Source organism: Cloacibacillus sp. (assembly GCF_020860125.1).
GTDB lineage: Bacteria > Synergistota > Synergistia > Synergistales > Synergistaceae > Cloacibacillus.
In genome coordinates, this window is sequence record NZ_JAJBUX010000040.1 from 1 (window position 1) to 57,671 (window position 57,671).

Consider the following 57,671-nt stretch of genomic DNA (forward strand, 5'->3'; position numbering starts at 1 on the left):
CCCAGCATCACAATCACCTCACTTTATGGCTATAAAACAAACCAGTTCAAAGTCATCCAGCCCCTCAATCGTGTTCGCGGCAAGGGATATCTGCTTGCCGGAAATGAAGCTATCGATGGCGTCGCCCTCGTTCAGGTCTACAATCGATTCCACCGCAAAGCACAAAAGGTCGGAGTACCGGCGCATATTCCTGCCGTCCTTGGTTTCGGCGTTAAACGCGCGGCAGAGTTCGTCTTCTGGCTTGTCCTTTCCCTTGCAAATCTGGCGGAGCGAGTCGAGCAGCTTTTTGGGGCGCAGGTGGTCGATGAACACAACAGGTTCGCCGTTGTCGTCCGCCTCGTCGCTCATATAGACCATATAAAACGGGTGTAGTTGGTTCTGGTTGTGAACATCTATGTTCGCGTTGCGGTTTTTCAGGATGAAAATCGTGCCTTTGGGCGCGTCAGCGTTTCCGCGCACCACGGCGTGGAGCCCAAAGGGAGTGCCGTCCAGTTCGCCGTGCCGCTCGACATATTCAAGAAGGTCGAGCCGGAACTCATTCAGCCCCAAGTCCATAATGGACACGCCGGACTGCATTTCCTCTATATCGACGACCTCGTTTTGCAGCTTTTCAAGCTGCGCCTTGCGGTATTCGAGGTCGCCTTGCTCTTCGGGGTCTATCGGGTTGTCGTCGCCCGTGGCGGTCATGACGGAAACCTTTATGCGGGTCTCGACGCGGCCTTTGAGTTCAAGGTACTTGTCGAGGTCGATGTTCGGCCAGAAATTCACAAGCTGAATCCGGGCGTTTTGGCTGCCGATACGGTCAATGCGCCCGAAGCGTTGGATAATACGGACCGGGTTCCAATGGATGTCGTAGTTGACGCAGTAGTCGCAGTCCTGCAGGTTCTGCCCCTCTGAGATGCAGTCCGTAGCAATCAGAATGTCTATCTCTGCGTCGGCGTCCGGCATAAGCAGTTCTTTGTCCTTAGAATGCGGGGAGAACAGCGTCAGTATGGTGTTCATATCCGTGCGCTTTAGTTTGACGGTCGTCCTGCCGTCCGTCGTGCCGGTTATCATTGCCGTGTCCAGTCCAAACCGCTCTTTGACGAATGGCGCGACCTCTCTGTATAGGTAGTCGACCGTGTCTGAGAACGCGGAAAAGAGCAACACCTTTTTGTTGCCCGGATTGAACGTGTGTTGAATCTTATCGGCGATGAGCCCAAGCAGCGTTTGCAGTTTGGTGTCGTGTTCGGGCGTAACGTCCTCTATCAGCATGGAGAGAAGCTGGAGGATTTCGGCATCGTCGGCAAGGTTCTCCCGCCAAGATATGTAGTCCATATCGGCGAGTTCAATGTCAAGTTTCTTTCTCTCCGTATCAAAGAAATCCGTATTCACGTCGTCGCCGTCAAACTCGGATTCGGAGATTTCATGCGTGTTGATGATTCGCTGCGTTCCGCTGACATAAGCGTCGATATCGGCAATTGTGCCGTCAATCAAAGCCCGCACACGGTCTAAGGTGATGCGGAACGAGTAAACGGAACTCTCCAGCCGCTTCAAGAGATTGATGCACATCAGGCGGCGGATGCCGCTTTCACGCCCGGCGCGGTCAATATTCTTGCTTGGGTCTACATATTTCGCCCTGCGGCTCTCAAGCAGGAAGTCGGTCGGAGTGTAGATGGTGAGGTTCAGCTTCATCAACTGCTCGTAAATATCGTCGTAGTCAATCGCAGACTCAAGGTCGGTCATCCTCGGACGGAGTGTTATGGGCTTCATCCGTTCGGGAAACTTCCCGATTGCGGTGGTATCGTAGTATTTTTCAATATGCTTGCGGGAGCGGGCAATCGTCACGCTGTCAAGCATCGTAAAGAAGTCAAAGTCAAGAGAGCGCAGCAGGTTTTCGGTTGTGCGCTCTTCGGGTTCGAGTTTGCTCCACCGATTGAAAGCAGTCTGGGCATTGCGGAAGATAACGTCAATCGGCTTCGTGGTATCGAGTTTGTCGTTTATCAGCGTCGGGTTGCCCTCGTAGGCGAGTTCAAGCTGATGGCGGAGGTCGGAAAAACCGTTGTTTACGGGCGTCGCCGAAAGCATCAGGACTTTTGTCTTCACGCCTTTGCGGATGACCCGATTCAGCAATTGCAGATAGCGGTTCTCACGCTTGTCGTCCCCGCGCCCGGAATAATCGCCGCCGTTGCGGAAATTATGGCTCTCGTCGATAACCACAAGGTCGTAGTTGCCCCAGTTCAGCTTGGCGAGGTCGATGCTTCCCGACAAGCCGTGTTCTCTCGAAAGGTCAGTGTGGTAAAGAACGTCATAGCGCAAACGGTCTGCCGCAATGGGGTTGTTCAGATAGTTCTCTTTGAATGTGTGCCAGTTGTCGCCCAGTTTCTTCGGGCAAAGCACCAGCACCATGCGGTTGCGGAGTTCGTAATACTTTATCACCGACAATGCCGTGAACGTTTTTCCAAGCCCCACGCTGTCGGCGAGGATGCAGCCGTTGTATTTTTCGAGTTTGTTGATGATGGCAAGGGTGGCGTCCCTTTGGAAGTCATACAGCTTGTTCCAAATCTTTGATTCTTTGAATCCTGTTGCTTCATTCGGAAGCACGTCTTCGGAGATGTCCTCCAGAAACTCATTGAAAATATTGTAGAGCGCGACGAAGTAAATAAACTCCGGCGAGTTCTCATTGTAGGCGGCGGTGATGCTGTCAATGACTTGGTCGGTCACGTCTTGCAGCAGTTTTTTGTCGTTCCACACCTGCTCGAACAAAGCGACATACTGCTCTGCCGTAGGCGAGAAAGTCTTCATGACGGGGTTCAGGATATTGTTGCCACGCTGAACGCCAAGGTCGGAGGTGGTGAAATTGTTCAGCGGAGCGTAGGTGACCGCCTCGCCTGCGGCTTGTACGCACATAAAGTTTGCAATACCGCCGCCTGTCAGGTTCGAGCGGAACTGCACACGTTTGCGAATCCATTTGGCGCATTCGCGGGCGATGGCTTTCTGCGTCAGTTCATTGCGAAGTTTGACCTCAAACTCCGTGCCGTAAAGGGAGCGCTCTCGGTCGAGGCGGGGAATATAAAATTCGCGCTTTGCTTTCGGCGCTTTCTCTTGAAGGAAGGTCGGTGAAGTAAATATAAAGCTCAACTCGGCGATGCCGTCAAGCTGCTTCTTGAGGGCTTGGTATGCGTATATGGAGAAACACGCCGCCGCCACTGACAGCTTGTCGCCCTTCTTTATTGTGACCGTCAAATCGTCTTTGACGGTTTTGCTCACGTTATCGAGCATCTCCGGCATCTGCATAATAGTTGGCTCCTTAGGTTTTCAATAATTAAGACTCCTTAATCTTGCCTGTGCGTATCCAGTCATCCACTTCGGAAATCTTGAACTTGTATCGTTTGCCTACACGATAGAACGGCAATTTGCCTTCCTTAACCCACGTTCGCACGGTGTCCTCGCTCATACTGAGGTGTATGGCGATATCTTCAAGGTTGACCCATTTCTCTGGCATGACGTTTTCCGGCTCGTTACTCATTTTGGAATCCTCCGTTTCAATTATACATCTACTATTTTAACACATTTTGCTCAGAAATACAAGAGTTAATTCTGGTTTGTTATGGATTATGTTGGAGCGAGGACGCTGATACCCGCCGCCTTCAGTTCTTCAATTAGGTTAAGCCTTTTGATTGCCCAATGTGTGCGGTTCAGTTCGTTGAAAGAGGATGCGCCTTGGATTGCCAACTGACTGGCTATCTCGTTAATTCGCTGCTGGGGTATCGGCCATAGCGGTTGGAAATGTATCTTGATGCCATTGTCTTGAATCCTAACCTCGGAAACAAGCCCTAAGATGGCGTTGTGGTCATCGTCGGTTTTTCCACAGTGGTGATTCTCGCTTGCAAACAGGGATGGGAATGTTTTTATTAGGCTAATTGCCTCATCGCTCAAAGCAGAGAACTGTTCTTTGTTTTCAGGGGTAATGCTTTCGGTTAACGCACGGTCTTTTGGGACAATGAAATGTCCGTCAGAAAAAGACTCGTCTCCAATCACAAAAAGATTGTAGTAATTGGTGTTCAAAGTAAAACTCGTTGCTACAACACCTCCCTTTATGGAAGCCTGTGAAGGCATAACAAAATAAGGGCTGCCTATGTTGCCTGACATACTCTGGATGTTAATTATTGTTTGATTGGCAACGTTAGCGTGGTTCTCAATATTCCCTATAGTATTATCTCTTACAGATTGATATCCCCATTCATCGTTTCAATAGAGATGAATTTTTGATTTTGAACGGTGCCGTAATTGTTGACGGTTATTCGTTTCGGGTCGGCGTCAAATGGCGGAGTCGCTGTATTTTCCTTTAGCTGAGATTCAACTGTTGCTGCGGCTTCGTCATTCGCTGCCGCCTCACCGGTCGGAGTGGGCAGCACGTCAACCCTGATTTTCCGTTTAATCCCTTCTCCTATGTTGCCTTCATATTTTCGCTCCGCACGGTCTCTTGATGGACAACATGCATCAAATGTGTCTTTACCCGATTTGTTATCAGTCCGAGTAGTGATGACGAAGTGCCATAAACCTAAAAGCAGCGTCTGCAATGCGAATTCGCTCTCCTGTCGCATTGCGGATTTCGGTATCGCTTGCCCGTCGCTACGAACAAAAAATAATTGGTCTTCAGGAATACTTGCATCGCCCTCAATCAGTTCTAACAGGGCTTTAACAAGCCATTCCTCTTTTTTTATGCTTATGCTGACTTCAAGGAACTGGTCTACGAATTCGCACATTGCCCGCAAAGCCTCTTGATAATCATTTTTCACTCGGTTGTCAAACGCGGACTTTTTATCAGGAAATAGGAACGATAAGTTGCTCCCGTCATCAGCACAGGATTTATATGCATTTGCGTTAGTCCTGAAGGTTTGCTCGTTACGGGGTGGGTTGTACTCGGGATACACTACCTTCCCAAGCCCTTCAAGCGTCTTCGTTTGAGACAAACCATCCTTCTCGCCCTCATACCGGCTGCGTTGGCTCGTCCGCTGCTTCCTTGCTTCGAGAACCAGCGTGAAATATGTACCGCCACACAGGACGGGATAAGCGATATCTGCCACGTTTTTTGCCTCCATTGAAACTCATTTACTCTATTGATCCTATTTACAATTGCTCCCGACCCAATGGACTTCAAGTTAGTCCCTGTGAGAAATCGCAGGGGCTTTTTTTATTGCTCGGCGAGGGACAACCCGGTACTTGGTCGTCGCCACAATCCCAAATAAATCACATTAAAACATTATATACCCATTTATCCCCAAAGTTAAGTGCCTAACTGTAAATCAACGGAGGTAACCAGATGAAAAACGCGCAGCCGTGTGCCCGACCGCCGCCTGCGGCGGTGGTGACGCAGACAACTGAACCCGGCTCGGACAAGCCATCAATTTCAAATCACAAGGAGGAAAATCCCCATGCGGAATTACCAGAAGCTGTTTTATCAGCACTATTACACAATGACTCCCGACGGAGTCGAGACCGAAACAACCCGGCGCGAGTGCTTCGCACCGCCGGAAGACCCGACGCCCGGCTGCCCATTCGTCCAGCGGTGGTGGTACGACGTTGAAGCCAACTATGCCGTCAGGCTGCCGCGCAGCCCTTTGGGCGAAACGCTCGGAAAGCGCAACGCCGCAGACCGCAAAAAGGCTGAGCGGACTGCCATAAGCGACGCGGAGCATACCGCCATTGAGTTGGACAAGCCCGTCGGCTACGGGGACGACGGCTCCGAGGTTTACACGGAATTAGCGGACGAAACCGCCAACATTTACGCCATCTACGAGGACAAGGCACAGCTTGAAGCCCTTATGGATGTACTGAACACGCTATCAGACGACGACCGCGAGTTGTGGGAACTGATGAAAGTCAAGGCGAAGAAACAGGACATCGCAGACCGCTTCCACATCACTCTTGACGGTGTGCGCTACAGAGAGAAACGGCTCAAAGGCATCATCGGCTCCGACCCCGTCCTGAAGAGCTTCTACACAAACAACTGATTTTCAACTACGGATTTTCGCCCCTCGCTGTCCAGTAGGAAGTGAGTGGCGATTTGCTCCCACATCACAGAAACGGAGGTAAAGCAGATGAAAACAAGAGAATGCATCCGGTTCGTGGATTACCGCGACCGCGAACGGAGCGAAGAACTTGTCGGTGTCCTGACGGCCATCAGCGTAGTGAGCAAAAGGCTCGCGGGCAGGATAGCCGCTCTGGAGCAGCGACGCGCGGAAAAATCGAGAGGAGGAAAAGTCAATGACGCCAGACAGAACTATTTCGCTCGCCAATGACATCGCTTGCGCGATTGCGACGCTGCAAGCCGTAGCGGATGAACTGTTGACGGCGTATCCCGACAGCGATTACGACCGTGAAGACGATGCGGCAATCGTTGGCCAAATAAGTCAACAGCCGATGCCAAGCAAGAAGGCGACTACGCTGGAAGAGGTGCGCGGCATCTTGGCTGACAAGGCTTCAAGCGGCCACAGGGAATCCGTGCAAGCGTTGATTCAAAAGCACGGCGCGAAACGCCTGTCCGAAGTCGACCCGTCGGAGTTTGACGCCCTCATTGAGGAAGCGAGGGCAATCAAATGAGCGACGATGCAAAGCACTCCCTTCTGTCGCCCTCTTCAAGCCACCGCTGGATTGAGTGCCCTCCAAGCGCCCGCCTGACAGAGAATTATCAGGACACGAGTTCGGGCTATGCGCAGGAGGGAACGCTTGCCACCAGACGGCGGAGAAAAAACTTCTTCACAGGCTTGGGAGAATAAAAGCCCCAAAAAAGTGCGGCGACATCGAGATGGATGAACACACTGATGATTATATCTCATTCGTGGGCGAGCAGCTTGCGCGTCTGACCGACCCCAAGGTCTATGTGGAACAGAAAGTGGACTGCTCCAAGTGGGTACCCGAATGCTCCGGCACCTGCGACGCGCTCATCATCTCTGATGGTGTGCTTCATATAGTTGACCTGAAGTACGGCAGGGGCGTGAAGGTCGGTGCGGAGGGCAACGACCAACTTCGGTTGTACGCGCTCGGCGCATTGGAGATGTTCGGAAGCTTGTATGACATCAGCACCGTGCGGATGAGCGTTTTCCAACCGAGGCTTTCAAACTGCTCCACTTGGGAGGTGTCCCGGGACGGACACCGCCGTAGTAGGCGCAATCAAGGATAAAGGCACATATACCATCGTCGGCGAGTCGCCCGGCAAAGGCGCGACGCTCTGGGGCAAGCTGAAATCCGGCGCGGGCTGGATTAGCCTCGACTATGTGAAGAAGGTATAGGGCAACACACACTTAACCCCGCAGGGCGGCTTCGGCTGTTCTGCGGGGCTTTTTTCATTTTTACTACGGATTTCCATCGCTTGCTGTCCAGTAGGAAGTGAGGGGTTTTCTATGCCGCTCGGACTGGAGGACTTGTTGTATGGAAAAGAAAACTGTCACGGAAATTCAAATCGATGACACCCTGTATGTCGTAACCTCGGCGTGTTCCGAAACAGCTACAGAGCCGATTAAGAAAAAGTTGGAGCGCCTGATTTTACAACACGTTTCAGACACACAAAGTTACCAGAATAGCAGCGATAATAGACTTGCTATGTGCTTAAAACAGAGCGAATATAGTACGTACCAATAAATAGGAGGTATCTGCTCTATGCACATTACGCAAGCCGAACAAGGCAAAATCACAGCCTTGTACTGCCGATGGAGTCGGGAGGATTTCGAGTTAGGCGAATCGAACTCAATCGTACACCAAAAGGAAATCCTCACCAAGTACGCGAGGGAACGAGGCTTCGGCAATACCCGCTTCTTCGTGGACGATGGAATCTCAGGGGCTACATTTGACCAACCTGGATTTCAGTCCATGCTCGCGGAAGTCGAGAACGACAACGTAAGCACAGTCATCGTAAAGGACATGAGCCGCTTCGGGAGGAATTACCTCGAAGTCGGTATGTACACCGAGATTACATTCCCACGGCATGATGTTCGCTTCATCGCTATCAACGACAATGTCGATAGCGACAGGGAGAGCGGCGACAATGATTTGCCCCCCTTCAAAAATCTTTTCAATGAATGGTTTTCTCGAGACACGTCTAAAAAAATACGTGCCGTCATGAAGCCCAAAGGCGCGAGCGGCAAGCCGCTGGCTACGCACCCGCCTTACGGCTACATGAAAGACCCAGACAACAAGAACAGATGGGTTGTCGACGAAGAAGCGGCGGAGATAGTAAGGTTTATCTTCGCCGAAGTTATGAACGGCAAAGGCGTTTCTCAAATCGCCCGAAGCCTTCGAGAGCGGAGGGTGAAGACCCCTGCGTTTTACGCCATCGAGCATGAACACGTCGCTTATACAAACGTTTCCGACGCCCCTTGCTTCTGGACGGACACAACCGTAGCCAAGATTCTTTCTCGGCAAGAATATGTAGGAGACATCGTTAATTTCAAGACCTACCGAAAATCCTACAAGCAAAAGAAGCAATTGAAAAACGATCCTGAGAACTACGTTATCTTCAGCGATGTTCACGAGCCGATTATTGACAGGGAGGTCTTCGAAACCGTTCAACGGATAAGGGATTGCAAACGCCGACCCACTAAAATGGCCGAACCGTATATGTTTTCGGGACTTGTGTTTTGCGGAACGTGCAGAGCAAAGATGTACCAATACAGGACTACATCGATTCCCGAAGAAAAATGGTACTTCAACTGCTCAACCTACCGAAAGAAACGGGGTGGTTGCTCTGCTCACCAAATAATGAACGTTCGCCTTGAGAGCCTCGTCTTGACCGACCTCCGCAGGGTGCTTGCACTTGTCCAGAGCGACGAGGGCGAGTTTGTGCGTCAGATAAAGCGGGTAAGCGACGCCGAGGATGAAAAGGCACTACGGCAAAGCAGACGGGACTATGAGCAAAAGAAAAGCCGCCATAGCGCGATTGATAAAATCATCAGGCGGCTCTACGAGGATAATGTCGCAGGCAAAGTAAGCGATGAGCGGTTTGCCAAAATGTCCGCAGAGTATGAAACTGAACAATCCGCACTTGCCAAGGAGTTAGCAGACCTTGAGGCGTTTCTCCAAGAGCAACGCGAGCTGGCAGTCAGCACCGAGAGTTTTCTGAAACTCGTAAGGAAATACACCGAAATTGAAAAACTCGACGCAGAAATCCTGCGGACGTTCATCGAGAAAGTGATAATCCACCACAGGACAAAGGGCGAAGACGGAAAGCGAATCCAGCAGGTTGACATCTACTACAACTTCATCGGAAAGATATAATCGGCACAGTTCAGAGCGAACCGTGCCGATTATTTTTTCGGGATTAAAAATCCCTATCGCACCCCGCCGAAGAGCGGAGGTGTTTGCTGTTTGAAAATGTGGTCGCTTACTTCGCGGCTTTCTTTTCGGTGATGTATTTGTCGATCGCCACGGCGGCGTCTTTGCCGGCGCCCATCGCGAGGATGACGGTGGCCGCGCCGGTGACGATGTCACCGCCCGCGAATACGCCGGGGACGGAGGTCGCACCGGTCTTTTCGTCGGCTTCGATGTAGCCCCACTTGTTGAGCTTCATCTCGGGGAAGGTCGAGAGCAGGACTTTGTTGGAGCCCTGTCCGATCGCCTCGATGGCGCAGTCGGCCTCGATGAAGAACTCGCTGCCCTCGATGGGAACGGGGCGGCGTCTGCCGGAGGCGTCTGGCTCGCCGAGCTCCATTTTGATGCATTTGACGCCCTTGAGCTGTCCGTTGCCGTCGTCGACATATTCGGTCGGGTTTGTGAGCCAGTTGAAGACGATTCCCTCCTCAACGGCGTGGTGATACTCTTCGATACGCGCGGGGAGTTCGGCGAGCGAACGGCGGTAGGCCACCGTCACCTCTTCGGCGCCGAGGCGCTTCGCGGAGCGTGCGGCGTCCATCGCGACGTTGCCGCCGCCGATGACGACGACCTTCTTCGCCTTTTTGGCGGGGGTGTCGAATTTCGGGAACTCATAGCCGTGCATGAGGTTGATTCTTGTGAGGTACTCGGAGGCGGAGTATACGCCGTTGAGCGTAGTGCCGGGGACGCCCTGGAAGTGCGGCGCGCCCGCGCCGACCGCGATGTAGCAGGCGTCATACTCATCCATGATCTCCTGCATGGTGATCGTCTTGCCGACAACGACGTTGCATTCGATGTCTACGCCGAGCTTCTGCATGGCATCGATCTCCATCTTGACGATCTTCTTGGGGAGACGGAATTCGGGGATGCCGTAGATTAGCACGCCGCCGGCCGCGTGAAGGGCTTCAAAGATCTTTACTTCGTAGCCCATCTTCGCGAGGTCACCCGCGACGGTGAGGCTTGAGGGGCCGGAGCCGACTACCGCGACTTTGCCCTTCTTTTCTCCCTCGTAGGCCTTGGGAGCCATATTTTCCTGCGCGTATTTCCAGTCGGCGACAAGGCGCTCGAGCTTGCCGATAGCGACAGGCTCAAAGTCCTTCATCTTGCCGACGGTGCAGAGGCCTTCGCACTGTGATTCCTGCGGGCAGACGCGTCCGCAGACGGCGGGAAGGTTCGTGTATTTATCCATCACTTCGGCGGCGCCGGCCATATCGCCCTCTTTAACGCACTTGATGAAGGCGGGGATGTCTATCTTGACGGGGCAGCCCGCGATGCAGGGCTTCGTTTTGCACTGGAGGCAGCGTCCGGCCTCCAGCTGTCCCTCTTCGAGGCTATAGCCGAGGCAAACTTCACCGAAATTGCCTTTACGTACTTCAGGATCCTGTTCTTTGATGGGGGTCTTCCACTTTGAGAATGTTACAGCCATGTCGGTTCACCTACTTCTGCTTCATATTTTTCCATGGAGATTTTTTCTTCGTCTTTATACTGGCGGAGGCGGCTCATGAACTCGTCCCAGTTGACCTTGTGCCCGTCGAACTCGGGGCCGTCGACGCAGGCAAAGAATATCTTGCCATCGACCGTCACGCGGCAGCAGCCGCACATGCCGGTCCCGTCGACCATCAGCGGGTTGAGCGAAACCCAGATGGGAAGGCCGAGTTCCTTAGCGGCCTTGGTGCCGAACTTCATCATGATGGAGGGGCCGATGCACCAGCTGCGGTCGATCTTCTCTCCGCGCTCGACTACCATCTTCATCGCCTCGGTGACGACGCCCTTCATGCCCTCGGAGCCGTCGTCGGTGGTGATGATCAGTTCGTCGGAGTATTTGCGGCACTCGTCCTTCATGATCACGAGGTCCGAGGTGCGTCCGCCGAGGATGGTGATGACCTTGTTGCCTGCGAGTTTCAGGGATTTGATGATGGGAAAGAGGGCAGCTATGCCGATGCCGCCGCCGACCATGAGCACCGTGCCGTAGTTCTCGATCTCGCTGGGAGTGCCGAGAGGGCCGGAGATGTCCTGGATGCAGTCCCCGACGCCGAGTCCGGACATGAGAGCCGTCGTCTTGCCTACAACCTGGAAGATGAGGCGGATAAGCCCCTTCTCGCTGTCGTAATCGGCGATTGTGAGGGGGATTCTCTCTCCCGAGTCGTCGACGCGAAGAACGACGAACTGGCCCGCCTTCGCGTGATTCGCGATGCGCGGAGCTTCGACCCAGATGTCGAATTCTTTCGGCGCAAGCTTTTGCTTTGATACGATTTTGAACATGATGTACCTCCTCTAAGAATGTAAGAGCAATTTATGCCTCGTTTCCCAATTTACGCAAACTGGCTATAAATTTAACGCAATTTCGTAAATAATGCAATGTGCCTAAGCATAAAAGGGCAAACCAACCGTAAAAGAATTTTTGGAGGAATGGTACGGACGCTAAAAGGAAGGTTTTTCGCGAAAAAACATCTGTCTTTTATGCGGGGGACTATTTAGAGTTTATGGGGTATAATATAATAAGTGAAACGATTTTAAAATAACTTTAAGGAGCGGTGATATAGATATGGAAGTAAAGGTATACACGTCACAGACCTGACCGTGGTGCACTAAGGTCAAGGAGTTCCTTGACAATCTTAAGGTGGCATATACGACCGTGGACGTCTCTGCAGACCGGGCGGCGGCGATGGAGCTTGTAAAAAAGACGAAACAGATGGGCGTGCCGGTCACCCTCATCAGTGATAGGTTCGTTGTCGGCTATAACCCCGGAGAGCTGGAGGCGGCCCTCAAGGAAAATAACCTGATTTCCTGAAAACCTGACGCCGTTTACACTCTTTAGAGGCGGACGGAGAGTGAAAAAAAGAGAGATTGGGTATATTATAGTGACGGCGGGCCTGGAGCCAGCCGTCGCTATTTTTTTGTTGTTCACATTCATGCAGAAGGCCGGTGTTTTCGATGAAGAAAATTTCATTTTCATTTGGCGCATCATTGGGCGGGAGCACAACGACATTTACTGAACTGAAAGAGAGTTTTGGCGCGGCGGCGTTGGCCGCGCAGCGATGGCTCGCGGAGACGCCCTCCTGTACCGAGGGACACGGCTGGCTGGCGCTGCCGGATTCCCCGGTCGAAGAGATAGAGGAGACGGCGGCATGGCTTGCGGGCTACGACAGCGTGATACAGGTAGGCATCGGCGGCTCCGCTCTGGGAAACCTGATGCTGAATCAGGCGCTTTTGGACGGTTTTTACAATGAGAGCACGCCGGGGCCGAAGTTTTATCTCGCGGATAATCCTGATCCTGATAAGACGCTCTCAATATGGGAGCGCGTAAAGGAGGGGCGCGTCGCGCTCGTCGGCGTCAGTAAATCGGGCGCCACCGCAGAGACGATGACGCAGTTCCTCTGGTACCGCAGCGAGCTGCTTAAAAAGGGGCAGAGCGACGCCGACATCCTCGTGATCACAGACCCTGAAAAGGGGATATTCCGCGCCTTCGCGAACGGCTCCAACTGCCGCGTGATGGAGCTGCCCGCCTCCGTCGGCGGACGTTACTCCGTGCTTTGTCCCGCGGGGCTTGTCACCGCCGCCGCGCTCGGCATCGATGCTCCCGCGCTGCTAAGGGGAGCCGCCGCGATGAGGGATTTTCTCACCGCGGAGAAAGATTTTGATAAAAACCCCGCGCTGAAGCTTGCCGCGATCCATCTGCTGCACGAGAGGGAGGGACGCCCGATGTCCGTCCTTATGCCCTATTCAAGCAAGATGGCCTACTTCGCTGAGTGGTACGCTCAGCTCTGGGCCGAGAGCCTCGGCAAGAAAGGACTTGGGACGACGCCGGTGCGCGCTCTCGGCGCGATAGACCAGCATTCGCAGGTGCAGCTCTACACCGAGGGCCCCGACGATAAGTTTTTCACTTTGATATGCGCAGAGGGTCACGGAGTGGAACTTTCCGTGCCGGCTATAGAGCACGAGGCCCTCTCGCCGCTCAAGTATCTCGACGGGCAGGGAATCGGCGCGATGCTGAACCTCGAGGCGAAGAGCACCGCGGCGGCGATCGTGAAGTCCGGCCATCCGCTCGTCTGGCTGGAGCTTGAAAAGCTCGACGCGGAGACCGTCGGGGCGCTGGTCTTTTTCTACGAATATCTGACGGCGCTCACGGGACGCATGATGGGCATCAATCCCTTCGACCAGCCCGGTGTCGAGCAGGGTAAGAAATATACTTACGGCCTTATGGGCCGCGCGGGCTATGAAAAGGACGCCGAAGAGGTAGGCGAGTGGTTCCGAAAGATCGCCGCTGAGAGGATCGAGGCGCTTTAATTCCAGACTTGACTGATAGAAAACAGGCGGGCCGCTTCCTTATTGATTGAGGAAGCGGGCCTTTTTATGAAAGTAACTCCTACTCCGATATCCTCAGTTTGATGAAGTCTCCCGTGAGGTTCCAGCTCTTTTCGATGATGTTGTCGGTCTCTCCCGGCTGCATCCAGGGGAGCATATTTGCCATGCCAAAGGCGTCTATTACCGCGATGAACCGTTCGCCGCTGTCATTTATGTAGAGATATACGCCCTCGGGCTGTTGTTTTGCCATGTTGAGAAGCCTCCAAATTTCCACAAGAGATATTATAATAATTATATTACTACATACCGAAAGCAACGGCTAGTTTGCGAACGGCTTAATTTATGTCCTGCGGGAGGAATGACGGATGAGGCTCAGCACCTTTATATGGCTGGTATTTATTTTACTGACGGTGGCCCCAGGCGTCATCATCCATTTTCTCCGGCGCGGCTCACGCTGATGTCGCCGCTTATCTATTATCTCGCGGCCTTCGGGGCCTATACGGTATTTATCATCCTGCTGACGGGACAGTCCTTCGCCTGGAAGGAGACGAAAAAATCCTTCTATCTGGGCGACATGAAGGTGGCGCTGTTTCCGACGCTGGCCACCTTCTGCGCGACGTGGATGAGTCCGCTCTCGCTCGTAGGCTTCGGCATTTGGTTTTATCGTTCGGGCTATGTTGCCTTCTGGGCTTCGGTCAACGGCTGGATGATCGGCCTGCTGTTTTTCCCCTTTGTAGTAAAACGTCTGCGGGCGGCGCGCGTCACCTCTCTGCCCGAGTGGCTTGAAAAGCGCTACGGAGACGTGCGCGTGCGCAGGCTCGTTGCGCTGACGATGATTTTTCTCTATGTCGTCTATCTGGTCATTCAGTTCCGCGCCTTCGGCGTCGTCGTTTCGTATATGCTTGAGATACCGCAGGGGTTCGCGGCGACCTCGCTGATCTACCTCTTTGTGCTGTACACGACCTTTGGCGGCTATCTCTCCGTCGTGCGCAGCGATATGCTCAACCTGCTGCTGATCATCCTCGGCGTGACCGTAGCCGCCTGGTTCTGCCTGCCGGAGGGCTTTAGCTTTACCGCCGCCCGCGAGGTATTCCGCGCCGAAAGCGCGGAGCTTTCCCTGAATAGTTTTTCCCTCTCGGAGGTATTTTCCGCCTTCGCGATGATGCTTGTCTGGGGGCTTGGCGTCGCCACCAACCCGCAGTATATGATCAGGATAATCGCCTGCCGCAGCAGGCGCGAGGCTTACGGAATGCTGACGCTCTCTCCCTATGTGGTTGGCTGGATATATCTCTGCCTGACGTTTTTCATCATGGTCTGCCGCCTGAAATATCCGCTTATCGGCGGCCTTGAGGAGACGCTGGCCTTTGCCAAACTTGGGCAGTTTCTTCCGCCTTTTGCCGGAATGCTGCTGCTTGTATGTGTCATCGCGGCGGCGGTGAGCACGGCCAACTCGCAGCTGCTGCTCGCCGCCTGTTCCCTCTGTTATGACCTGCTGCCGCTGAAAAAGGACGAAAGCGAGCTGCGCCCCTTCCAGGAGGAGCGTTTTCTCTTTATCAACCGCATTGCGATAACGGTGATAGCCTCCGTCGCCCTGATGCTGAGCCACGCGGGGCTGCCAGGCTATATAAAGCTGGGGACGATAAGCTGGACGCTCGTCGCGATCGCCTATTTTTATCCGCTCTTCACTCCCGGGCTCATCGTTAAGGAGATACTTTTCGCCGTCCTCAGCCTCGCGATAATGCTCCAGTTCCTCCTTATATTTGGTTTCCATATCGAACCGGAGTATGCGATGCTCATCGTGCTTGTTGGGGAATGGCTGGTCTTTATGGCTGCTAAGTTTGTGAGGTCTAAGAAATGTTTCGCAGGGTAAGTCTTGAAGCCCTGATGAAATGGATATTCCTCCTGCTCGCGCTCTCTATGGTGGTGCTGATGCTTGGAGCGCGCCTGCACCAGAGTTACAGCGACAAGCTTGTCTCTGCCGGCAGGTCGGCGGAGAGGCTGAAACGCCTAATGAAAGATTATGATCTCAGCTACAGTCCGGAGGTCATGGCGCAGGAGCTAGGTCCCTACTGGCGCGGTACCTCCGCCGGTGAGGTCCCGTCGCTCACCATAGACAGCGGCGGCAAAGAGTATGGCTTTGTCTCCAACACGCAGAGGATCTATGTCGATATGGTGGAGGAGGAGCGTTACCTGATACTGGTCGGGATGCTCGGGCTCATCATCGCAGTAGAACTTGCCGTATTCCTCTCGTATATGCTTACAAGGCCGCTGCGCCGCCTTACATGGATGTGCCGGGAGGTCGCGGGTGGCGTATCGGTAAGGATACCGCAGACGCTCTTTTCTCCCTATGAATTTCATGAGCTTGTCGAGAGCTTCAACAATATGTCCTCTCAGCTTGAACGGTGGCGCGAGGTCCAGCGGCAGGTGAGCCGGATGGACCGGCTGGCGGCGCTTGGCAAGATGATATCCGGGCTTTCCCACGAGATACGCAACCCGCTCGCGAGTATGCGGATACAAACGGATCTGCTGCGCGACGAGATAGACAGGCTGGCCGCCGGTGGAGAGGGGCAGCAGGACGCGGAGGAGGCACGGGAGCAGATCGCTGTTCTCGGCAACGAGATGGACCGGCTCAACAATATAGTTATGCAGCTTCTTTCATTCGTGAGGCCGCGTCCTACCGTCATTACGCCGGTGAAGCTGGACGACCTTCTGCCGTGGAGCGGGGCGATGCTCGGCTCGCAGGCACAGAAATATAATGTGCGGCTGGTATTGCAGAGCGCAGCGCAGGATGTCGCCGTCATGGCGGACAGCGAGCTGCTGCGCCAGCTGGTGATGAACCTCACTCTCAACGCGATGCAGTCGATGTCGCCGCTGAATGAGGAGCGGGAGATGGTGCTGACCGTCGCCATCGGCTACGCCCCGGCGCCGCGCGGCGGGGAGAAGATGGGGATGATAATGGTCTCCGACACGGGACCAGGGATATCCCCCGATATCGAACACAGGATTTTCGACCCCTTTTTTACCACGAAAAAGGAGGGTACGGGGCTTGGCCTCAGTATCGTACAGCGAATAGTGGAGGGGCTCGGCGGCGAGCTTTCGCTTGAGAGCTCGCCGAACGGAACTACATTTAAGATCTATCTGAAATTACAGCACGGAGGAAGAGACGATGAGCATCTGGATAGTTGACGACGAGACCAATCTTGCGGGGGGGCTGAAAAAGGCCTTTGAGAAAAAGGGCTACAGCGTTAAATGTATCCCCACGATACATGAATTACAGGAGGCGCTCAACACCGAGATACCGTCGCTGGTGTTCCTCGACCAGTGCCTCCCCGACGGGAACGGCCTCGACATGCTGCCGATAATCCTCAAGATCGCGCCTCGCTGCCGTGTGGTGATGATGACGGCCTTCGGCGATTCCAGCCTCGTCATCAGGGCGATACGCCAGGGAGCCTATAATTATCTTGACAAGCCCTTCCCCCTCGACGCGGCGATGAATATGGTGACGCGTGCCTTTGAATCGATACGGCTGCAGAATCAGGCCGAGGTGATGATGGCCGACGAATCGAATCTGCTGCTCGGCTCCTCTCCCGCGATGGAAAAGGTCAGCGAGACGCTGTCAAAGCTCGCTCCCTACCAGGATGTGACGGTGCTTTTGACGGGAGAGAGCGGTACTGGGAAGGAGGTGGCGGCAAGGATGATCCACCGCGCCTCAAACTGCCAGGGGGAGTTTGTCGCCGTCAACTGCTCGGCGATACCGGAGGCGCTGCTGGAGGCGGAGCTCTTTGGCTACGCCAAGGGGGCCTATACCGGAGCCGACTCAAATAAGCCGGGACTGATCGAGGTCGCCGACAAGGGTACGCTCTTTCTCGACGAGATCGGCGATCTGCCGCTCTCTCTGCAGACGAAGCTGTTCCGCTTTATCGACCAGCGTACGATAAGGCCGCTGGGGAGCACGAAGGAGAAGAAGATAAGCCTGAAGCTCATCTGCGCCACCTGCCTTGACCTTGAAAAGAAGGTGCGGGAGGAGAGCTTCCGCAAGGACCTCTATTTCCGGATATCGGTGATACCGATAAAACTGCCGCCGCTGCGTGAACGGGGGAAGGATATCCTCGAGCTGGCCTCATATTTCCTCGGCGACTGCTCTAAGAGGATGAACAGGCCTCTGCCCGAGCTTACGGAGGAGGTGCAGGAGGTCTTTCTGAGTTACCCCTGGCCAGGAAATGTGCGCGAGCTGCGGAACATGATCGAGAGGATCATGATTCTGCGCAGCCAGGCGGATTCACTTGTGCGCCTCGCCGACCTGCCGATGGAGATGCTTGACGCCCACCCGGTCGGCCTGGTCCCCGAAAGCCGCGCCGTCGCCCCCGGCGCGTCGCTCAACGATACGATTGACCGCGTTGAGCGGGAACTCATCACCGCCGCGCTTGCCAAATGCGGCGGTAACCGCACGCAGGCCGCCGCCGAGCTTGGCATCTCGCGCTTTTCCCTGATACGGAGGATGCAGAGGCACGGGCTTGAATGAACTGAAGCTGCTGCCCGGCCTCCGGGGTAAACCCCGGCTTTCGCCAAAGGCCTTTTTGGGCGCTAACCTTCTGCTCGCGCCGGCCGCGGAGCTCACCGATATCTGCCGCGCGCTGGCGGGGGATAACGCGCTGGTGCGGTTTTCGCCGCCCCGTGGTTTTTCCGTAAGAATAGAGGACGCGGAGGATTTCTACGAAAATATCGCCGAAAGGCCGTCGCTGGACGCCGCCCTCTATCCACAGATATGCGGCTGTCCGGGTTTTGCCTTCCTTGAGGGGACAGCGGCTGATCCGGCCTTTTGGAGCTCGCTGCTTGACGAGCGGGGATACCTGAACACCACGCCCGAGGAGGCCGCCTCCATCGCGGGTATCGACGCCGCGGCGGCGGAACGGTTTATAAAGAATTTACAGGATTATGTCGAGCCCGCCGGCCTTTTTGCCGCTGATCTTAAAGAGTCGCTGCTGATACAGCTGCGGCGCGGCAGGTTAGAGGGAGGTGCCGCCTGGCGGCTGCTTACGGAGGGGGAGGCGGCTCTGCTTTCCGGCCGCGCCGCAGAGTGGGGCGGTTCACAGGGTTTTGAGGCCGGTGAAATCGAGGCGGAGCTGGCGCTGCTTCGCAGCCTAGATCCGGCTCCCGGCAGAAACTTCGCGCCGGCGGCCTTTAGCCTTCCGGACATTGAGTTTGTCATTGAGGGAGAAAGGATAACGCCACGCCTTATCGTTGAAAATATGCCGCGGGTGGAGAACGGTTTTGCGGAGTTTGAGGCCTTTTCGGATGCTTTGCTGCGTGAAAAATGGCTGTGCGGCGAATGGCGGGCGGCAAAAGATACGCTTAAAAAGCTGGGCATGCGCTACCGCACCCTGCTGCGTACCGCGTTTCACATCGCCTCCGTCCAGCGTGAAAAGGTCATGGCCCCTTCGCGCCCGCCGGAGCCGCTCACATACAAAGAGGCCGCCGCGGCGCTCTCTCTGCACACTTCGACGCTCTACCGCGCGATGCAGAATACCTCCTGCCTGATAAGGGGCAGGAGCTACCCGATGAGGATATTTTTCTCCCGGGCCGCGGCGGCGGAAAAAACGGTCAGCATCGCCGCGCTGCGGGCACAGATCTCAGTTATGCGCGCTCAGGGACAGACTAACCGCGAGATAGGCGAACGGCTCGGACTGCCGACGCGGACGGTAGCCTGGCACAGTGCAAAGATAGGGGCCGCGCGCGGAAGATGAAAACGGCGGCGCTTCTCTTATTGCCCGGTGTATAAGCGCCAAACTATCGTACTGCGGAATATGCGGCAGAACTCTATTTTTCAAAGGCGGTTTTGGTGCGGGATATTCTAGCAGACGTAAAATTTGGTCAAGGCCGTTTACTGGATGATGTCTGACCGCCAGCGCTTACCGGCGCTTGTTTTATAGCCGCCTCTGCCGGTGAGCCGTATACTTTTCTCTGCGGCCAGTATTTTCTCATACGGTCATCGTATCATACCGGACCGCAGCCGTTCCCGTCGGTGGGCGCTGATGAGGCTGCTGACCTCTGCCTCTTCCACTTATGATATGGTTCCGCCCAGCCGTTGAGGAAGCCCATATCCTCCGTGTCAAAGGCCGTAAAGTCCAATCCACCGCAGTACGATTCCGCCGCTGCGAATGCCTCCGGCAGTGAGAGCTGTTTGAGCAGCGCATCGGTCTGTTTTTCTTCGGGGGCGTTTGCTTCGTCGTTGTAACCCGCAGCGGCGCAGAGCAGCGGAAAGAGCGCATACCAGAGACCGAGCGTCCTGAACGCGTCGCCGGTTGAGTCTGCTTCGTCCGACGCGGCTGCCAGTGCCGCGAGAGGCACAATGATTTCGGCGAGCTCCATAGGGTAGAGGTCGTCGCTCAGCTGCGAGCGCGCCGATTTCGGCAGTATTTTTAAAACCAGCAGCTTTCCCCACAGCTCCGAACCGGCGGTGACATAACAGAGTCCGCTCTCGTGGTCGACATAAGTTTTGTCCGCCATGTGGCCGCCTCCATCTTTAATGATATTCTCTGCTTCGCCTCTCTCCTGCTGGGGCAGTTTTGTTGCTGGAACATAAAAGAGATAATTAAGTTTTTTAAGCTCTTTTGCCACACGCTGGATGGTATAGCCGCAGTCGAACTGCCTTTGCAGCGCGTAGAGGCTTAGACAGATGCTTTCTCTGCGTGGATGTTCCGGAGCGTGTTTGGCGAGCGTGATTACGGAAGATTCTACGAGGCTCTCTATTTCGTGCATAGACATGATTTTCACGAGGGCGCTGAAATAGTCGGCGGCAACCGCGTTATTTCGCGGCGCTGACCGCTTTCCCCTTTGCGATTATTTTACGCGGTTTTTCGCCGTTAAGTTTCATCCTATAGATGTCGTAAATGTTGGCTGACTTGGCGCGTGATTTTTCCGACGGGGCGTGTGCGGAAAAGATTATCTCGTCCGCGCCGAGCCAGGCGGCGTCGATTACGCAGAGACCGCCAACGGCGAGGCGTTCCGTTTTTTTCGTAGCCAGACGGTAGATAAACACCGCGCCTTTGGCCTCAGCCAGGCTTCCAGCCACCGCACAGAGCGCGCATTTTTCGCCGCCGACCTCCGCTGCGAAGAGCCACATGGTGCCGTCCGGCGATACGGAGATCCCGGTGGCGCTGCTGATGAGGATATTATCGGAGGGCAGCAGTCTGTTCATGGGGATATTCTCCATAAGCCTGCCATCCGTCTCCGAAAATTTATAGATGTTTTCGAAGTCAAAAGCATATACGAAGGCGGAGTCTGAGGACCAGAAGGGGCCGAAGAGGTCTGTTTTTACCGTATCCCTGCCAATCGTCATGTTCTTCCTTGTATCGAGGTCATAAAGAGCGGGGAGCCATCTGCTCTGATCGATGAAGATGTTATACAGCAGACGCCTTCCGTTCGAGGACCAGCGGGGGCCGTAACTGTTTTTCCCCGGTACTTCCTTTATCACCCGTGATTTTCTTGAGGTTATATCACAGAGCGCTATAAAGCGGCCGCCTGTTTTATCATACTGCGTATAGGCGACCGTGCCGCCGTCGGGCGATATCTCTGGGTCGTATCCTTTGCACAGCCGCGTTGTCCTTCCCGTCGCGCTATCGGCGGTGTAAATGTAAAAATCACCGCCGCTGACGCGCGAAAAGGCGATCTTTTCCGCCGCGCCGGGGTTGGAGGTAAAAAGTATTAATACTAGTGCCGGCAAGAGTATGGTAAATTTTTTCATATCTGCTCCTCCATTTTAACAGCCATAGTTAATAGTGCTAGTTTAGCACGCTTGGGCGGATGTGCGCATCCTGCATAGTGCGAAAAGCGCACACCCGCCCCTTGGACTGCCCTCTGCCGCGAAAAGACCGCATCCGGCAGGGGATAAAAAATTTTCTATTCAATAAAAATATAGCAACTTTTTTGCATGTATATAGATGAAGGGTTTTATCAAAATCTCATAGGAGGTAACAAAAATGGCGGAGAAAAAAGAATCTGTAGCAAGCGTACTTATCGGCGCGGCCTTCCTGATGGCCACTTCTGCGATAGGACCGGGGTTCCTCACACAAACGGCGGTCTTTACCGACAAACTGAAGGCGGCCTTCGCCTTCGCGATCATCGTTTCAATCGTCATAGACATCATCGTGCAGATGAACATCTGGCGTATCCTCGGAGTCTCAGGGAAGCGCGTGCAGGATGTGGCGAATGAAGTATTCCCCGGTCTGGGGTACTTCCTGGCGGTCCTCGTCGCCATCGGCGGCCTGGTATTTAACATCGGAAATGTCGGCGGCGCGGCGATGGGGCTCAACGTCATCTGCGGCCTGCCTCTGGCGCCCGGCGCGGTGATAAGCGCTCTGGTCGCCATCGCGCTCTTCCTAAATAAAGAGGCCGGTAAGGCGATGGACATGTTCACGAAGGTGCTCGGCATAATCATGCTCTGTATGGTAGCCTTCATGGTCGTCAAGACGATGCCTCCGGTAGGGCTGGCTCTCAGGGAGACCGTGATGCCCTCAAAGATAGACTGGCTGACGATCCTCACGCTGGTCGGCGGAACTGTGGGCGGCTACATCACATTCGCGGGAGCGCACCGTATCATTGACGCCGACATCGTAGGCGTAGGCAACCTTGATAAGATATCCCGCGGCTCCGTGACGGCGGTCTGCATCACCGGCGTGATGCGTTACCTGCTCTTCCTCGCCATCCTCGGCGTGGTCGTAACCGGCGTGGCGCTGGATCCGAAGAACCCGCCGGCATCGGCCTTCCTCATCGGCGCGGGTCAGATAGGCTACCGTATCTTCGGCGTCATCCTCTGGTGCGCGGCCGTCACCTCGGTGGTCGGCGCCTCCTACACCTCGATCTCCTTCCTGCGCACGCTCTTTAAGCAGATCGAAGCGAAGCACCGCTACTGGATAATCGGTTTCATCTGCGTATCGACGGCCATCTTTACGACGATGGGCAACCCGGTGACGCTGCTAGTATTCGCCGGCTCGCTCAACGGACTCATCCTCCCCGTTTCGCTGGGCGCGGTACTGCTGGCGGCCTACAATAAGAAGATCATCGGCGAGGGCTACCACCACCCGATGGTCCTCACGGTGCTGGGCTGGATAATGGTCATCTTCACGGCCTGGATGGGCTTCAAGTCCCTTACGGGAATAATGAAACTTTTCAGCTAAGAGAAAAGGGTTTACGGTGTAAAATTAGAGAGGGGCCATACCGCTCCTCTCTGATGCGAAGGGGTGATGTCGGTGGCAGTATATATTGATGAACCAAAATATTTGAACGCCGGGGAATCCTGCGTCGTGATTGAGTTTGCCGACGAGATAGACCGCGGGGCGAACGACGCGGTGATGAATCTTAAAAAATATCTTCTCACGCAGAAAAATGTGCCGGTGGTAGAGTGCCTTCCCACCTACAGATCGCTGGCGGTCTACTTTGACCCTAATACGACCAGCGCCGGCGCTGTTATAAAAGAGGCTCAGGCCGCGCCTAAGCTGGGCGGCGAAGCGTCCGGCGCGCCGCACACGGAGATCGCGATACCGGTCTGTTACGGCGGAGAATATGGGCCGGATATCGCCAATGTTGCGGAACACGCGGGGATATCCGAGGAGGAGGTCGTCAAGCGCCACAGCGCTAAAGCCTGCCATTGCTACATGATCGGCTTCATGCCGGGCTTCGCCTACCTTGGCGGCATGGACGAGACTATCGCGACGCCGCGCCTCACCAACCCGCGCACCGTCATCAAGGGCGGCAGCGTCGGCATAGCGGGAAAACAGACGGGCATATACCCGATAGACAGCCCCGGCGGCTGGCAGCTCATCGGGTGCACGCCGCTGCGCCTCTTTACGCCCGAGGCCTCGCGCCCGACGCTGATCGAGGCCGGTTATGAGGTGCGCTTTGTTCCCGTCACGGAAGAAGAATACAAAAAAATCGAGGCCGAAGTGGCTGCGGGCTCCTATGTGCCCGTCATAACGGAGGCGGTATAGGATGGAACTGACGATTAAAAAGGCGGGGATGCTCACCTCCGTGCAGGATCTTGGCCGCTGGGGATACCAGTCAAGCGGCGTTCCCGTCGCGGGGGCGATGGACCTGCCGGCGCTTAAACTCGGCAACGCGATGCTCGGCAACCCGGAGGGGGCGGCGGCGCTGGAGGTGACGCTGCTTGGACCGGAGATAGAGGTAAAAGGCGGCGGAGCGGCGGTATTCGCCGGAGCCGACCTTGGCTTCTCTGTCAACGGCAGGGCCGTCGGCTCATGGCTGGCCGTTGTGCTGCACGACGGCGACGTCATCTCCTTTACCGGACCTAAGGGCGCGGGCTGCCGCGGCTGCCTCTGCTTTGCGGGTGGCGTCGACGTTCCCGTCGTGATGAACAGCCGTACGACATACATGCGCGCGAAGATAGGCGGCCTGGACGGCCGGGCCCTTAAAAGCGGCGACGTGATAAAGGTAGGGGAGCCGGCTCCTCTCTGGAAACGCCTTGACGGGTTCCGTCTCCCGGCGGAGCTGAACCCCGCCGCCGCGGCGGAAGAGCCGCTGGCGATAATTACCGGACTGCAGTGCGACGCCTTCACGGAAGAGGGCTGTGCGCTGCTATTTGCCTCGGAATATCTCATCACCGCCGAATCCGACAGGATGGGCTGCCGTCTCGAGGGGCCGAAGATAGAGCATACGGAGAAGGGCGCGGACATAGTCTCCGACGGGATACCGCTCGGCGCGGTGCAGATCCCCGGACATGGAATGCCGATCATAATGCTCGCCGACCGCCAGACGACGGGAGGCTACACAAAAATAGGCGTCCTCACGCCGCTTTCCGTCGAGGCGCTTGTTCAGAAAATGCCTGGCATGAAGGTCAGGTTTCGCGAGGCGGAGCTCTCCGAGGGAGAGGCGGAACAGCGAAAGATAGCCGAGGCTGTGAAACGCGTAAACACGCTGCGTCTGTCATACGTTTCACGGAGTCAGCAGTCATCCTCACCGCTGCCCGGACGTTTTAAAATCACGCTCAACGGAAAAACATACGAGATCACCTGCGAAGAGATATAAAGAAAAGGAGTGACCGATCATGTACAAAGTAGACCTTAACAGCGATATCGGAGAGAGCTTCGGCGCCTACAAAATGGGGGACGACGCCGCGATCATGAACGCCGTGACCTCGGCGAACGTCGCCTGCGGCTTCCACGCGGGCGACCCGCTCGTGATGAAAAAGACGCTCAAGACCTGCGCCGAAAAGGGCGTCGCGGCGGGCGCGCATCCCGGTTACCCCGACCTTGTGGGCTTCGGGCGGCGAAACATGAAGTGCACCCCCGATGAGGAATACGCGGACTGCCTCTATCAGATAGGCGCGCTGAAAGCCTTCTGCGAAGCCAACGGCCTCAGGCTCCAGCATGTGAAGCCGCACGGCGCGATGTACAACCAGGCCGCCAAAGACCCAGTGCTCGCGAAGGCGATCGCCCAGGCCGTCAAAGACGCCGGCGAAGATATAATCCTTATGGGGCTCGCGAACTCGGAATTTGAGCGGGCCGCGAAAGAGCTTGGAATTCCCTTCGCCGCCGAGGCCTTCGCCGACCGCGGCTACATGCCGGACGGTTCGCTCGTGCCGCGTTCACAGCCGGGGGCGCTGATCCACGATGTGGAGGCCACCGCGAAGCGCGTTGTGCGCATGGTCACCGAAGGGACCGTCGAAGCGGTGGACGGCACGGTGATAAACTTCCGTCCGCAGTCGATATGTATGCACGGCGACACCCCCGAGGCCGTTGAAATGGCGAAGGCCGTCCGCGCCGCTCTTGAGGCCGCGGGCGTTAAAGTTACGAATCTGAAGGAGGTCGTGCTCGGATGACGCTGCCGTTTGACGTCGCACCATTTTACTCAACAGACCCGAAAGAGATGCGCCGGCTGATACGTGAGAATGAGTGGACGTACCCCACCTCCGGTCTCTGCCACTGCCATGTGCAGGCGAACATGATTGTCCTGCCGAAGGAATGGGCCTATGATTTTCTGGTATTTGCCCAGCGCAACCCTAAGCCCTGCCCGATTCTGGATATCACGGAGCCGGGGCAGTGGGAGGCTAAACTGATCGCCCCCGGCTCGGACGTGCGCACGGACATTCCGAAATACCGCGTCTGGAAGAACGGCGAGCTTGTCGACGAACCATCAGATGTCGTTAAATACTGGAAAGACGACCTTGTCGCCTTCCTGCTCGGCTGCTCCTTCAGCTTTGAGGGCGCGCTGCTGGAGGCGAACATCCCCATCCGCCATATCGACATGAACTGCAACGTGCCGATGTACGTCACGAACATTCAGAATCAACCGGCGGGCCGCCTCTCCGGGCCGATGGTCGTCAGCATGCGTCCGGTCAAGTACGCGCAGGTGCCGAAGGCGGTGCTCTCGACGGGTAGATTCCCCGCGGTGCACGGTGCGCCGGTGCATATCGGCGACCCCGCGGCGATCGGCATCAAAGACGTCAACAAGCCAGACTTCGGCGATGCGGTAGAGATCCGCGACGGTGAGACGCCGGTCTTCTGGGCCTGCGGAGTGACGCCGCAGGCGGTGCTCATGAAGAGCAAACCGCCCTTCGCGATCACGCACGCCCCCGGCTACATGTTCATCGGTGACCCGAAAGACGTGGATTACGCGGTGTTTTAAATTAACAAAAATTAAGGTACGTTGCCGCTGAACTAAAGAAAAATGCATACACAAGCGGCGCTTTCATCAAAGTAAAACGGCGGTTCTCATGAGGGCTCGCCGTTTTACTTTTTCATCTATGCTATATAAGCATTAGTTGTCTTTCAATTGGCTGTGCTTTCCTATTTGCCCGACAAGTTTGATTAATTACCCTATTGTTTTGAAAAGCTCCTTAATACAAGGTCAATTCTAAATTTTATAGGTGATTTCTAAGGCTGTTTTGTCTGACATCCGACTATACCTTTTAGGTATAGCTGTTATTTTATATATGTATTGGACAGTTGATAAACAAAAGGATAATCTATGTGCAAGAAATTAGATAATTAAATTTAAATATTAACAATAAGTTTATCCAAAAAATATGCATAGCAAAAAGATTATATCAATATTATCAAGCGGAGGGATGTACATGGCTCTATCTGTACATACAGTTGATGCAGTGGTTGTTGGCGGAGGGATAATGGGCTGTGCCGCCGCCTATTATCTGCGTCTGGCAGGGATTTCGAAGGTTGCGGTCGTTGAAAGGGATTCACTGTGCAGCGGTTCCACCGGCAGGTGCGCGGGCGGGTTCCGTCAACAGTTCCCGACCATAAACGAATGCCGTCTTGCTAAGGATAGCATTAAAATGATTGAGACGTTGGAAGATGAACTGGAATACGATATGGAAGTTAGGCAGGGCGGCTATCTTGTCCTCTCGTATACTAAAGAGCACGCGAAAGACGCAAAAGAGAAAATTACGATGCAAAACAGCATCGGCATACCGGTAAGGTGGATGGAAGTACCGGAGATAGAAAGTTTTGCTCCATGGCTTAACAGTGAAGAGGGGTTTGTCGGTGCGGCTTTCTGCCCGACAGACGGCACGCTGAACCCCTTTAAGATGGCCTATGCATATGCGAAGAAATTCCAGAATCTTGGAGGCAAGGTTTACCAGCATACCGAGGTTAGGGAGATCAGGCGGCTTCCAGGAGGCGGTTTCAGAACTGTTACGACGAACGGAGAGTTTTGCAGTCCTTTGCTTTTCAACTGCGCCGGCGCCTATTCTGCTAAGATAGGGGAGATGCTAGGACACGCCATTCCCATCGTTCCCCTTGCGCGCGAGAAGATAATCACCGAACCGGTCAAATACTTTCAGCCATTTCTCTGTAACTCGCCGCTTCACACACTTCATTTCAACCAGACTGCACACGGTTCCTTTCTTATGAGCTGCGCGAACATGAGCCTCAAACAGAGAGGGGATCTGCGCAACACGTGGCGTTTTACGCAGGAAACGGCAGACGCCGTGGCTCGGCTGCTTCCCGTCCTGAAAAAAATCCGCATCGTGCGCCAATGGGCCGGATATTACGAGACGACTCCTGACGGCAGGCCTTTCATTGGCGGCATAAAGGGGATAGATGGATTTTATCAGTCAGCCGGCTACAACGGACATGGCCTTATGCTGGCGCCCGCCGCGACAAAGGCGATTGTGGACGAGGCCCTCGGCGGGACAGTTCCGGAATGGTACGGGGCTTTTGCGATGTCACGTGTAGAAAAATGAGAAAAAACATATATTTAAAAGGAGTGCATTAAAATGACAAAAATCACAAAGATAGAAATATTCTCACTGGTTGCAAAATTCAAAAAACCCTTCAGCTTTTCGGGTATAACGCGGACAAGTTCCAAAAATATCATCATCAAAATCAATACTGACGAAGGTGTATACGGCATTGGCGAAGCCTGCCCCGTGCCTGGCATGTCAGGAGAAACGAGTGCCTCGATATGCTCTGTCATCCGTGAATTTATCGCACCGCTGCTTTCCGGTGCCGATCCGCTTCAAATATCCGTTCTTATGTCGAAGATAGACAAGGCCGTGGGCGGCAACGTTGTCGCCAAAGCTGGAATTAACATCGCGCTTTATGACCTGGCCGGAAAATTGCTCGGCGTTCCCGTCTATACACTGCTGGGTGGTAAATTCCGAGACTATGTGGATATTAATGGTTCGGTGGGGCTTGGCACAGCCGACGAGATGACGGCTACGGCTGAAGAACAGATGGAAGAGGCAGGAGTGCGCTACATAAAACTTTACTGTGGCCGCGATGATGTTGACAAAGATGTCAAAAAATTAAAAGAGATCATCAGGCGCATAGGCGGCAGGGCGAGGGTGTTCCTTGACGTCAACCAGCAATGGACGCCGAAGGCGGCCATTCAAGCGATACGAGCCCTGGAAGAGGAAAACCTCCTTTATGTCGAGCAGCCGACGCCAAAATGGGATTACGCGGGAATGCGCCAGGTTTGCGAAGCGGTTGAGACACCGATCGCAGCTGACGAAGCGGTATTCTATACCACGGATATTACGAACCTCGCGCTTCATCGGGCGGCAGACATCATCACTATATACGCGCTGAAACCCGGCGGCGTCAAAAAAGGTTACGAGTCGATCATGCTTTCGGCGGCGTTGGGAATGGAATGCTTTATCGGCAGTTACCTTGAGCTTGGCGTTGGCACCGCCGCGGGAATACACCTTTCCGCCGCTATACCATCACTGAAATATCCCTGCTATATGTTCGGACCGTTAAAGTATGAATTTGACGTCCTTAAAGAGGATTTGGAGATAAAAGATGGCAGGGTCAAGGTTCCGGACGGTCCGGGGCTGGGAATTGATATCGACGAGGACAGATTACGTTTGATGATGGTGGAATAGAAAAGCTGCGGAAGAAAAGAGGGGATGACGAATGAGGATAACTGAACATCCGATTCTTGAATTTAAACGTGATGAAAAACTGACCTTTTACTATAACGGCCAAGCGATAGATGCGTACAAAGGAGAGACCGTCGCCGCAGCGCTCCATGCTGCGGGAGTGCGCAAATTCGGTGAGAGTCCGGAGCTGCATCACCCGCGTGGGCTGTTTTGTGCCATAGGAAACTGTTCCTCTTGTTTTATGACCGTTGACGGTGAGGCAAATGTGCGCGTATGTGTCACACATGTTAAAGATGGCATGAAAGTAGAGGAACAGAGGGGAAAGGGGTGCGTTTGGAATGGTTGACGTCGAAATACTCGTTGTTGGCGGCGGCCCGGCCGGTTTGTCCGCGGCAAAAGCCGCCGCATCTCTGGGAGCGACTGTCGTAGTATGCGAGAGGGACGAGATGCCTGGCGGACAGCTCGTAAAACAGACGCATAAGTTTTTTGGTTCAGAAAAACAGTGCGCAGGCGAACGCGGCATACATATAGGACAAAAACTGCTCGCAGACGTAAGAGCTGACAAAAATATCACGCTGCTGACCGACGCCGCCGCCATTGGAATGTACGAGGACGGTGTGGTGGGATTACTTCATCACGGCATGTTTGTCAAGTACAGGCCTAAGCGATTGATCATCGCCACCGGAGCCTCAGAAAAATTCCTTGCCTTCAACGGCAACGATCTGCCGGGAATATACGGAGCTGGAGCCGTGCAAACTCTCATGAACGTAGCGGGTGTGAAGCCGGCGGAACGGGTGCTTATGGTAGGTTCGGGAAATATCGGTCTTATCGTGTCCTATCAGCTTAAGCAGGCTGGGGTAGAGGTGGCGGCAGTAATCGAGGCCGCGCCGAAAATCGGCGGATACCTTGTTCACGCATCAAAGATACGCAGGGCTGGTATTCCCATCCTGACGGGCTGGACAATATGCGAAGCCTATGGCGATGGGCAGGTGGAGGGGGCACGGATATGCAGGCTAGACGAGAAATGGCAGCCTATTCCTGGTACTGTGAGAGACGTTAAATGCGACGTAATCTGCCTGGCCGTAGGCTTGAGCCCGTTGACGGAGCTCTGCTGGCAGGCCGAGTGTGAAATGAAGTTTGTCAGGGAACTATCCGGCCATGTTCCGGTAACTGACAGGAATCTGGAGACGACCCATAAAGGGATATACGCCTCCGGAGACGTCAGCGGCATAGAGGAGGCCTCCTCAGCGATGGTAGAGGGAAAACTTGCCGGATATGCCGCCGCCGAAAGTCTGGGATACGGTTCAGATCGTGCCGCTGCACTAAAAGAAAAAGCCAGGAGCGAACTTGACGAACTCCGTGCCGGCCCGATGGGGGCTAAGATTAGACAGGGAATTGAAACTATGGAATCAAAGGGAGGAAAAGTCCATGTTAATCTCGACCGGTATTCCTGTTAAAGAGGATCTGGAAAAAGCGCGTCCCTCCGCAGAGCGTTTGGTAAAAGGGCCTGTGGCGATGGTTGAATGTTTTCAAGAGATACCGTGTAACCCCTGCGTTGCCGCCTGTGCACGCAAGGCTATCTCGATGTCCGGCGGCATTAACTCCGTGCCGGAGGTGGATTTTGAAAAATGTACCGGCTGCTCTATGTGTATCACACACTGTCCTGGGCTGGCGATTTTTGTCATTGACCAGAGCTACAGCGACGCTTTTGCCCTTGTAAAAATTCCATTCGAATACGTCCCTGTGCCTAAGGCGGGGCAGTTTGTAGTAGGACTTGACCGGTCTGGAGAAGAGCTGGGTTGGTTCCACGTCAACAGAATCACATCCGGAGGTAGAAAGAACATGACCAACGTGATAGCGTTGGAAGTGCCAAAGGGTCTCTCTATGGAAGTGCGCGATATCAAAGTCGGAGGTTACCGAGATGTCGAATAACAATGAGACGATCATCTGCCGCTGCGAAGATATCACAGTCGAGCGCATCCGTGAGTGTATAGCAGCAGGATGCACAACGATAAATGAGATCAAGCGCGAGACCCGTGCCGGCATGGGCCCCTGCCAGGGACGTACCTGCCGTATGCTGATTGCCCAGGAGCTTAGCTGTGCCTATAACATCCCGCTTGACGAGGTATTGTTGCCGACATTCCGCATACCGGCTGTCGCCGTGAGTATTGAGGTGATGGCGGAAGCAAAGGTTGCGGACGACGGTATAGTTAGTATTCCTTAGGCATTAGGCTATAAAAACCTTGACGAAAGATGCAGATTTTAAATATCGTTATTAAAAGAAAAAGTTCTCATCCTGTTTTTACTTAACCTGCCAACGCTATATTTAGGGGGGAGTTTGTAGTGTCTAACATCAGTTTTTTGGAAAATTTTCTTAAGGGTATGAAGCGTATTCAAGATCTCCTTGGAACAGTGCTGTTAGTAGCGGTAACTTTACTTGTTTTTTGTCAAGTTATCCTCCGCTATTGTCTTCACATGCCATTAATGGGGATAGAGGAACTTTTGATGTTGCCTACAATATGGCTGTACATGATCGGGTCGGCAAATGCCTCTCTTGGAAGAAGCCACATAGAGTGTGGTATTGCTACTTTATATATAAAAACCCCTCGTGGTATGTGTATATTTAAAATAATACGCAACTTTATTTCAGTAATAGTAGGAGGATGGCTGCTTCGTTGGGCGTTCTGGCTTCTTCAATATAGTTTCCGAATGGGCAAAGAAAGTCCGTTGTTGTTTATTCCAATGGAATATGTTGAAAGCGCCGTGTTCGTAGGGTTTTTATTAATGTGGTTGTATACGATTATTGAACTTATAGAAAATCTTACTCACTTGCTTAATAAAGATTTTGCTTCTTACATGAGAGAGGAGGAAATATAAATGCTGGGAGTTTTCTTTGCTGGTGTAGGCATAATGTTAGCTGTGCTAATGCTCAGTGTTCCGCTGCCATATTGCTTTGGTGGAGCCCTTGCTTTTATGGCTGTTTTTGGAGATGTCTCAATGAAGAGTATGATGCTTTGGGCTATTCCGCAGATTACCAGCCAAGTATTGCTGGCTAGCCCATTGTTTATCCTCTCCGGTTCGTTAATGGGATCTAGCGGCATAGCAACGCAGTTGCTGAATTTCATAGAAATTTTCACGGGGAGGGCAAAGAGTGCACTTGGAGCTGTCAGCGCGATAACTTGCGCAGTTATTGGAGCCATCTCAGGAAGCGGTTATACTGGCATAGCGGCTATTGGACCAATAATGATTCCTAGAATGGTTTCCATGGGATATTCCCGCGGGTACTCTACCGCACTTGTTACGGCAGCTTCTATTTTAGGGCTATTGATTCCTCCTAGCGTCAATATGATTCTCTATGGATGGGTTACGGAAACTTCAATACTTGCCTGCTTTCTTTCAACATTAGGCCCAGGAGTGTTTATATGCCTGCTAATGTGTATAATAAATGCCTACGTGGTTAGAAACGTCAATATTTCTCTACCGACCAAAGAAGAGGTAAAGCAAAAGAGGAAGGAATTTATACCACGAACGGCAGCAGCTTTTCCAGCTTTGATGATGCCGGTGATTATACTTGGAGGAATTTACGGTGGTGTATTTACAGCAACCGAGGCGGCTGCCGTATCAGCTGTTTATGCTGTGCCAGTGGGGCTCTTTATTTACAAAGGGCTAAAAGGCAGGACTCTTTATAAATCAATTTGCGATTCTACCACGTCCATCGGGGCGGTGATGGGAATGATTTTTTGTGGGCTAATGCTTGGCCAGGTTTATGCTTTTATGCAGATACCTGAAAAATTAGCCTCGCTAATACTTGGCGTGACCACGAATAAATTCTTCCTGCTCATGCTTATAAACATATTCCTACTTTTTGTAGGAATGGTGATGAGCGATACGATGGGGATTCTGCTTTGCGCTCCACTACTTTTGCCGATAGTGAAAAGCATCGGCATTGATCCTATACATTTTGCCGCAATAATGGGCACAAATCTGGCGATGGGAGGGATTACTCCGCCGTATGCGAGTATCCTATATTTTGGTATGAAAATAGGAGATTGCACCTTTGCAGAGGTTTTGAAACCTATTCTAATGATGATTTGTTTTGCTTATATACCAGGGATTCTTTTAGCTACATATTGGGAACCATTGTCGATGTACCTTCCGAGGCTACTCGGGTACTAATAATACACCATATTGAAGGAGGTATTTTATTATGAAAAAGTCTATCAAATCGGTACTAGTTATGCTTGCTGTAGCTGTAATGCTCGTTTCATCGACCACGGCTATATTTGCGAAAGATTGGAAGCTTTCACATACGAGGCCAACAGGTACACCATTGGACAATGATGCAAAATATTTTGTAGATAACGTGAAGAAAGTAACTAATGGGAGGATTAATATAGTTGTATTCCCAGCTAGCCAACTTGGAGATTATACTGTTGTACAAGAGAGACTTTCCATCGGTGATGTGGAAATGATGCTTTGTTGCCCATCTTCAACGGTAGATAAAAGACTTGCATTGACAACTATGCCATATCTGGCAACAAGCTGGGAGGAGTTGGAGTATCTTTATAATAAAGATGGTGGTGAAGCGCGTAAAATAATTGCGGAAATCCTCGATAAACAGGATATTCATCTTTTAGGGATATGGCCAGCTCTTTGTTCCGGCATAGGATTCACGAAGGAACCTAAAAGCCCTGGTGATCCTAATGTGCAAAAAAATCTTAAAATACGGGTCATGCCACTCAAAGTTTCTGAATTGACTGGTGAGGCGCTTGGTTATATGGCGACGCCGCTTGCTTTTGGGGATATCTTCACCGCTCTTCAAACAGGAATGATTGATGGAGTTATTGGAACTGGTCCAGAAGGAAATTGGTCTCAGTATCGCGATCTCATTAAATACTATTGCGATCAAAAGATATTCTATGAAGTTTTCCCGTTTATGATTAATAAGTCTATTTGGAATAGCTTGTCCAAAGAAGATCGTAATGCGCTTACGAAGATAGCCGATAGTATGGAAGAGAAACGCTGGGATGAAGTAGCTAAAGAACATAATATGTATATTAAAAAGCTTAGAGAAAATGGGACAAAGATAGTTACTTTCACCACAGGAGAGCTGGATATCATGCGGAAAAAAGTACAAGAAAAAGTATGGCCAAGTATTCCTAAGGAATTTCCGCCTGATCTTCAAAAAAGGATCATTGATTCTCTCTCAAAAATGAAAAAACAGTAAAAACATATAGATTAGGAGGAATGACGATGAGGCTTTTAGTAATCAATCCTTTTGGCGTAGGTACCTATGACGATAAAATTAAGGACATTTGTGAAAAGGTAAAACGATCAGGTACGGAAATAGTAGTGGAACATAATAAACGCGGCATACCGTTTATCCGCCACGCGTATTTTCAAATGCTTATGGTCCCTGATGTTGTCGAGCGTGTAATCCATGCTGAAAAGGAAGGTTTTGACGGTGTTTTTGTTTCTTGCTGTTTTGAGCCCGGAGTAAAAGAGGCGCGTGAAGTTGTGGATATTCCTGTTGTTGGTGGTTCAGTGCCGGCAGTATTTTTAGCTCGTCAGCTTGGTCAGAAATTTGGGTTTATCACAGACACGAAAAGGGCCGATGCCCAGACATATGACCTTTTTAAACAGTATAAGCTTGATATTGAAATGGTTGGTTTAGATTCTGTGCAGCTTGGAATTGAAGAAATCGCACAATCTCCGGAAAAGAATTTCGAACGAGCAGTGACATTGGCAAGAAAAATGGTAAGTGATGGGGCTGACGTAATAATTAACGGATGCACCGTTGTTTCAGCGTTTTTCAGCCAATATACTATTCCTGAGGATTTGAAAAATATCCCTATTATCGATGCCAACGTGGCATCGATTAAAACGCTTGAAATGATGGTCGACCTTCATGAGACGCTTGGTCTTACCGTCTCACGTAATATCTACTATCAAAAGCCACAGGTCATTGAACCAGAGGCATTCGAGATGGCAAGATATGTTTATAACGTGGGTAAATAACAGATAGGTCTTGTATAAGATGGCAAAAATACCTGCTACTATGTGCTAGGCATTTTTAAAACTGGCATATTGTTCGTACTTTTAACCGATTTTGGTTATTGTAGACATGCCTGTGGTGGATTGGCAGCTGGGTTGTTTAGCAAACGGCCGATATGTCTGAAAAAGTATGCGCAGTAAGCAACAATATTCGGCAGTCTGGCCCGAGCAGCTTTTAGCATAATCATCACGACTGTCGCAAATGGAATCTAAAGGCGAAGGTACAGGGTTTGTCTGCCTTGTTCCTTCGCCTATGCTGTACGCTATATACGGAAATTATGTTTTTTTATTATCTCCCAGCTTTTATTTACTACGGGCGATAAATTTGCATCTTTGCGCTTTATAGCTGAAAAAAAAGTTGTCTCATTTAAATCTGTTATCTCCATTATTTTGTAGTCGTTATCCCGGAACATTCTTTGGGTACAGTTGGGTATTATAGCGATTCCAACTCCCTGTTTAGCTAATATGACACCGTTTTCAAGTTCAAAGTAATAACACTGAATGTCAGGAGTTAGAGCTTTTTCCGTGAAGGCCTTAACTATTGGTAGGTAGAGCGACTCTCTCGACGGCATAATAAGAGGATAACTTGATAGGATTTCAAGAGATATACCATTAAGCCCTTCCTTCAATAACTGATGGGAGGCAGAAAGCGCCGCGACCCACCTTCCCTCATGTAATTTATGCATATCAAAAAACTCCATTCCAGAGAGAGGCCATCTAAGAAAACCAATATCGATCTCTCCGCTCAGTATGCGGTTGGTTATCTCGTTAGCTGTGCCGCTGTACGAGTTAATCTCTGCGTTGTGAAAATTTTCATGAAAGAGTTTTATAAACTGCGGCACAATGAGAGCGTTTGAAGCGTCATTTGAGCCTATCACAATTTTATTTTTTCCAGAAAACGTAATGGAGCGGAGTTCTGCCATGATATATTCGTGTAGGTTAATGAGTTCGATACCCTTCAGTTGAAGAAGTTTTCCCGCATCGGTAAGGACAAGGCCATTTTTTTCGCGAATAAATAACGGTGCGCCGATTTCTTCCTCTAGTACCATTATTGAGCGGCTTAGCGGCGGTTGTGACATGTGTAGTTTTTGTGCAGCGGCGGAGAAGTTTTTTTTCTCGGCAATGCAGAGAAAATATCTGAGCTGTCTTAGATCCAAACTTCACACTCTCCCTTGCTCCAGTCAGTCGATGATTTAACAACCAGGTTAGAGAAATTATAATCTAAAATTTGTGACTACGGGGAATGATTTTTAATGCATCTATTTATTTAGCTAAAATATCTTTATGCTACTATAATTACTATAAATAAGTATTTTTACGTAATATATACAATTTTAAAAATTTAATTTTTTAAAAAATAATGAAATAGTGCGATTATATCTTTTATTAGCGGTATTCATTGCATATTTGATATCTTTATAAAAAGTAAAAATTGGATATAGACTAAAATAAGTTGTTAAGGTATATTATCTTTGTCAGCAAAAACAGAGGTACACATAAATCTAATAAACGGGAGGAAGCATGATGATTTTAACGAATCCAGTTGTTATTTCAGTTGTTGTGATGATCGCGCTATGTCTGCTTAACCTTAACATTGTACTTGCCCTTCTTATCGCGGCTCTTGTTGCGGGACTAAGCGCCGGTATGGGTATTTCCGAGACGATGGGGACGCTTATTGGCGGTATGGGCGGCAACGCCGAGACCGCGCTTGCCTATTTCCTGCTCGGGACTTTCGCCGTCGCGATCGGCCAGACAGGTATTGCCTCTATCGCTTGTAAGAAGATAGCGAAAGTTGTCAAGGGGCGAAAATATATCCTTCTCTATATTCTGGTCGTCATCGCCTGTATGTCGCAGAATCTGGTTCCCGTCCACATCGCGTTTATCCCAATTTTGATACCGCCGCTTCTCCTGCTCTTCAATGAACTTAAAATAGACCGCCGCGCGGCGGCCTGCGCGCTCACCTTCGGTCTGAAAGCTCCATATATCGCGCTTCCCGTCGGTTTTGGGCTCATCTTCCACGGGATAGTTTCCAGCGAGATGGGACGCAACGGAATGGAAGTGGCGAAGACCGGCGTCTTCCACTATACATGGATAATAGGTTTAGGTATGGTCGTCGGGCTTCTCATCGCGCTTCACATTTCGTACGGTAAGCCGCGTGTCTATGAGAATAAACCGATCATCGGCGCAAATATGGATCTGCCGGAGGAGAAATTTACGCGGACTCACGTACTCGCCTTTGTCGCGATAGTCGTGGCTTTCGCCGCGCAGCTCATGACCGGGTCGCTGCCGCTCGGCGCTTTAGCCGCCATCATCGTCATGATCCTTACCCGCACGATTCCCTGGAAGGATATTGACAGCACCTTTATGGGCGGGCTGGAGATAATGGGGCTCATCGCTTTCGTCATGCTCATCGCGGCAGGCTACGGAAATGTTCTGCGTGAAACCAAAGCGGTGGACGCGCTTGTATCAAGCGTCGTCGGTATTGTCGGCGGCAGCCGCTTCTGGGGCGCCTTCCTCATGCTGGCGGTGGGACTTCTCGTCACGCTTGGTATCGGGACCTCTTTTGGTACGATCCCCGTCATTGCCGCGATATACTGCCCGCTCGCGGCGCAGCTCGGTTTTTCAGTTGGCGCTACCGCCTGTCTTATCGCGGCTGCCGCAGCGCTGAGGGATGCCGGTTCTCCCGCATCCGATTCGACCCTTGGCCCCACCTCGGGGCTGAACGCCGACGGTCAGCACAACCATATATGGGACACCTGTGTGCCGACCTTCCTGCACTATAATATTCCGATATTCATCGCCGCAATGATCGGCGCGCTCGTCATATACTAAAGAGCAGGTTATATAACAGAATCAAAAAAGGGCCGTAGCGGATATTCAGTCATCCGCTGCGGCCCTTTTGTATATTGGCTTCTTTAAGCGGCGAGCTTTTGGGCCCGTCCGGCGGCCCGCTTGAACCAGATTCCCCACAGCGCCTCCAACAGGCCGCAGACGATGATGATATACCGGATGTCCACCAGATCGCCTAGCGGTCCGAAACAGAGGATGGCCAGCGGCATGACGCCCTGAGATACGAACTGCAGGAGGGAAAAGACGCGCCCCATGTAGCTCTCGTCGGTGTTTGTCTGTATCAGCACCGTCTGTGCCGTGATCATAAAGGGGAGGAATATCCCCGCGACGCAGTCCAGAGCCAGGAATACCCAGAATATTTTTGTGAGCCCCATAAATGTGAAAATTATGCCAAAGCCCGCGAGCGAAACGGCGATCACCGTCACCTTGTCGTGGAAATCGCCCCTCCAGGCGATATAGGCGCCGCCGAGCAGAGAACCGGCGGTCCAGAACATTTCATTGGCGGTGAGCCGCCAGACCTCGCCGCCAAAGTTCCTCGCCACCATAAGCGGCGAGAGGAAGGCAGCGGGGGTGATGAGTATGAAGCTGACTGCATAGCAGATCGTGATCGTCTTCAAAAGCGGGTTGTCCAGCATGTAGCGGACGCCGCTTTTCAGTTCGGCGATGATGCTTTCATTAGAAGCTGTTTTCCGCTGCCGCGCTTTTACCCTGATCGCAGCCATAATGATGATAGCCAGGAGGGCGGTGCTCACGTCTATGAGGAAGGTCCATTTTATTCCCATCGTACCGAGAATGAAGCCTCCGGCGGCGGGGGAGATAAGCAGCAGGATGTTGTTCAGCGTCTGGTTGATGCCGTTTATTCTCACCAGCTGGTCCGCCGGGACTATTTGCGGGTAGAGGGCGTTGACCGCGGGCGACTGAAAGCCGCCGCCGATAGAGCGGAGAAACGAGACCGCGATAAGCAGCGTCAGGCTTTCGAAACCAGCGTGAAAGGCGGCGAAGGCCGCGAGGGTCGCGAGCGCTGTGAATCCGTCTGAAAGCATGATGATCATCTTTCGGCTGTATCTGTCGGCGACAACGCCTGCCCATAGTGAGATAAATATCTGCGGTGTCAGCGCCGCGATCGTCGATATCGTTATCCAGCTGCCGGAGGAGGTTTTGAGCGTTATATACCAGATGATGCTGAAGCCGACCACGGAGGAGCCGAACATAGATAGGTTCTGGCTGATAAGAAAGAGGAATATCTCCTTTTTCCATCTGCCGTCGTCCGCCGTTATCTCATTATTGTTTAAGGCCATCCCGTTTGCACCTCACAATCTATCCGCATCTGGAAACTGGCCGGTTGTCTGACCGTAAAACGCTCCGCGTTTTCTGTTATGCGGCGGCCTTTACGGCACAGGCCCGGTTTCGCTCTCTCTCATCTTTGGCGGTCGCAGCCGGTGATATTGAGCTTCGCCACCGAAGAGTACATTGCAGCCATTATATACTAAGCCAGGTTTTTCTCTCAAAAAATGAACGGAGATATCACCGTTTAGATGATATCTCCGTTTTGCTTTTCATTCTGTGAATGGCCACCCTGGTTTTGCCTGCTGCCAAAGTGATCAGCAGCTATCAGAAGGGCAGTTTCTTTACGGCTTTTTCTACTTGCTGGGCGTTACGATATCCTTATCGGTTACCACTCCGTAGTAGTGGAACTTTCCGTCCTTAACTATCTGTATCTGTACCGGCTTGACGACTTCGCCCTCGGGTGTGAAGCCGCTGATCAGTCCGGTGAGGCCGTCGTAGTTTTTCGTCGCCGCGAGGGCTTTAGCTACCGCGGGACCGTCGGTCGTCTTGGCCTGCTTGATGGCGTTCGCGAGCAGCATAAAGGCGTCATATGCCGAGGCTCCAACCATGTCGGGTTCTATCTTATGGAGCTTGCGGTACGTGGCGAGGAACTCCTGCACCTCTTTGCGTTTGTCGTCGCGGTTGAGGTTGGTCACGATGATGAGCCCCTCGGCGGCCTTGCCCGCTATCTCCGTGGTCTTCGGGGAGTCGGCGCCCTCTTCTCCGATGAACTGCACTTTAATGCCCATCTCCTGCGCCTGTTTCATTGCCGGTCCCACCTGGAAGTAGTAGCCGCTGAAGAATACTACGTCGGGATTGGCCGCCTTCATCTTGGAAAGATAAGGCTTGAAATCCTTCTCGCTCATCGGATACTTCTGCTGTGACACTATCTTTGCCTCCGGGTGCTTTGCGAGATATTCGTCGAAGCCTTGGGCGAGGGTCGTGCCGAAGTCGTTGTCGCTGACGATGAGGGCGATTTTTTTCGCCTTAAGGAGTTTGACCGCCGTGTACGCCGCACCTTTGCCCTCTACCGTGCCGAGGAATCCGTTACGGAAGGTGTAGTCGCCCTTTGTGATATCGGGGTGCAGGGCATAGGCCGAGACGAGCGGAATCTCTTCGTCGTTGAATATCGTGGAGACCGCTCTTGTCGGAAGACTGTACGAGCCCGCGACAAAGGCGACGACGCCGTCCTGACCGATGAGCTTGTTCGCCAGCGGCACGGACTGTTTCGGGTCGGCCGCGTCGTCGTAGCAGACAAGTTCGACCTTTTTGCCGAGCAGCCCGCCCTCTTTGTTTACTTTGTCAACGGCGATTTTCACGGACTCGTAGACGCTGAATCCGTCAGCCGCGGCGAAGCCGGTGAGAGGGGCGAGCATGCCGACCTTGATCGTATCCGCCGCCATCGCGCCGCCGGTAAAGACGACGAGTGCGAGAGCGAGCGCCGCAATTAAAATGCTGAAACTTTTTTTCATGATACCACTACCTCCTGTTTTTTTATGCGCCTAGATACGCCTCTCTCACCCGCCTGTCGGCGAGGAGTTCGGCGCTTGAACCCGATATGTTTATCTGTCCCGTCTCCAGCACATATCCCCTGCCGGAGATGCGCAGGGAGGCGAGGGCGTTTTGTTCCACGAGCAGTATCGTTATATTTTGGTCTTTCTTCAGCGAGCGCAGTACCTCGAATACCTGCTCCGTCAGCTTGGGCATCAGCCCCATGGAGACCTCGTCCACAAATAGCAGCTTTGGGTCGGATACGAGGGCGCGGGCGATCGCAAGCTGCTGCTGCTCGCCGCCCGAAAGGGTGTTCGCGAGCTGCGTGCCCCGTTCCTTTAGTATGGGAAACAGTTCGTAGATCATCGCAAGTTTTCCCGTGAGCTTTGACTGCATGCCGTAGACGCCCATCTTGAGGTTTTCGTAGACGGAGAGCTGCGGGAAACAGCGCGCCCTTTCGGGGACGATCTTTATCCCGAGCGCCGATCTTTTGTGCGCAGGCAGATTGGTGATGTCCCGGCCCTCAAAGATTATTTTGCCGGAACGCAGCGGCTGGAGCCCCATCAGCGCGCGCAGCGTCGTCGTTTTGCCGGCGCCGTTCGCGCCGATTATCGAAACAAGCTCGCCCTGCGCGACCTCGAAACTTATTCCGTGTACCGCCTCAATATCGCCGTAGGCGACGCGCAGGTCACTGACGCTCAGCAGCATCGGCGCAGTCCCCCTTTCCAAGATATGCCTCGATAACGGCCGGGTCGGCGCTTATCTCGGCAGGCAGTCCCTCCGCAAGTTTGCGCCCGTGGTCGAGCACCACTATCCGGTCGGAGAGGCCCATCGCCACGCGCATGTTGTGCTCGATGAACAGTACCGAGACGCCGTCTTCGCGGATTCTCAATATCAGCTCCTCCGTGGCCTTTATCTCCTCGTAGCGCAGGCCGGAGAAGCATTCGTCAAGAAGCAGCAGCTTCGGTTCAAGGGCGAGGGCTCTGGCGATCTCCAGTTTGCGCAGGTTGCCGAGGGGCAGCAGCGCGGCCTTGAGCTCAGCCTTGTCCGCCAGTCCGACCCTCCGTAATACCTCCATCGCCCGCAGGCGGCTCTCCACGGTGTTCCAGAATCTCCACGAGAGGCGGAAGCTGCCGTATTTCATCATTCCCAGAGCGACAATCACATTGTCCAGGACGGAGAGCCCGCTGAAGGGCTTTACCACCTGGAAGGTCCGTCCGACGCCGAGCATCGCCATCCGGTACGGCGGAAATCCGTTTGTCTTCATGCCGTTCAGGAGTATCTCGCCGCCCGTCGGTTTATAGACCCCGGATATCATATTGAAGCAGGTCGTTTTTCCGGCTCCGTTGGGTCCTAAAAGCCCTAGTATCTCACCGCGTTTTATTTCAAAGCTCACATTATCGACCGCTTTAAGGCCGCCGAAATTTATCGACAGATTTTTGACCTCAAGAATGACCTCACTCAACCTTGGCGCCCCCCTTCGGGCCTTTCCTGCCGGCCGTCAGATTTTTCAGGGACATCATCGTAGAACCGCCGAGGATGCCGCCCGGCATGAAGCGTATCATCAACAGGAGCAACATGGCGTAGAGGAACATCCTGTAGTTGACGAGGGGTCTGAAGACCTCCGGCAGGATTCCCAAAATGACGGCTCCCACCAACGGTCCCCAGAAGGTGCCGAGGCCGCCGGCGACGACGATCGAAAGCAGCGTTACGGAAAATGGGAAGGTGAAGGAGTCCGCGCTGATGAAGCGCATATAGTGCGCGTAGAGCACGCCGGAGAGCCCCGCGAGCGCCGTGCCGAGGACGAAGGCCGTCAGCTTGGCGCATACGGGAGAGACTCCCATGCTGGAGGCTGCCGTCTCCTCCTCGCGCACCGCGAAACAGGAGAGCCCGCTCCACGAACAGGTGAAGAACCGGCAGACGGCCATCGTCAGCACAAGGAAGGCGAGGCAGAGCGCGAAATATCCCGGAGCTTTGAGCACGGTGCCGAAGAACCTTGCGCGGGGAATGCCGCCGATGCCAAGAGCGCCGCCCAGCGCGGGGGTGTACTGGAATATCGCCACCACGATGAAGTTGATGCCGATCGTTGTGATGGCGAGGAAGTCCTCTCTGACGCGCAGGCTTGGCAGGCCGCAGAGCAGGCCGACGGCCGCGACGATGATCACCGATATCGGCAGCGACTGCCAGAAGGTGAGCCCGGCGGCGGTGGTCAGCATCGCCGCGGAATAGGCTCCGATGCCGACGAAGGCGGCGTGGCCGAGAGATATCTGACCGGCGTTGCCGACGATGACGTTAAGGCCGTAGGCCGCGATCGCCTGTATTATTATCTGTGTCGCCACGTTCAGTACATAGCTGTCCATGATGCCGCACCTACCGTTTTCCGAGGAGCCCGGTGGGTTTCCACATGAGGATGATTATCATTGCGATGAATGCCAGCGCGTCGCGCGGCAGAGGAATATTCGCGTAGCCGATGAGGAAGGTCTCGCCAAGACCGAGCAGCAGCGAGGCGAGCACCGCTCCGGGAACCGAGCCCATGCCTCCCACGACGATCAGCGCCAGCGTCTTGTAGGCGGGGACCTCGCCCATCATCGGATAGACCTGATTGTAATAGATGCCCATCAGGATACCGGCGATCGCCGCGATCGCCGAGCCGATAACGAAGGTCAGCGCCACCGTGCGCTGGGTGTTGACGCCGAGCGAGGCCGCCGTCTCCATATCCTGCGCGACCGCCCTCATGGCAAGTCCGAGCTCGGTCTTCGTCATCAGCAGCCATAACGCGATGAGGATTATCACCGTCAGACAGTAGACGGCCATGAGCGTGGAAGAGATGGTCACGCCGAAAATCACCGCGGAGGGGAAGGGCAGCGCGGCGGGAAAGGTGCGTACCTCGGGCCCCGCGACGAGGCGGCAGAACTCCTCGATCGCGATGAGCAGCGCGATGCTGCTTATCAGCGGCACATATGGCGGGTATTTCAGCAGTGGATAATAGATGTAACGCTCTATGAGCACTCCGAGGAGCGAGCAAAAAGCCATGCTCACAATCACCGCGATCAGCACGCTGCCCGTCGACAGGAAGATATAGAGCCCCATGTAGGCTCCGGCGGTGTAGACGGAGGCGTGCGCGACGTGGAGAATCTTCATGACCCCGTAGATGAGAGCGAGGCCAAGCGTTATGAGAGCATACATGGCACCGGCTCCCAAACCGTTCAGAAACTGTTCGATAAACAATTCTATATACAAAACATCCCCTCAATAAGGAGAATTAGGTGATGTACATATTTTAAGCCTCGTATTTATAAATGTCAACTGATAAAAGGTCTAATTAACTTAATTTTATAAAATATATAATAACGATTCTAAAATTTCCGAAATATATCCGATTGACGCCGTACGCCTTTTGCCGGCAGTCTATCAGCAGCTTCGCCCTAGGTATGACAGAAAGCCGCCGTCCACATACAATATTTGACCGTTTACAAAATCCGAGGCTTTGGAGGCCAGAAAGACGACCGGTCCGACCAAATCTTCCGCCGCGTCGCCCCAGCGTCCCGCGGGGGTCTGGGCGCGGATGAAACGGTCGAAGGGATTTATCGTACCGTCCGGCATCTTTTCTCGCAGCGACTCGTTCAGCGCGGTCGCCATGTAGCCGGGACCGATGCCGTTGCACTGGATGTTGCAGCCGCCATATTCCGCGGCGATATTTTTTGTGAGCATCTTCAGGCCGCCCTTCGCGGAGGCGTACGCCGCCGCGGTCTCCCTGCCGACTTCGCTCATGATGCCGCAGACATTGATTATCTTTCCGCCGCCCCTTTTGATCATTAGCGGGACAATGGACTTTGCGGCGATAAAGGGGCCTGTGAGGTCCGTATCGACTACCCTACGGAACTCTTCCGCGCTCATCTCCGTCATCGGCGTGCGGTTGATTATTCCGGCGTTATTGACAAGAATATCTATCGCGCCGTATTCGCCGCAAAGATTGGAAAAAAGCGCCGCGACAGCCTCTTCATCGGTGACGTCGCACGGATATCCCCGAGCCTCGACGCCCCTGCGCCGGTAGGCCGCCAGGCCTTCGGCGATGGACTTTTCGCTCCTCGCGTTAAAAAATACCGCCGCGCCCGCCTCGGCGAGCCCGCAGGCCATCGCGAAGCCGAGGCCGCGCGCTCCGCCCGTGACAAAGGCGTTTTTGCCCTCAAGTGAGAATAGCTTTCCGCCGTTCATCTTTCGCGCCTCCTTTAAAGGAAAAGTTACTGTCTCATGGCCTCTCGGCGAATATGGCGAAAGCCTCGTCGTATTTTGTTGGGATGATCTCGCAGACCTCGCATTCCGTTACGCCGTTTGTTCTGAAGGGGTCCTCCGCGAGTATGGCATCCAGCTCGGCTCTCTCATCTACGCTGAAAAGTATCGCGCCGCCGGTGCGCGGATTCCGGCGTCCGGAGAAGATGATCTTCTTATGCGCGTAATACCTGTCGAGAAAGGCGGAGTGCGCCGGCAGCCAGCGGTCTACCTCTTCGATATCTTTGACATATTTTGTGATGACCATGAACATGGCGAATACCCTCCTTCACGATGTATCACTTGGATATTATTTTTTGATCGCCAGAAACAGACTCGAATCGTCCACCTCAAATATTTGCCACTCGTATCCCGCCGCGCGTCCGATCATTTCAAGTCTTTCGCGCCGGTGGGTCGTCGCGCGGAAGCCGTCTTTGCAGACGATGACGCCCTCTTTCGTCTTTTCCATATCCAGTTCGCCGAGCAGACCCTTGGCGGCCTGCTCCCTGAACCACGCCAGCCTGCCTTCCCAGAATTTTGGATGGTAGGTGCTGAAAAGGGCGGTTCCGCCATTTTTCAGGGATTTCAGCGTCTTTATGACGAAAGCCTCCGGGTCGTCGGCCTTTACGGAGGACAGCCCGTTCTGCAGACATAATATGGCGTCGAAACGCTCCGGCATATCAAGGCGGTGCGCGTCCATAACCAGAAGTTCGGCGTTCTTTACATCTTTGAGATAGTTTTTTCCGTAGGCGACGTTTTTCTCCGAAATATCGATGCCGGTCACGCTTTTGACGCCGGGCGCGATCTCCCTCATGATCCGGCCATATCCGGCGGCGATTTCAAGGACGCAGTCACTCTTTTTCAGACGGTTGTGCACGAAGCCTATCTCTCTTTCCAGATATTCGGCGACCCGCGGCAGCTCCGTCTCGTATACCTGACGCAGCCGCTCCGAATGCAGGTTTTCCGCGTAATAATTTCTATTCGCCACGCTGTCACATCACCTCTCAAAAGCTATTTTCTCATCGTCTACGGCTGTCCGCCGCGGCTTCGCCGTAACGGGCGCGATATAAGGAGGGGCTGGGCTCCGCTATGTGAGCCCGGCCCCCGCCGATGTATCTCAGTGTTTTGTCACAAGCTCCGTAAGAAACGCTTCGTCCGCGAGATAGGGCAGAGTGATATGCTGTCCCGTGCGGCTGCCGTTGAAGGAGGCCGAGACCTCAAGCGCGCCGTCGTTCCTCGCCCAGGCGCGTCTGGCGACGCCGCTCATCACGTCCCAGTTCATCGCGCTCTTTATCGTTTCGTCGACACGGTAGGAGCCGTCGAGCACGAGGCCGAAGCCGCCGTTGATCGCCCTTCCTATTCCCACTCCGCCGCCGTTGTGGAGCGCGACGAGGCTCATGCCGCGCGCGGCGTTGCCGGCGTAGCAGAGCGTCGCCATGTCGGCCATAATGTTGCTGCCGTCTTTGATGTTCGCCGTCTCCCGGTAGGGGGAGTCGGTGCCCGATACGTCGTGGTGGTCGCGTCCGAGCATTACGGGGCCGATCTCGCCGTTTCTCACCATCTCGTTGAATTTAAGGGCGATACGGATGCGCCCTTCGGCGTCCTGATAGAGGATGCGGCACTGGGTGCCGACGACGAGTTTGTTTTTCTCCGCGTCGCGTATCCAGGTCCAGTTGTCGCGGTCCTGGAAACGCCTGTCGGGATCGATGCAGTCCATCGCCGCCATGTCGGTCTTGTGCAGATCCTGCGGATCTCTCGAGAGACAGCACCAGCGGAATGGGCCGTAGCCGTAGTCGAAGAGGAGCGGTCCCATGATGTCTTCGACGTAGCTCGGGAAGATGAAGCCGTCGTGCGTGTCCTTGCCGTTCTTCGCCACCTCCGTAACTCCCGCGTCGTAGATGGCGCGCAGGAAGGAGTTGCCGTAGTCGAAGAAATAGCTGCCGCGGTCGACGAGGATCTTTATCAGCTCAAAATGTTTGCGGAGCGAGCTGTCGACGAGCCCTCTGTATTTTTCCGGCTCCTCTTTCAGCAGCCTGGTATGCTCTTCAAAGGTTACGCCGCAGGGGCAGTATCCGCCGTCATAGGCGGCGTGGCAGCTGGTCTGGTCCGAGAGCAGGTCGATGGTGATATCGTGGTCGACGGCGTACTGGAGGAGATCGACGATATTGCCGTGGAAGGCGATCGAATCGACCTCGCCGCTGTCCATCTCATCTTTAGCCATTTTGAAGGCCTCTTCCGGGGTTTTGGCGATCTTTCTCACCCAGCCCTGTTCGTGGCGCGTCTCTATCCGCGACCAGTCCACCTCGGCGGTGATCGAGACACAGCCGGCAATGTCCGCCGCCTTCGGCTGCGCGCCGCTCATGCCGCCGAGCCCCGAGGTGACGTAGAGACGTCCCTTCAGGCCGTCGCCGCCCTCGCCGAACTTGATGCGTCCCGCGTTGAGGATGGTGTTATAGGTGCCGTGGACGATGCCCTGCGGCCCGATGTACATCCAGCCGCCCGCGGTCATCTGCCCGTAGTTGGAGACGCCGAGCTGCATCGCGCGGTGCCACTCCTCCTGGTTGTCGAAGATGCCGACCATCAGGCCGTTGGTGAGCATCACGCGCGGCGCGGTGGGGGAGGATTTAAAGAGGCCGAGCGGGTGTCCCGACTCAAGGACGAGGGTCTGGTCCGGCGTCAGGATCTCAAGGTACTTCTTTATCAGAAGATACTGCATCCAGTTCTGGCAGACCTGCCCGGTCTCGCCGTAGGTGACAAGCTCGTAGGGATAGAGGGCGACGTCGAAGTCGAGGTTGTTGTCGATCATCACCTGAAAGGCCTTGCCCTCGATGCAGCCGCTCTTGTATTCGCCGATGGGTTTGCCGCAGAGCTTTCCCTCCGGACGGAAACGGTAGCCGTAGATACGTCCGCGCGTGCGCAACTCCTCGAGAAATTCGGGGGCGATCTCCGCGTGATACTCTTCGGGGATATAGCACAGGGCGTTTTTCAGCGCAAGCACCGTCTCTTTTTCGTTCAGCGTGTAGACGCGGTTCGGCGCGCGGCGGTACTGCGGGTCAAACTCCTTTTTGGTCGGCAGTCCGTTGGGAAATTCCAGCCTGACCTTCATTGCGTTTTCGAGCGATCTGTTGTCCATCATCTCTGTCTCCTCCTGTTATTCCTCCGCGGCGGATGCGCGGAAGATTTTTGTTTTATTTTTTGTTGTTTATAATCTAGCCCCCGCGTATAAAATTTGTGTAAAATAAAGGGGTGGATTTTATCCCTTTATTTTTTACGCGAAACGGGTTTTCGGCGTTTTTGACAAAATTTTTATATTCATTTGACGGCGGAAAATAAAAATTTAAGCATAAGCTAATTTAGGACGGAGGAAGGAACGGTTGAGTTTAAAGCTGCATCTTCTCGGCGAGGCCTATATAGAACAGGATGGCGGACGGATGGCCATGCCCTTTAAAAAGGCGGAGGCCATTCTCTTCTATCTGGCCCTTGAGGGGCGATGTCCCAAAGAGCGAGTGAAGTGCCTCTTCTGGGGAGACCGCGACGAGCGGCAGGCCTCGGGGAGTCTGCGCAACGCCCTCTATCTGCTGCGGAAGGCTCTGCCTCATAGCTTTGTATCCGAGCGCGGCTATCTCAGCCTGACGGACTTCGTCACCGATCTGGAGGAGCTGGATATCTCAAGCGCCGCCGCCGCGATACCGCCCGCGCTCTTTGAGGAGCCTCTCTGCGGCTTTGAATCGGTTGATTCGCCTGATTTCAGCGACTGGCTTGACGGCGCGCGCCGGAGGATACGCGACGAGTCCGTTCTCCTTCTGCGGAAAAGATTGTCCTCTCTTGAGGGCGAAGAGACGGAGGATAGCCGTATGGAGCTCCTTTCGGCGCTGCTCCGTCTTGACCCCTACGACGAGGAGAGCATGGCCGGAATGATGGAGCTCTATATAAGGCGGGGAGCGGCGGTCAAGGCCCTCTCCCTCTGCAGGGCCTTCTGCGAGAGATTGGACGGTGAGCTGGGCGTGAAACCTGGGCCGCGGCTGCGGCGTTTGGCGCGGGAGCTTGCCGAGGAGACGCCGCGCGCAGATGGACGCGGCGGGCAGTATTTCTGCTGTCGTGAGAGAGAGGTACGGAAGATAATCGACCTTCTCAGCGCCGCGGGAGGGCGTACGACGCTCTTTTTCATCCACGGCGAGGCGGGAGTGGGGAAGACCGCGCTCGTCAATTACGTCACGGAGCTTCTTGCCGGGGAGAGGGGCGAGCTCTTTACAGCCTGCCCGATGTCCGTCGGCGAGAAATTCCCCTATTCCTCGTGGAACAACATCGCCGTGCGCCTCGTCGAACGCCTGCGGGAGGAAAACCTGACGGTCGAGACGGCCGCCTTGTCCCTTCTATCGCGCCACTTTTACGGCATCTCCGACGAAGAGAGCCGCGGCACGCCGCTCATTCAGGAGTGGGACGTCTTCGCGGTGGGAAAGGTGCTTGCCGGTCTCGCGGCGCGTCTTTACAGGGGAAAGCCGCTCTTCTTTATCTTTGAGGATATGCACTGGTTTGACGAGCAGTCGCTCAGCCTGCTGCGCGTATTTCTCCCGGAGCTCCGCGTACCGGCGGCGGTCTTTATGACGAGCCGTCCCGAGAGCTCCGAACGGATGATCAAGATGATCTATAACATTAAGTCGGTTCCCGTGGGGGATTTTCTGCATATGCGCCTGCAGCCGTTCAACGGCGATGAGGTGCTGCGCTTCTGCCGAACCTTCCTCTCCGAGGAAGTTGTAAATACCAGAGGCGCGGATTACTTCATGCGCGAGAGCGAGGGGATGCCGCTGCTCCTCGCGGAAATGGTGCGGATGCTGCGCGACAACAGCGGCGCCGAGTGCCGCGACGGCCTGCGCGGGCTGATCATGAGCCGGATGGACGAACTCGAGCCGCTCCAGCGCGAAATGCTTTCGGCGCTCTCGGTCTTCGGCGCTCCCGCCGCGATAGAGGATATCGCCATGCTTCTTGAGGCGGAGATGGAGCAGATAAGCTCCGCGGCGGAGGAGCTGCTGCGCCGCGGCTTGATCTGCGAGGTGAAGGAGAACGACGACTACGGCGTTGACTTTCTCCATGTCAACGTGCGCGAGTGCGTCTACAATGCCATTCCCGGTTTTAAGAGAAAGCAGCTGCACCGACGTATCGCCGGTATCCTGAAGCGCCACTATTCGCCGCATATATGGAGCCCGGCGCTCTCCGTGATGCTGTGCCACCACCACAGCATGGCCGGTGAAAAGAAGGCGGTGCTCGAGCAGCATTTGCAGGAGATGAGCTTTCATATAAATCTTAATCATATTCTCTTTCCGATGATACGGGACGCCGTCCTGCTCAAATGTTCGCTTCCCTTCAGCGACAGGGAGGAGACGGAGGCGAAGTTCCGCCGCATAGGCGAGATACTGCAGAGTTGCGGCGTGGAGGAGATATCGGATGAATCGGAGCTGCGCCGCCTGGAGGCCTCCTATCTCGAAATGTACGGCGGCTATAAGATCAACTGGGGCGAATACGAACAGGGGCGGCGCCTGACGGACTCCGCGCTGGAGATCGCCGGCGCGGACGGCTTTGACGAGATCGCCATGCACTGCCTGGAAGATATCGCGCACCACTATCTGCAGACCGACAGGAGCAGGGAGCTCTCGGAAACGGGAGAGAGGATACTTGCCCTTGCGCGGCGGCTGCAAAAGGAGAACCATGTCGGCCTCGCCCTGCGGCTGATCGGCATGGCCAGCCTTATCGATGGGAACTACGAGAGGGCGGAGGAGATATTCCGCGAATCCATAGCGGTATTCGAGGGGTTGGAGCTTACCGGAAAGTTTTACACTCTGAGCCTGCTCGCGCCTCACTGCTATATCGGCGAGATGCGCCAGTGGCGCGGGGAGAGCGCCTACGCGATGGCGCAGTTTGAATACTGTATCGAACGCTGCCGCGGGGCGAAGCTCTTCTGGGGCCGCAGCCATTTCTGCGCCCACGCGGCGGATACGGCCATTGACCTTGGCGACTGGCAGCTCGCCGCCCGCCATATAGACGACGGCGTCTCCCTCTTTGAGAGCTCGCGGGGCGGCCACTGCAGCTCGCTTCTCTACAGCCTCAAAGCGATCTGCGACGCGCGGCGAGGAGATTTTGACGAGGCGGCGGCCTCTCTGAAAAAGGCCGATTTTCTCTCCGCGATCGGCAAAAAGAGCTGGTGCGCCGCGCAGTATATGGCAAAGGGCTGGGTAGGCAGGCTCGCGGCGTTGTCATCCGCCGCGGTGAACGGCTGCCTTGACCGGCCGTGGGAAGACTACGCCCGCGCGGCAGTCAAACTCTACGGCGGCTTTGGCGCGGAGTTCCGCGCGGAGCGTATCAGAAAAGAGTTCGGGCTTTAGGGATGGGGGTACCACCCGTTTAGCGGGACTAAACTACCTCTTCGCGAGCCACTCGGCGGCGCAGTTGGCGAGGATGGCGCTGCCCTTCCAGAAAACGGACTCGTCCAGAATCATCGTTGGATTGTGCAGCGGCGCCGCGCTCCTCTTACCCGCGCCGAGCCAGAGGAACATCGAAGGTATACGCTGCGAGATATAGCCGAAATCCTCGGTGCCGGCCATCGGTTTGCTCTCCTCGCGGACGTTTTCAGCGCCCGCGGCCTCGTTTATAAAGGGCAGCAGTTCGCCGCACAGCTCCGGTGAGTTATAAGTCAGCGGACAATAGAAGATATTCATTTCGTAATCTCCCCGCCAGGCCTTGACGATGTGTTCTATCATCTCGGGAATGCGCTTGGCCAGATGGTCGCGTATCTCCATATTGAAGGTGCGCACGCCGATCTGCATCTCCGCGCCGTCGGGAATGATATTCGCCGCGCTTCCGCCCGCCAGTCTGCCGATGGTCAGCGCGACGGTCTCGCGCGGGTCTGTCTCGCGTCCGGGAAGAAGATTCAGCGCCGTATAGAGCTGGTTCGCGATCATCACGGGGTCTACCGTCAGGTGCGGCGCGGAGCTGTGACCTCCCTGTCCCCTGATCTTCACGATAAAGGTGTCGTAGGAGGACGAGGCGGCGCCCTTTACATAGCCGACGGTGCCCGCCTCCGCGTCGGACATCACATGCAGCGCGAGCGCGGCGTCGGGGTTGGGTCCCTCCAGCAGGCCGTCGTTTATCATCAGCCGCGAGCCGCAGCCGAACTCCTCGCCGGGCTGGAACATCAGCTTGACCGTCCCTTTGAGCGAGGCTTCGTTCTCCTTCAATATCCGCGCCGCGCCGAGCAGCATTGCGCTGTGCGAGTCGTGGCCGCAGGTGTGGGCTAAGCCGTTGACGGAGGCGAAATCCAGGCCGCTCTTTTCCTCCATTGGCAGGGCGTCCATGTCCGCCCTCAGCAGGATGCAGGGGGCGCCGTTGCCGATCGTCGCCGTCACCCCGGTGCAGCCGTCGATGCCGCCGAATCCAGCCGCGGCGAAGTTTTCCCTAGTCTCGTGGTCGAGAACGCCGCAGTCTCGGTATTCGACGCCCATTTCGTCAAGACGCCTTTTGATATAGGCCGCCGTCTTTGGCAGATAGAAGCCGATCTCCGGCTCTTTGTGTATCGCCCGCCTGTCGGCGGCGATAACCTCTTCGATCTCATGCGCGCGTTCGATTATATTTTTCATTAAAATGGCCCCAATCCTATATAGTTTGCGGTGAGTATTAAAACGAATCCTGCCGTTATGAGCGCGGCGAATATCTTCCAGGAAAAGCGGAGCCAGTCGGCGTATTCGATGCCGCAGACGGAGAGCGCGACGAGCGCGCCGCAGGGCCAAAGGTAATTCGTGAAGCCGTCGCCGTACTGGAAGGAGAGCACCATCACCTGCTGGTTGATGCCGAGCAGCTTACCCAGCGGGCTGAGGATCGGCATCATCATCACCGCCTTGCCGCTTCCCGAGACGATGAAAAAGTTAAATCCCGTCACCGCGAAGTATATCAGAAGCAGTGTCGTCACGGGGCTTTTGCCCGCGAGAGAGGAACCGGCGGCGTTGACCACCGTGTCGATGATCTTTGCCTGGTTCATGAGGATCATCACCGCCCGCGCGAGGCCGATCGCCAGCGCCGCGGGCAGCATTCTCTGCACGCCGAAGATGATCTCTCCCATCGCCCCGCTTGGGGAGATACGGAAAATGATTATCAGCAGCGCCGCGTACATCAGGTATATCGCCGCTATCTGCGGCAGATGCCAGCCCCACTTGAGCGCGCCGAGCCCCTGGAAGACGAAGAGAAGGAAGAGTCCCAGCAGCGCGAGCCTGTGGCGGGCGCCGAGCTGGACATGCTCGCCGGCCGCCGCCTTGCAGTCCTGTGTCATATATTCATCTTTGAGGACGCTCTTCGCTGGATCTTTCCTTATCTCATGGCAGTAGTGGAGGAGATAGGCGAGGGTAATGAGGTAAAAGACGGCCAGCGCGCAGAGACGAAATTCGATGCCGGAGAAGAGGGGCAGACCGACGATTATCTGCGTGATGCCGGTCGTGAAGAGATTTATCAGGCCGGAGGAAAAACCGACGCACATGCCGAGAATCGCCGTGGCCGCGCCCGCCATGCGGTCGTAGCCGAGGGCCATCACCACCGAGATAGCGAGCGGAAAGAAGGGCATGCCGCCCTCGCCGAAGCCGATGGCTCCCATCACGGTGAAGATCGTCATCAGCACGACGATCACCGCGAGCTCTTTACCGGCGGAGATCTCCAGTATCTTATGGATGCCCGCCGCGATCGTCCCGGTACTCTCGATCAGCGCGATCACGCCCGCGATCAGCAGCAGCGAGATGACGATGTCTCCCGACTGGACGATGCCGTCGTGGATGGATTGGAAAAAGGCCAGCGGCGTGATATGGCCGCTCTTTTCAATGTAGTGGAAATCCGAGGGATCAACGATCATCTGCTTTGTCACTGGGTCCTGCACGCGGCCGAACTCACCGCTGGGGACGATCCACGAGAGCAGTACGACGATGAGCATGATGATGATAAAGATGATATAGACGTGAGGCAGTTTGAATGGTTTACGGGCGTTTTCCATATTTTGCATCTTCCTCTCTTCCATATCAGAGGGCGAAAGGTCCCTGTACGGCGCAGCGCGCCGCGTCAAAACACTTTTCCGCAAACCTCTCGCTTTTCAGTGAGCACAGCAGCAACAGCGGCCGGAGGCCGATATCTCTCATTATATATTCCTCCTTTTTGTAACGTTGTGTTTTAACTATACAGGAGTTTTTGGAATTTTCAAAGATTATATCTTCTAATAATTAAGGATTTTGTAGGGTAAATGGATAATTGTTTTATAAAATATAGTATGTTTTTCGCCGTTTTTGACTTAAGGCGAAACAAAAGAGGCAGGCGGCCCCGCATTTCGCGGAGACCGCCTGCCTCTTGAGGAAGGATCTGTTTTTTATTTCATAAGGCGGGCGCGTCTGCCTGCTTCGAGAGCGGCGAGCGCGGCCTGCGGATCTTTCATCTTGCTGAGGAAGATCATCGCGGCGATGATGTAGGGTTTGAAGCTGGCCTCTTTATAGAGCGGCACGCGGTAACGGTCAAATACCGAGCCTGCCACTTCGCCCTCTTTGCAGCTTACGCCGGTGATGTCGGCGGGCAGGCAGTGGAGGTAGAGCGCCTTGCCGTTCCTGGTCTTCTTCATCATCTCTTCGGTGCATTCCCAGTCCTTATGGTTCGCGTTCTGCGTGAGGAGCTCTTTTTCGAGAGTCTTGATGCCGTCGAAATCCCCCGCTCCGTAGAGGTTGGTGCGCTTCTCCATCGCCTTGAAGGGCGCCCAGCTCTTGGGATAGACGATGTCCGCGCCTTCAAAGGCCTCGGCCATGTTGTTGGTCTTGCGGAACGAACCGCCGGAGGCCGCGGCGTTTTTCTTCGCCACCTCTTCGACATCCTCCATCACTTCGTATCCCTCGGGATGGGCGAGAACAACCTCCATGCCGAAGCGCGTCATCAGGCCGATGACTCCCTGGGGCACTGAGAGCGGCTTGCCGTATGACGGCGAATAGGCCCAGGTCATCGCGACCTTCTTGCCCTTAAGGTTCTCTACGCCGCCCATTTCGTGGATGACGTGGAGCGTGTCGGCCATCGTCTGTGTCGGATGGTCGATGTCGCACTGCAGGTTGACGAGCGTCGGGCGCTGTTCAAGGATACCGTCCTCGAAGCCCTCTTTGACGGCGTTGACGATCTGGTGCATGTAGGCGTTGCCCTTGTCGATGTACATATCGTCGCGGATGCCGATGACGTCGGCCATGAAGGAGATCATGTTCGCCGTTTCGCGGACCATCTCACCGTGCACCACCTGTGATTTTCCTTCGTCGAGATCCTGCACCTTGAGACCGAGGAGGTTGGAGGCCGAGGCGAAGGAGAAACGGGTGCGCGTCGAGTTGTCGCGGAAGAGCGAAATAGCGAGGCCGCTGTCGAATATGCGTGACGAGACGTTATTCTCGCGGAGCGTGCGCAGCGCGTCGGCCACCGTGAAGACCGCGTCGAGTTCGTCGCGCGTCTTTTCCCAGGTGAGGAAGAAGTCGTTATTGTACATATCGCCAAAATTCAGATTGTTCAGTGCGCCGATGTATTTTTCCATAAGTGACATTTTATTATCCTCCTAATTTTATATAGACATAAAATTCGTGTTCGTACCTAAGCGGTCATTCTGTTACTTGCAGTACAGCGTCGGCAGGGCGGCGTATACGGCGGCGCAGGTGACGAGGTCCTGCTTCCAGGTCTTCTCGTTAGGGGCGTGGGCCTGCGCCTCGGCTCCGGGGCCGAAACCGATGCAGGGAATGCCGTTGCGTCCCATTATGGAGACGCCGTTCGTGGAGAAGGTCCATTTGTCCGTCAGCGGGCGCGCCCTCCTCATCTCGACGGTCTCTTCCGTGCCGATACGGGCGCTGCCGTAAAGGTTTTTATAGGCCTCTTCCAGAGCTTTGGTGACCTTGTGATCCTCTGGGATGACCCAGGTGGGGAAGTAGCATTCGATGGGGTAGACCAGCCCTTTGTAAGAGGGGCGTGAATACTCGTACATGGAGACGACCACGTCGTCGCCGTACTTTTTCACTGCGGGAAGCGCGCGGATCTCGTCAAGGCAGCTCTCCCACGTCTCGCCCACGGTCATGCGGCGGTCGAGGGAGACGGCGCACGAGTCGGCGACGGCGCAGCGGCTCGGTGAGGTGAAGAATATCTCTGATACCGTGACTGTACCGCGGCCAAGGAAGTTCGCCTCGCGCCATTCGGGGTTGTACTTCTCGTCAAGCATCTTTACAAGGCCCTTCACGGCTTTGTCGTCGGCGGCGTCGTTCTCGTTCAGGGCGCGTACGTCCTGAAGGATGTCGGACATCTTATATATCGCGTTATCGCCGCGCTCGGGGGCCGAACCATGGCAGGAGACGCCCTTGACGTCGATGCGTATCTCCATGCGGCCGCGCTGCCCGCGGTAGATTCCGCCGTCGGTCGGCTCGGTGGAGACGACGAACTCCGGACGGACCTTGTCCTCGTTGATTATATACTGCCAGCAGAGGCCGTCGCAGTCCTCTTCCTGTACCGTTCCCGTGACGACCACCCTGTACTTGTCGGAGAGCAGGCCGAGGTCCTTCATGACCTTCGCGCCGTAGACCGCGGAGACGATGCCGCCGAGCTGGTCGCTGGTGCCGCGTCCGCCGATCTCCGTCTCGCTCTCGTATCCCTCGTAGGGATCAAAATTCCAGTTGGAAAGCTTTCCCAGCCCCACGGTGTCTATATGGGCGTCGTAGCCGATGAGCGTCTTGCCGCTGCCCATGTAGCCGAGAACGTTGCCCATCGGGTCGATCTCCACCTTGTCAAATCCGACCTTTTCCATCTCCTGCGCGATGCGGTTGATTACGCCCTCTTCGCCGCAGCTTTCGCCGGGGATCGCTACGAGGTCGCGTAAAAATCTTGTCATATCCGCCTTGTAACTCTCTGATGCCTCTTTGATCGCCTTGAAATCCATAACTGTTCCCTCCGTCTTCAAATCTTTATATTTTTTTAATACTTAAAGCTCTTTGGCGCAGGCGCCGTCCCAGACAACGCGGTGGTAATTTTCCGGATCGGTGTCTCCCTCGGTGGAGAAGAGGAGTATCCGTGATTTTTCATTGATGCCGAGCCGTTCGCGAAGCGGCGCGAGGCTCTCGTCCGTCATCAGCGAGTAGAGGAAGCCCGCGGGCGCCGCTCCCGATTCGCCCGATACTACGCGGGGATCTCCCGCCAGCGGCGCGCCGAGTACGCGCATGCCGTTGGCCGCCACCCAGTCGGGGACTGAGACAAAGGCCGCGACCTTATCTTTCAGTATCTGCCACGAGGAGGTGTTGGGTTCACCGCAGGCAAGGCCGGCCATGATAGTCTGCATGTCGCCGTCGACGATGCGGATGCCGCCGTCTCCCGCGCAGGCCGATTTATAGAGGCAGTCCGCCTGGTCCGATTCCACCACCACGAAGGTGGGGGGATTTTCGGGATATCTGTTTGCGAAGTAACCCACGACCGCGCCCGCCAGCGAGCCTACGCCGGCCTGGACGAATACGTGGCTCGGAGCCTCTTTCGCCGCCTCCGAGAACTGCTGGTCGGCCTCCATCGCCATCGTGCCGTAACCCTGCATGATCCAGGCGGGAATCTCCTCGTAGCCCTCCCAGGCGGTGTCCTGGACGATCACGCCGCCGTGCGTTTCGCCCGCCGC

At 54.5% G+C, this 57,671-nt stretch carries 52 protein-coding genes and 2 pseudogenes (1 of these 54 running past the window's edge); 29 read left to right on the forward strand and 25 right to left on the reverse strand.

The features are described from left to right. Positions 1 to 18: 18 nt before the first annotated feature. From LIO98_RS05040 to LIO98_RS05055, 4 genes are all read right to left on the reverse strand, one after another. On the reverse strand, positions 19 to 3,276 hold the full coding sequence (locus LIO98_RS05040; protein ID WP_291953745.1) for a helicase-related protein: 3,258 nt from the start codon (positions 3,274 to 3,276) through the stop codon (positions 19 to 21). A gap of 28 nt (positions 3,277 to 3,304) precedes the next feature. Then, positions 3,305 to 3,508: a helix-turn-helix domain-containing protein gene (locus LIO98_RS05045; protein WP_291953746.1), complete on the reverse strand. Its 204-nt coding sequence runs from the start codon at positions 3,506 to 3,508 to the stop codon at positions 3,305 to 3,307. A gap of 86 nt (positions 3,509 to 3,594) precedes the next feature. Next, positions 3,595 to 4,131, reverse strand: a complete 537-nt coding sequence (locus LIO98_RS05050; protein WP_291953747.1) for a hypothetical protein — start codon at positions 4,129 to 4,131, stop codon at positions 3,595 to 3,597. 71 nt (positions 4,132 to 4,202) lie between these two features. After that, on the reverse strand, positions 4,203 to 5,069 hold the full coding sequence (locus tag LIO98_RS05055) for a hypothetical protein (RefSeq protein WP_291953748.1): 867 nt from the start codon (positions 5,067 to 5,069) through the stop codon (positions 4,203 to 4,205). Between the two features lie 348 nt (positions 5,070 to 5,417). On the opposite strand from LIO98_RS05055, the gene LIO98_RS05060 reads away from it, so the two are divergent. From LIO98_RS05060 to LIO98_RS05085, 6 genes and pseudogenes are all read left to right on the forward strand, one after another. Then, positions 5,418 to 5,996, forward strand: a complete 579-nt coding sequence (locus LIO98_RS05060) for a hypothetical protein (protein ID WP_291953750.1) — start codon at positions 5,418 to 5,420, stop codon at positions 5,994 to 5,996. An 87-nt stretch (positions 5,997 to 6,083) separates the two neighbouring features. Continuing rightward, on the forward strand, positions 6,084 to 6,284 hold the full coding sequence (locus LIO98_RS05065) for a hypothetical protein (RefSeq protein ID WP_291953752.1): 201 nt from the start codon (positions 6,084 to 6,086) through the stop codon (positions 6,282 to 6,284). Beyond that, positions 6,250 to 6,585, forward strand: coding sequence for a hypothetical protein (locus tag LIO98_RS05070; RefSeq protein ID WP_291953754.1), 336 nt, complete (start codon positions 6,250 to 6,252; stop codon positions 6,583 to 6,585). The genes LIO98_RS05065 and LIO98_RS05070 overlap by 35 nt, the downstream gene beginning before the upstream one ends. After that, positions 6,582 to 7,165: pseudogene (locus LIO98_RS05075) on the forward strand (DUF2800 domain-containing protein). The gene LIO98_RS05070 and the pseudogene LIO98_RS05075 overlap by 4 nt, the downstream one beginning before the upstream one ends. A 248-nt stretch (positions 7,166 to 7,413) precedes the next feature. After that, positions 7,414 to 7,623: a hypothetical protein gene (locus LIO98_RS05080; protein WP_291953755.1), complete on the forward strand. Its 210-nt coding sequence runs from the start codon at positions 7,414 to 7,416 to the stop codon at positions 7,621 to 7,623. A gap of 18 nt (positions 7,624 to 7,641) precedes the next feature. Next, positions 7,642 to 9,255, forward strand: coding sequence for a recombinase family protein (locus LIO98_RS05085; protein WP_291953757.1), 1,614 nt, complete (start codon positions 7,642 to 7,644; stop codon positions 9,253 to 9,255). 106 nt (positions 9,256 to 9,361) lie between these two features. On the opposite strand, the gene gltA is transcribed toward LIO98_RS05085, so the two are convergent. Beyond that, a complete protein-coding gene (gene gltA / locus LIO98_RS05090; RefSeq protein WP_291953759.1) occupies positions 9,362 to 10,774 on the reverse strand; it encodes an NADPH-dependent glutamate synthase in 1,413 nt (470 codons plus the stop codon). Then, a complete protein-coding gene (locus tag LIO98_RS05095; RefSeq protein ID WP_291953761.1) occupies positions 10,765 to 11,610 on the reverse strand; it encodes a sulfide/dihydroorotate dehydrogenase-like FAD/NAD-binding protein in 846 nt (281 codons plus the stop codon). Before LIO98_RS05095 ends, gltA begins: the two co-directional genes overlap by 10 nt. A 328-nt stretch (positions 11,611 to 11,938) precedes the next feature. Between LIO98_RS05095 and LIO98_RS05100 the strand changes: the two are divergent. Both LIO98_RS05100 and LIO98_RS05105 read left to right on the forward strand, forming a co-directional pair. Then, positions 11,939 to 12,139: pseudogene (locus LIO98_RS05100) on the forward strand (glutaredoxin family protein); the annotation flags it as partial. A 176-nt stretch (positions 12,140 to 12,315) separates the two neighbouring features. Then, complete coding sequence (locus LIO98_RS05105; RefSeq protein WP_291953765.1) at positions 12,316 to 13,635, forward strand: glucose-6-phosphate isomerase; 1,320 nt, start codon at positions 12,316 to 12,318, stop codon at positions 13,633 to 13,635. 79 nt (positions 13,636 to 13,714) lie between these two features. Here the strand turns inward: LIO98_RS05105 and LIO98_RS05110 are convergent, their stop codons facing one another. Next, on the reverse strand, positions 13,715 to 13,903 hold the full coding sequence (locus LIO98_RS05110; RefSeq protein WP_066744959.1) for a hypothetical protein: 189 nt from the start codon (positions 13,901 to 13,903) through the stop codon (positions 13,715 to 13,717). 108 nt (positions 13,904 to 14,011) lie between these two features. Between LIO98_RS05110 and LIO98_RS05115 the strand changes: the two genes are divergently transcribed. From LIO98_RS05115 to LIO98_RS05130, 4 genes are read left to right on the forward strand one after another with little or no spacing between them, the layout of a single operon-like run. Then, positions 14,012 to 15,523, forward strand: a complete 1,512-nt coding sequence (locus LIO98_RS05115; protein WP_084002365.1) for a sodium:solute symporter family protein — start codon at positions 14,012 to 14,014, stop codon at positions 15,521 to 15,523. Continuing rightward, complete coding sequence (locus tag LIO98_RS05120; RefSeq protein ID WP_291953769.1) at positions 15,508 to 16,839, forward strand: ATP-binding protein; 1,332 nt, start codon at positions 15,508 to 15,510, stop codon at positions 16,837 to 16,839. Before LIO98_RS05115 ends, LIO98_RS05120 begins: the two co-directional genes overlap by 16 nt. Then, the gene (locus tag LIO98_RS05125; RefSeq protein WP_291953771.1) at positions 16,820 to 18,175 is read left to right on the forward strand and encodes a sigma-54 dependent transcriptional regulator; all 1,356 of its coding nucleotides are present in this window, start codon (positions 16,820 to 16,822) and stop codon (positions 18,173 to 18,175) included. The genes LIO98_RS05120 and LIO98_RS05125 overlap by 20 nt, the downstream gene beginning before the upstream one ends. Beyond that, the gene (locus LIO98_RS05130; RefSeq protein ID WP_291953772.1) at positions 18,168 to 19,397 is read left to right on the forward strand and encodes a hypothetical protein; all 1,230 of its coding nucleotides are present in this window, start codon (positions 18,168 to 18,170) and stop codon (positions 19,395 to 19,397) included. Before LIO98_RS05125 ends, LIO98_RS05130 begins: the two co-directional genes overlap by 8 nt. A 250-nt stretch (positions 19,398 to 19,647) precedes the next feature. Here the strand turns inward: LIO98_RS05130 and LIO98_RS05135 are convergent, their stop codons facing one another. Then, positions 19,648 to 20,418 carry a hypothetical protein gene (locus tag LIO98_RS05135; RefSeq protein ID WP_291953774.1) on the reverse strand — a complete coding sequence of 257 codons (771 nt, stop codon included), beginning with the start codon at positions 20,416 to 20,418 and terminating at the stop codon, positions 19,648 to 19,650. Positions 20,419 to 20,458: 40 nt separating this feature from the next. Next, on the reverse strand, positions 20,459 to 21,397 hold the full coding sequence (locus tag LIO98_RS05140; protein WP_291953776.1) for a hypothetical protein: 939 nt from the start codon (positions 21,395 to 21,397) through the stop codon (positions 20,459 to 20,461). 235 nt (positions 21,398 to 21,632) lie between these two features. Here LIO98_RS05140 and LIO98_RS05145 point away from each other — a divergent pair, with 235 nt between their 5' ends. The 15 genes from LIO98_RS05145 (at position 21,633) to LIO98_RS05215 (ending at position 35,023) form a co-directional block, all read left to right on the forward strand. Beyond that, the gene (locus tag LIO98_RS05145) at positions 21,633 to 22,829 is read left to right on the forward strand and encodes an NRAMP family divalent metal transporter (protein ID WP_291953777.1); all 1,197 of its coding nucleotides are present in this window, start codon (positions 21,633 to 21,635) and stop codon (positions 22,827 to 22,829) included. A gap of 66 nt (positions 22,830 to 22,895) precedes the next feature. Next, entirely contained in the window at positions 22,896 to 23,639 is a 744-nt protein-coding gene (gene pxpB / locus LIO98_RS05150; RefSeq protein WP_291953779.1) for a 5-oxoprolinase subunit PxpB, read from the forward strand. Position 23,640: 1 nt separating this feature from the next. Beyond that, on the forward strand, positions 23,641 to 24,693 hold the full coding sequence (locus LIO98_RS05155) for a biotin-dependent carboxyltransferase family protein (RefSeq protein ID WP_291953781.1): 1,053 nt from the start codon (positions 23,641 to 23,643) through the stop codon (positions 24,691 to 24,693). A gap of 19 nt (positions 24,694 to 24,712) precedes the next feature. Further along, positions 24,713 to 25,486, forward strand: a complete 774-nt coding sequence (locus LIO98_RS05160; protein WP_291953783.1) for a 5-oxoprolinase subunit PxpA — start codon at positions 24,713 to 24,715, stop codon at positions 25,484 to 25,486. Next, positions 25,483 to 26,292: a putative hydro-lyase gene (locus LIO98_RS05165; RefSeq protein WP_291953785.1), complete on the forward strand. Its 810-nt coding sequence runs from the start codon at positions 25,483 to 25,485 to the stop codon at positions 26,290 to 26,292. Before LIO98_RS05160 ends, LIO98_RS05165 begins: the two co-directional genes overlap by 4 nt. Before the next feature lie 448 nt (positions 26,293 to 26,740). Further along, entirely contained in the window at positions 26,741 to 27,865 is a 1,125-nt protein-coding gene (locus LIO98_RS05170) for an FAD-dependent oxidoreductase (RefSeq protein WP_291953787.1), read from the forward strand. A gap of 33 nt (positions 27,866 to 27,898) precedes the next feature. Next, on the forward strand, positions 27,899 to 29,008 hold the full coding sequence (locus tag LIO98_RS05175; protein WP_291953790.1) for an enolase C-terminal domain-like protein: 1,110 nt from the start codon (positions 27,899 to 27,901) through the stop codon (positions 29,006 to 29,008). Between the two features lie 31 nt (positions 29,009 to 29,039). Beyond that, complete coding sequence (locus LIO98_RS05180; RefSeq protein WP_291953791.1) at positions 29,040 to 29,351, forward strand: (2Fe-2S)-binding protein; 312 nt, start codon at positions 29,040 to 29,042, stop codon at positions 29,349 to 29,351. Then, positions 29,344 to 30,462, forward strand: coding sequence for an FAD-dependent oxidoreductase (locus LIO98_RS05185; RefSeq protein WP_291953793.1), 1,119 nt, complete (start codon positions 29,344 to 29,346; stop codon positions 30,460 to 30,462). Before LIO98_RS05180 ends, LIO98_RS05185 begins: the two co-directional genes overlap by 8 nt. Beyond that, positions 30,434 to 30,937 carry a 4Fe-4S dicluster domain-containing protein gene (locus tag LIO98_RS05190; protein WP_291953795.1) on the forward strand — a complete coding sequence of 168 codons (504 nt, stop codon included), beginning with the start codon at positions 30,434 to 30,436 and terminating at the stop codon, positions 30,935 to 30,937. The genes LIO98_RS05185 and LIO98_RS05190 overlap by 29 nt, the downstream gene beginning before the upstream one ends. Next, positions 30,927 to 31,229, forward strand: a complete 303-nt coding sequence (locus tag LIO98_RS05195; RefSeq protein WP_291953797.1) for a (2Fe-2S)-binding protein — start codon at positions 30,927 to 30,929, stop codon at positions 31,227 to 31,229. Before LIO98_RS05190 ends, LIO98_RS05195 begins: the two co-directional genes overlap by 11 nt. Positions 31,230 to 31,348: 119 nt before the next feature. After that, positions 31,349 to 31,882 carry a TRAP transporter small permease gene (locus LIO98_RS05200; RefSeq protein WP_291953800.1) on the forward strand — a complete coding sequence of 178 codons (534 nt, stop codon included), beginning with the start codon at positions 31,349 to 31,351 and terminating at the stop codon, positions 31,880 to 31,882. Beyond that, positions 31,883 to 33,181 (forward strand): TRAP transporter large permease, encoded by a 1,299-nt coding sequence (locus tag LIO98_RS05205; protein WP_291953802.1) that lies wholly within the window; start codon positions 31,883 to 31,885, stop codon positions 33,179 to 33,181. A 31-nt stretch (positions 33,182 to 33,212) separates the two neighbouring features. Next, on the forward strand, positions 33,213 to 34,232 hold the full coding sequence (gene dctP, locus LIO98_RS05210) for a TRAP transporter substrate-binding protein DctP (RefSeq protein ID WP_291953804.1): 1,020 nt from the start codon (positions 33,213 to 33,215) through the stop codon (positions 34,230 to 34,232). 26 nt (positions 34,233 to 34,258) lie between these two features. Beyond that, positions 34,259 to 35,023: an aspartate/glutamate racemase family protein gene (locus tag LIO98_RS05215; RefSeq protein WP_291953807.1), complete on the forward strand. Its 765-nt coding sequence runs from the start codon at positions 34,259 to 34,261 to the stop codon at positions 35,021 to 35,023. Positions 35,024 to 35,322: 299 nt separating this feature from the next. On the opposite strand, the gene LIO98_RS05220 is transcribed toward LIO98_RS05215, so the two are convergent. Beyond that, the gene (locus tag LIO98_RS05220) at positions 35,323 to 36,216 is read right to left on the reverse strand and encodes a LysR family transcriptional regulator (RefSeq protein ID WP_291953809.1); all 894 of its coding nucleotides are present in this window, start codon (positions 36,214 to 36,216) and stop codon (positions 35,323 to 35,325) included. 367 nt (positions 36,217 to 36,583) lie between these two features. Between LIO98_RS05220 and LIO98_RS05225 the strand changes: the two genes are divergently transcribed. Continuing rightward, positions 36,584 to 37,891 (forward strand): Na+/H+ antiporter NhaC family protein, encoded by a 1,308-nt coding sequence (locus LIO98_RS05225; RefSeq protein WP_291953811.1) that lies wholly within the window; start codon positions 36,584 to 36,586, stop codon positions 37,889 to 37,891. Between the two features lie 83 nt (positions 37,892 to 37,974). On the opposite strand, the gene LIO98_RS05230 is transcribed toward LIO98_RS05225, so the two are convergent. The 10 genes from LIO98_RS05230 to LIO98_RS05275 form a co-directional block, all read right to left on the reverse strand. Next, positions 37,975 to 39,207 (reverse strand): MFS transporter, encoded by a 1,233-nt coding sequence (locus LIO98_RS05230; RefSeq protein WP_291953813.1) that lies wholly within the window; start codon positions 39,205 to 39,207, stop codon positions 37,975 to 37,977. A 342-nt stretch (positions 39,208 to 39,549) separates the two neighbouring features. Next, positions 39,550 to 40,707: an ABC transporter substrate-binding protein gene (locus LIO98_RS05235; RefSeq protein ID WP_291953814.1), complete on the reverse strand. Its 1,158-nt coding sequence runs from the start codon at positions 40,705 to 40,707 to the stop codon at positions 39,550 to 39,552. Positions 40,708 to 40,729: 22 nt separating this feature from the next. After that, positions 40,730 to 41,434: an ABC transporter ATP-binding protein gene (locus LIO98_RS05240; RefSeq protein ID WP_291953816.1), complete on the reverse strand. Its 705-nt coding sequence runs from the start codon at positions 41,432 to 41,434 to the stop codon at positions 40,730 to 40,732. After that, positions 41,415 to 42,191 carry an ABC transporter ATP-binding protein gene (locus tag LIO98_RS05245; RefSeq protein WP_291953818.1) on the reverse strand — a complete coding sequence of 259 codons (777 nt, stop codon included), beginning with the start codon at positions 42,189 to 42,191 and terminating at the stop codon, positions 41,415 to 41,417. Before LIO98_RS05245 ends, LIO98_RS05240 begins: the two co-directional genes overlap by 20 nt. Next, entirely contained in the window at positions 42,184 to 43,086 is a 903-nt protein-coding gene (locus LIO98_RS05250) for a branched-chain amino acid ABC transporter permease (RefSeq protein ID WP_291953820.1), read from the reverse strand. Before LIO98_RS05250 ends, LIO98_RS05245 begins: the two co-directional genes overlap by 8 nt. A 10-nt stretch (positions 43,087 to 43,096) precedes the next feature. Continuing rightward, the gene (locus LIO98_RS05255; RefSeq protein ID WP_363303991.1) at positions 43,097 to 43,966 is read right to left on the reverse strand and encodes a branched-chain amino acid ABC transporter permease; all 870 of its coding nucleotides are present in this window, start codon (positions 43,964 to 43,966) and stop codon (positions 43,097 to 43,099) included. 171 nt (positions 43,967 to 44,137) lie between these two features. Further along, a complete protein-coding gene (locus tag LIO98_RS05260; RefSeq protein ID WP_291953823.1) occupies positions 44,138 to 44,941 on the reverse strand; it encodes a gluconate 5-dehydrogenase in 804 nt (267 codons plus the stop codon). 34 nt (positions 44,942 to 44,975) lie between these two features. Continuing rightward, entirely contained in the window at positions 44,976 to 45,269 is a 294-nt protein-coding gene (locus tag LIO98_RS05265) for a YciI family protein (RefSeq protein ID WP_291953825.1), read from the reverse strand. Between the two features lie 36 nt (positions 45,270 to 45,305). Next, positions 45,306 to 45,983: a class I SAM-dependent methyltransferase gene (locus tag LIO98_RS05270; RefSeq protein WP_291953827.1), complete on the reverse strand. Its 678-nt coding sequence runs from the start codon at positions 45,981 to 45,983 to the stop codon at positions 45,306 to 45,308. A 129-nt stretch (positions 45,984 to 46,112) separates the two neighbouring features. After that, positions 46,113 to 48,131 (reverse strand): urocanate hydratase, encoded by a 2,019-nt coding sequence (locus LIO98_RS05275; RefSeq protein WP_291953829.1) that lies wholly within the window; start codon positions 48,129 to 48,131, stop codon positions 46,113 to 46,115. Between the two features lie 238 nt (positions 48,132 to 48,369). Between LIO98_RS05275 and LIO98_RS05280 the strand changes: the two genes are divergently transcribed. Further along, complete coding sequence (locus tag LIO98_RS05280; RefSeq protein WP_291953831.1) at positions 48,370 to 51,372, forward strand: AAA family ATPase; 3,003 nt, start codon at positions 48,370 to 48,372, stop codon at positions 51,370 to 51,372. 33 nt (positions 51,373 to 51,405) lie between these two features. Here LIO98_RS05280 and LIO98_RS05285 read toward each other — a convergent pair whose 3' ends face one another. The 5 genes from LIO98_RS05285 to dpaL all read right to left on the reverse strand — a co-directional run. Next, complete coding sequence (locus LIO98_RS05285) at positions 51,406 to 52,623, reverse strand: M20 family metallopeptidase (RefSeq protein ID WP_291953833.1); 1,218 nt, start codon at positions 52,621 to 52,623, stop codon at positions 51,406 to 51,408. Then, positions 52,623 to 54,017, reverse strand: a complete 1,395-nt coding sequence (locus LIO98_RS05290; protein ID WP_291953835.1) for a TIGR00366 family protein — start codon at positions 54,015 to 54,017, stop codon at positions 52,623 to 52,625. Before LIO98_RS05290 ends, LIO98_RS05285 begins: the two co-directional genes overlap by 1 nt. A gap of 366 nt (positions 54,018 to 54,383) precedes the next feature. After that, complete coding sequence (ygeW, locus tag LIO98_RS05295; protein ID WP_291953837.1) at positions 54,384 to 55,577, reverse strand: knotted carbamoyltransferase YgeW; 1,194 nt, start codon at positions 55,575 to 55,577, stop codon at positions 54,384 to 54,386. Between the two features lie 63 nt (positions 55,578 to 55,640). Beyond that, on the reverse strand, positions 55,641 to 56,951 hold the full coding sequence (locus tag LIO98_RS05300; RefSeq protein ID WP_291953840.1) for a YgeY family selenium metabolism-linked hydrolase: 1,311 nt from the start codon (positions 56,949 to 56,951) through the stop codon (positions 55,641 to 55,643). Between the two features lie 42 nt (positions 56,952 to 56,993). Beyond that, positions 56,994 to 57,671, reverse strand: the 3' portion of a protein-coding gene (gene dpaL / locus LIO98_RS05305; protein WP_291953841.1) for a diaminopropionate ammonia-lyase. Its footprint extends 537 nt past the window's final position; the window shows 678 of its 1,215 coding nt (coding positions 538–1,215); its start codon lies beyond the right edge, outside the window; the stop codon is at positions 56,994 to 56,996.

What these genes read in the sequence shown, in the direction of transcription:
- LIO98_RS05040 (WP_291953745.1), bottom strand. Translation starts at nt 3,276, where the DNA reads ATGCAGATGCCGGAGATGCTCGATAACGTGAGCAAAACCGTCAAAGAC.
- LIO98_RS05045 (WP_291953746.1), bottom strand. Translation starts at nt 3,508, where the DNA reads ATGAGTAACGAGCCGGAAAACGTCATGCCAGAGAAATGGGTCAACCTT.
- LIO98_RS05050 (WP_291953747.1), bottom strand. Translation starts at nt 4,131, where the DNA reads ATGTCAGGCAACATAGGCAGCCCTTATTTTGTTATGCCTTCACAGGCT.
- LIO98_RS05060 (WP_291953750.1), top strand. Translation starts at nt 5,418, where the DNA reads ATGCGGAATTACCAGAAGCTGTTTTATCAGCACTATTACACAATGACT.
- LIO98_RS05065 (WP_291953752.1), top strand. Translation starts at nt 6,084, where the DNA reads ATGAAAACAAGAGAATGCATCCGGTTCGTGGATTACCGCGACCGCGAA.
- LIO98_RS05070 (WP_291953754.1), top strand. Translation starts at nt 6,250, where the DNA reads ATGACGCCAGACAGAACTATTTCGCTCGCCAATGACATCGCTTGCGCG.
- LIO98_RS05080 (WP_291953755.1), top strand. Translation starts at nt 7,414, where the DNA reads ATGGAAAAGAAAACTGTCACGGAAATTCAAATCGATGACACCCTGTAT.
- LIO98_RS05085 (WP_291953757.1), top strand. Translation starts at nt 7,642, where the DNA reads ATGCACATTACGCAAGCCGAACAAGGCAAAATCACAGCCTTGTACTGC.
- gltA (WP_291953759.1), bottom strand. Translation starts at nt 10,774, where the DNA reads ATGGCTGTAACATTCTCAAAGTGGAAGACCCCCATCAAAGAACAGGAT.
- LIO98_RS05095 (WP_291953761.1), bottom strand. Translation starts at nt 11,610, where the DNA reads ATGTTCAAAATCGTATCAAAGCAAAAGCTTGCGCCGAAAGAATTCGAC.
- LIO98_RS05110 (WP_066744959.1), bottom strand. Translation starts at nt 13,903, where the DNA reads ATGGCAAAACAACAGCCCGAGGGCGTATATCTCTACATAAATGACAGC.
- LIO98_RS05115 (WP_084002365.1), top strand. Translation starts at nt 14,012, where the DNA reads ATGACGGATGAGGCTCAGCACCTTTATATGGCTGGTATTTATTTTACT.
- LIO98_RS05120 (WP_291953769.1), top strand. Translation starts at nt 15,508, where the DNA reads ATGTTTCGCAGGGTAAGTCTTGAAGCCCTGATGAAATGGATATTCCTC.
- LIO98_RS05125 (WP_291953771.1), top strand. Translation starts at nt 16,820, where the DNA reads ATGAGCATCTGGATAGTTGACGACGAGACCAATCTTGCGGGGGGGCTG.
- LIO98_RS05135 (WP_291953774.1), bottom strand. Translation starts at nt 20,418, where the DNA reads ATGTCTATGCACGAAATAGAGAGCCTCGTAGAATCTTCCGTAATCACG.
- LIO98_RS05140 (WP_291953776.1), bottom strand. Translation starts at nt 21,397, where the DNA reads ATGAAAAAATTTACCATACTCTTGCCGGCACTAGTATTAATACTTTTT.
- LIO98_RS05145 (WP_291953777.1), top strand. Translation starts at nt 21,633, where the DNA reads ATGGCGGAGAAAAAAGAATCTGTAGCAAGCGTACTTATCGGCGCGGCC.
- pxpB (WP_291953779.1), top strand. Translation starts at nt 22,896, where the DNA reads ATGTCGGTGGCAGTATATATTGATGAACCAAAATATTTGAACGCCGGG.
- LIO98_RS05155 (WP_291953781.1), top strand. Translation starts at nt 23,641, where the DNA reads ATGGAACTGACGATTAAAAAGGCGGGGATGCTCACCTCCGTGCAGGAT.
- LIO98_RS05160 (WP_291953783.1), top strand. Translation starts at nt 24,713, where the DNA reads ATGTACAAAGTAGACCTTAACAGCGATATCGGAGAGAGCTTCGGCGCC.
- LIO98_RS05165 (WP_291953785.1), top strand. Translation starts at nt 25,483, where the DNA reads ATGACGCTGCCGTTTGACGTCGCACCATTTTACTCAACAGACCCGAAA.
- LIO98_RS05170 (WP_291953787.1), top strand. Translation starts at nt 26,741, where the DNA reads ATGGCTCTATCTGTACATACAGTTGATGCAGTGGTTGTTGGCGGAGGG.
- LIO98_RS05175 (WP_291953790.1), top strand. Translation starts at nt 27,899, where the DNA reads ATGACAAAAATCACAAAGATAGAAATATTCTCACTGGTTGCAAAATTC.
- LIO98_RS05180 (WP_291953791.1), top strand. Translation starts at nt 29,040, where the DNA reads ATGAGGATAACTGAACATCCGATTCTTGAATTTAAACGTGATGAAAAA.
- LIO98_RS05185 (WP_291953793.1), top strand. Translation starts at nt 29,344, where the DNA reads ATGGTTGACGTCGAAATACTCGTTGTTGGCGGCGGCCCGGCCGGTTTG.
- LIO98_RS05190 (WP_291953795.1), top strand. Translation starts at nt 30,434, where the DNA reads ATGTTAATCTCGACCGGTATTCCTGTTAAAGAGGATCTGGAAAAAGCG.
- LIO98_RS05195 (WP_291953797.1), top strand. Translation starts at nt 30,927, where the DNA reads ATGTCGAATAACAATGAGACGATCATCTGCCGCTGCGAAGATATCACA.
- LIO98_RS05205 (WP_291953802.1), top strand. Translation starts at nt 31,883, where the DNA reads ATGCTGGGAGTTTTCTTTGCTGGTGTAGGCATAATGTTAGCTGTGCTA.
- dctP (WP_291953804.1), top strand. Translation starts at nt 33,213, where the DNA reads ATGAAAAAGTCTATCAAATCGGTACTAGTTATGCTTGCTGTAGCTGTA.
- LIO98_RS05215 (WP_291953807.1), top strand. Translation starts at nt 34,259, where the DNA reads ATGAGGCTTTTAGTAATCAATCCTTTTGGCGTAGGTACCTATGACGAT.
- LIO98_RS05225 (WP_291953811.1), top strand. Translation starts at nt 36,584, where the DNA reads ATGATTTTAACGAATCCAGTTGTTATTTCAGTTGTTGTGATGATCGCG.
- LIO98_RS05230 (WP_291953813.1), bottom strand. Translation starts at nt 39,207, where the DNA reads ATGGCCTTAAACAATAATGAGATAACGGCGGACGACGGCAGATGGAAA.
- LIO98_RS05235 (WP_291953814.1), bottom strand. Translation starts at nt 40,707, where the DNA reads ATGAAAAAAAGTTTCAGCATTTTAATTGCGGCGCTCGCTCTCGCACTC.
- LIO98_RS05240 (WP_291953816.1), bottom strand. Translation starts at nt 41,434, where the DNA reads ATGCTGCTGAGCGTCAGTGACCTGCGCGTCGCCTACGGCGATATTGAG.
- LIO98_RS05250 (WP_291953820.1), bottom strand. Translation starts at nt 43,086, where the DNA reads ATGGACAGCTATGTACTGAACGTGGCGACACAGATAATAATACAGGCG.
- LIO98_RS05260 (WP_291953823.1), bottom strand. Translation starts at nt 44,941, where the DNA reads ATGAACGGCGGAAAGCTATTCTCACTTGAGGGCAAAAACGCCTTTGTC.
- LIO98_RS05265 (WP_291953825.1), bottom strand. Translation starts at nt 45,269, where the DNA reads ATGTTCATGGTCATCACAAAATATGTCAAAGATATCGAAGAGGTAGAC.
- LIO98_RS05275 (WP_291953829.1), bottom strand. Translation starts at nt 48,131, where the DNA reads ATGATGGACAACAGATCGCTCGAAAACGCAATGAAGGTCAGGCTGGAA.
- LIO98_RS05285 (WP_291953833.1), bottom strand. Translation starts at nt 52,623, where the DNA reads ATGAAAAATATAATCGAACGCGCGCATGAGATCGAAGAGGTTATCGCC.
- LIO98_RS05290 (WP_291953835.1), bottom strand. Translation starts at nt 54,017, where the DNA reads ATGGAAAACGCCCGTAAACCATTCAAACTGCCTCACGTCTATATCATC.
- ygeW (WP_291953837.1), bottom strand. Translation starts at nt 55,577, where the DNA reads ATGTCACTTATGGAAAAATACATCGGCGCACTGAACAATCTGAATTTT.
- LIO98_RS05300 (WP_291953840.1), bottom strand. Translation starts at nt 56,951, where the DNA reads ATGGATTTCAAGGCGATCAAAGAGGCATCAGAGAGTTACAAGGCGGAT.